The organism is Pseudomonas sp. S31 (genome assembly GCF_016648105.1).
GTDB lineage: Bacteria > Pseudomonadota > Gammaproteobacteria > Pseudomonadales > Pseudomonadaceae > Aquipseudomonas.
The window spans coordinates 57,672-114,332 of record NZ_JACVVE010000013.1; the positions used below are offsets into that span (position 1 = coordinate 57,672).

Genomic DNA, 56,661 nt, shown 5'->3' on the forward strand with positions numbered 1-56,661 from the left:
GACGCTGCCGCAAGGCAGGCTGTACAGCTGGGTGGCCCTGGAGAAATCGCTGACCCGCCAGGCCAAGGCACTGCTGCTGGCCAAGGGCGTGGCGGAAGATGCCCTCAAGGCCGCGGCCTACTGGCGTGCTGATGGAACGGCAGACGACGAGTGATTTCTGCGGGTTCGGGTCGACCCCTTTCGCGGCGGTTCGGCGCGAAAGGGCAGGCCCTGCCTAGGCAAGCCCTGGCGACGAGCGCCAGCGATCCAGCCCCAGCATCACCAGCCCGATCCCCCAAAAACCCGCCAGGACCCCCAACGCATTGAGCATGACCTGCCCATACCCGAGGCTGGCCACATCGATGAATGGATAGGCATACACACCGATCTCGCTACCCCGCCACAGCGCATAGGCGAAGTACACCGCCGGATACAGCGCCCACACCGCCAGGTGCCAGAGCCGCAGGCTGCCCTTGGGCACCTCGAGCCACCAGTACAGCACGTACAGCAGCGGCATCACGTCGTGCAGCAACTCGTCCGCCAGCCACTGCCAGCCCTGGGGGTGCCAGAGGTGGCGCAGCAACAGGCTGTAGGCCAACGCTACCAGGACGATGCTGGCGGCCACCGCCGAACTCACCGCAGGCGAAAGGAAAAAGCGCCTGGCCCTGCCTTCATGGCCGAAGGCGGCATAGCTGAGCACCGTCGCCACCAAGGTGTTGCTCAGTACGGTGAAATACCCGAACACATTCACCAACCCGCCGATCAGGCTGGCCTGCTCCTGCCAGCGCGCCAGCAACACCAGATAAACCTGCACCGCCAGGCCCAACCAGCCCAGCACGGCCGCCGCGCTCAACCACGGGCGGGCCGGCAGCTCAGGCATTGCGCTGCAATCTGACGTAGAGCTGCTCGACCTTTTCCCGCGCCCAGGGCGTCTTGCGCAGGAAGGTCAGGCTCGACTTGATGCTCGGGTTGCTCTTGAAGCAGCGCACGTCGACGCGCTCGGCCAGGCCTTGCCACTGATAGTGAGCCACCAGCTCGGTGAGGATCTGCTCCAGGGTCTTGCCGTGCAATGCATTGTGTTGGGCCGTGCTCATGCCAGTGCTCCGTAAAAGATGCGCACCTTACACGAGTGTAGTGGCCGATGCTGCGCATCGCGCCGAAGACCTGCAGGGGAGAAAGCGCTGGTCAAGGCACAAGGCCCTGTGCTGAAATGGTGATGTTATATTGTAACTATATAAAACTCGACCAAGGAACGTCTCACCTCCATGCCGCACATCCCGCTACGCCTCTCCCCCCTCGCCATCGCGCTCTGGCTCGCTGCCTCTCCCAGCCAGGCCGTGGAGCTCGAACCCCAGGTCATCACCGCCAACCCGCTGGGCAATCGCCAGCTCGCCGCGCCCAGCACCGTTCTCGAAGGTGACGACCTGCTACTGCAGCAGCACGGCAGCCTCGGTGAAACCCTGAACAAGCAACCCGGTGTCGCCTCCACCTGGTTCGGCCCTGGCGCCAGCCGCCCGGTGATCCGTGGCCTGGATGGTGACCGCATCCGCATCCTGCGCAACGGCGTCGGTGCCCTGGACGCCTCGTCGCTGTCCTATGACCACGCCGTGCCGCTGGACCCAGTGAATGTCGAGCGCATCGAGATCGTCCGCGGCCCGGCCGCCCTGTTGTACGGCGGTAACGCCATTGGTGGGGTGGTGAATACCTTCGACAACCGCATTCCCGACTCGCCCATCGAGGGTATTCATGGCGCCGGCGAGCTGCGCTATGGTGGCGCCGACACCACGCGCAGCAGCGCCGGCAAACTGGAAGCCGGCAACGGCGCATTCGCCCTGCACCTGGATGCCAATAGCCGCCAGTTCAACGACCTGCGCATCCCCGGCTACGCCCGTAGCTCGAAAGTACGCGATGCCGACGAGCCCGGCAGCCATGGCCGCCTGGAGAACAGCGACGGGCGCCAGGATGGCGGGGCCATCGGCGGCAGCTATCACTGGGACCATGGCTACGCCGGCCTGTCCTACAGCCGCTATGACAGCAACTACGGCTCGGTGGCCGAGTCGGGCGTGCGCCTGGACATGAAACAGGACCACTATGCCTTCGCCTCGGAACTGCGCGACCTCGACGGGCCGTTCAGCTCGGTCAAGCTCGATGCTGGCTACACCGACTATGAGCACCGGGAGATCGAAGATGGCGAAGTGGGCACCACGTTCAAGAACAAAGGCTACGAAGCGCGCATCGAGGCTCGCCACCAACCCATCGGCCCGGTGGAAGGGGTGATCGGCGCGCAGATCAATCGCAACGAGTTTTCCGCCCTGGGCGAAGAGGCTTTCGTCCCGCAGACCGACACCGACAGCCTGGCGGTGTTCGCCCTGGAACAATGGCAAGCCACCGAACGCCTGAACCTGAGCCTGGGTGCGCGACTGGAACACACCCGTGTCGACCCGGATGCCAAGGGCAATGAAAACTTCGTCGATGCCGACAGCAGCAGCTCGTTCAATGCCTTCAGCCTGTCATCGGGGGCTGTCTACCAGCTCGACCCGGTCTGGGCGCTGGCGGCGAACCTGGCCTACACCGAGCGCGCCCCAACCTTCTACGAGCTGTACGCCAACGGCGCGCATGTGGCCACCGGAGCCTACGAGGTCGGCGATGCCAGTCTGAACAAGGAGAAGGCAATTTCTGCCGACCTCGCCTTGCGTTTCGACAACGGTACCCATAAGGGCAGCGTGGGTGTGTTCTACAGCCACTTTCGCAACTACATCGGCCTGATCGGCACCGGCAACCTGCGCGAAGCGGGTGACGAGGACGAGAGCTTCCCCGAGTATCAGTACCAGGGCGTGCGCGCGCGATTCTACGGCATCGAGGCCCAGGACCGCTGGCAACTGCTGGAAAACCGCTACGGCAGCTTCGCCCTCGAGTTGTCCGGCGACTACACCCGGGCCAAGAATCTCGACAGCGGCGAACCCTTGCCGCGCATCGCGCCGCTGCGTCTGAACAGCGGGCTGGTCTGGGAACTGGACCGCTGGCAGGCGCGGGTCGACGTCCAGCATGCCGCGTCGCAGCATCGCAAACCGGCCAACGAAACCAGCACCGAGGGCTACACGACCCTGGGCGCGAGCGTCGGTTATCGCTTCGATATCGGCAAGAGTGAATGGCTGGCGTTCGTCCGTGGTGAAAACCTCACCGACCAGACCGTGCGCTATGCCAGCTCGATCCTGCGCGACATTGCCCCGGCTCCCGGGCGCAGCGTCGAATTCGGGCTGCGGACCACGTTCTAATTTCGGCAACCGCACCGGCTCCTGAAGGAGCCGGCTTGCCAGCGGCGAACGCACCACTGTTTCTGAATCGGCAACGATTCCCTGCGACAATTTGTCTTTTTTTCACACCGCCAGCGCTATATCCTCTCGCCCCAAGCTGAATCGATTCATTCATTCCAGATAGCGACCTGAACATCGAGGAGTCCTCTGCTCGATGCGCTCGGCTGTTTTCAATTTTCCAAAGACAGCGCTGTCTCAAGCGGAACGATCATGTCGGCTGCTACTACTTTAAATGCTGAAGCATTGAATTTTGACCTGACGGAGTACGTACGATGAGCACCGAAGGTGCCAAGAGTGAAAAACACCGGATGCCACGCATCATGGGTGTGTTGCTGTTGCTGATGGGCCTGGCCCTGCTGGCGGGGGGCATCAAGCTGAGCCAGGTGGGGGGATCGCTCTACTACCTGATCGCCGGGATCGGCTTTGCCTTGAGTGGCATCCTGCTGCTGGCCAAGCGCCGCATCGCCCTGGGCTTGTACGGCCTGGTGCTGCTCGGCAGCACGGCCTGGGCCCTGCTGGAAGTCGGCCTGGACTGGTGGCAACTGGTGCCACGCCTGTCGCTGTGGTTCGCCATCGGTGTGCTGTTGCTGCTGCCCTGGGCACGTCGCCCGCTCATCGGGCCGGCGCCCAGGGCCAACACCGCCCTGCTCGGCATCGCCGTGCTGGCCTCCGGTGCTTGTGCGCTGGCCAGCCAATTCACCCACCCTGGTGAAGTGTTCGGCGAAGTGGGCCGCGAGAGCAGCGAAATGGCCAGCGCCGCGCCGACGATGCCCGACGGCGACTGGCAGGCCTATGGCCGCACCGAACATGGCGACCGGTACTCGCCGCTGCGCCAGATCACCCCCCAGAACGCCTATCGCCTGGAAGAAGCCTGGCGCATCCGCACCGGCGACCTGCCCACCGACAACGACCCGGTCGAGCTCACCAACGAGAACACCCCGCTCAAGGCCAACGGCATGCTCTACGCGTGCACGCCACATGGCCGGGTGCTGGCCCTCGACCCGGACACCGGCGCCGAGATCTGGCGCTTCGACCCGCAGATCAAGAGCCCTACCAACACCTTCAAGGGCTTCGCCCACATGACCTGCCGCGGCGTCTCGTACTATGACGAGAACAGCTACGTCAGCCGCGATGGCAGCCCGGCACCGAAAGTCTCCGAAGCTGGCCAGGCGGTGGCCCTGGCCTGCCCGCGCCGCCTCTACCTGCCGACCGCCGACGCGCGCCTGATCGCCATCAACGCCGACAACGGCCGGGTCTGCGAAGGCTTCGCCAACCAAGGCACCATCGACCTCACCACCGGCATCGGCCCGTTCACCGCTGGCGGCTATTACTCCACCTCGCCGGCGGCGATCACCCGCGAACTGGTGATCATCGGCGGCCATGTCACGGATAACGAGTCGACCGACGAGCCGTCTGGCGTTATCCGCGCCTACGACGTGCACGACGGCCGCCTGGTCTGGAACTGGGACAGCAACAACCCCGACGACACCAAGCCCTTGGCCCCTGGCAAGACCTACAGCCGCAACTCGGCCAACATGTGGTCGCTGGCCAGCGTCGACGAGAAGCTTGGCCTCATCTACCTGCCCCTGGGCAACCAGACGCCCGACCAGTATGGCGCCAACCGCACCCCAGGCGCCGAGAAGTACAGCGCCGGCGTGGTAGCCCTGGACCTGGCCAGCGGCAAGGTCCGCTGGAACTACCAGTTCACCCATCACGACCTGTGGGACATGGACGTCGGCAGCCAGCCGACTCTGGTGCACCTGAAGACCGACGACGGCGTCAAGCCGGCGATCATCGTACCGACCAAGCAAGGCAGCCTGTACGTGCTCGACCGCCGCGACGGCACGCCGATCGTGCCGATCCGCGAAATCCCGACGCCGCAGGGCGCCGTGCCCGGCGACCACACCGCGCCCACCCAGGCGCGGTCGGACCTCAACCTGCTGGGGCCGGAGCTCAGCGAACAAGCCATGTGGGGCGCTACGCCGTTCGACCAGATGCTGTGCCGTATCCAGTTCCGCGAGCTGCGCTACGAAGGCCAGTACACGCCGCCGTCCGAGCAGGGCAGCCTGATCTACCCAGGCAACGTCGGTGTGTTCAACTGGGGCAGCGTGTCGGTCGACCCCGTCCGCCAGTTGCTGTTCACCTCGCCCAACTACATGGCCTTCGTGTCGAAGATGGTGCCGCGCGAACAGGTCGCCGCCGGCAGCAAGCGCGAGAGCGAGACCAGCGGCGTGCAGCCCAACACCGGCGCGCCGTACGCGGTGATCATGCACCCGTTCATGTCGCCGTTGGGCGTGCCGTGCCAGGCACCGTCCTGGGGTTATGTGGCGGCCATCGACCTGTTCACCAACAAAGTGGTGTGGAAGCGCAAGAACGGCACCACCCGCGACAGCACCCCAGTGCCTATCGGCATGCCGGTCGGCGTACCGAGCATGGGTGGCTCGATCGTCACTGCAGGCGGCGTCGGCTTCCTCGCCGGCACCCTCGACCAGTACCTGCGCGCCTACGACACCAATGACGGCAAGGAGCTGTGGAAGGCCCGCCTGCCTGCCGGGGGTCAAGCCACGCCGATGACCTACACCGGCAAGGACGGCAAGCAATACGTGCTGATCGTCGCCGGCGGACACGGTTCGCTGGGTACGAAGATGGGCGATTACATCATCGCTTACAAATTGGCGGAATGAGCATAGGGCTGCTTTGCAGCCCATCCGGCCGGTCCGGCGCCCCGGCGAGGCCGCTCCTACAGGGGAAATGCGACCTCCTGTAGGAGCGGCCTCGTGCCGCGAGGGGCCGCAAAGCGGCCCCGCCCATTCTTGCAGCTTATAATTCATAACTTGAAACCCACCACCGCCCGCCCCATCTAAGCACCATAGTCATTCACGCAGGTGCCCCATGAGCGACCAGCAGGATTTCCCGGAACAACCCGACGAACACAGCGCAGTCGAACACCTCGATACCCAGGCCGAACGCGGCCCCGGCCACGCCCTCGCCCTGCCCGGCCAGCAGTTGCCGGACAAGGTCTACGTGATCCCGATCCACAACCGCCCCTTCTTCCCAGCCCAAGTGCTGCCGGTCATCGTCAACGAGGAGCCCTGGGCCGAGACCCTCGACCTGGTGGCCAAGACCCCGCACCACTCCTTGGCGCTGTTCTTCATGGACACCCCGCCAGAAGACCACCGGCATTTCGATACCGCGGCATTGCCCGAGTACGGCACGCTGGTCAAGGTACATCACGCCAGCCGCGAGAACGGCAAGTTACAGTTCGTCGCCCAAGGCCTGACCCGAGTGCGCATCCGCACCTGGCTCAAGCACCACCGCCCGCCCTACCTGGTCGAGGTCGAATACCCTCGCCAGCCGACCGAGCCCAACGACGAGGTCAAGGCCTACGGCATGGCCCTGATCAACGCGATCAAGGAGCTGCTGCCACTAAACCCGCTGTACAGCGAAGAACTGAAGAACTACCTCAACCGCTTCAGCCCCAACGACCCCTCGCCCCTCACCGACTTCGCCGCAGCGCTCACCTCGGCCACCGGCAACCAACTGCAGGAGGTGCTCGACTGCGTGCCCATGCTCAAGCGCATGGAAAAGGTCCTGCCGATGCTGCGCAAAGAAGTCGAGGTCGCACGTCTACAGAACGAGATCTCCGCTGAGGTCAACCGACAGATCGGCGAGCACCAGCGTGAGTTCTTCCTCAAAGAGCAGCTCAAGGTCATCCAGCAGGAGCTGGGGCTGACCAAGGACGACCGCAGCGCCGATCTAGAGCAGTTCGAACAGCGTCTGGCGAACAAGACCCTGCCCGAGCAGGCGAAGAAACGCATCGACGAAGAGATGGGCAAGCTGGCGATCCTGGAAACCGGCTCGCCCGAATACGCCGTCACCCGCAATTACCTGGACTGGGCCACCGCCCTGCCCTGGGGCGTGTACGGCAAGGACAAGCTCGACCTCAAGCACGCACGCAAAGTGCTCGACCAGCACCATGCAGGTCTCGACGACATCAAGGAACGCATCCTCGAATTCCTCGCCGTCGGCGCCTGGAAAGGCGAGATCAGCGGCTCGATCGTGCTGTTGGTCGGCCCGCCCGGCGTGGGCAAGACCAGCATCGGCAAGTCCATCGCCGAGTCCCTTGGCCGGCCGTTCTACCGTTTCAGCGTCGGCGGTATGCGCGACGAGGCGGAGATCAAGGGGCATCGTCGCACCTACATCGGCGCCCAGCCCGGCAAGCTGTTGCAGGCGCTGAAGGAGGTCGAGGTCATGAACCCGGTGATCATGCTCGACGAAATCGACAAGATGGGCCAGAGCTATCAGGGCGACCCCGCTTCAGCGCTGCTGGAAACGCTGGATCCGGAGCAGAACGTCGACTTCCTCGACCATTATCTGGACCTGCGCCTGGACCTGTCGAAAGTGCTGTTCGTCTGCACCGCCAATACCCTGGACTCGATCCCCGGCCCGTTGCTCGACCGCATGGAGGTGATCCGCCTGTCCGGTTACATCACCGAAGAAAAGCTGGCCATCGCCAAGCGTCACCTGTGGCCCAAGCAACTGGCCAAGGCCGGTGTCGCCAAGACCAGCCTGGGGATCAGCGACAGCGCCCTACGCACGGTGATCGAGGGCTATGCCCGCGAGGCCGGTGTGCGGCAATTGGAGAAGCAACTCGGCAAACTGGTGCGCAAGGCGGTGGTCAAACTGCTGGACGACCCCCAGGCCACGCTCAAGATCGGCCCGAAGGACCTGGAAGCTGCACTCGGCATGCCGGTGTTTCGCAGCGAGCAGGTACTGGCCGGCAAGGGTGTGATCACCGGCCTGGCCTGGACCAGCATGGGTGGTGCCACGCTGCCGATCGAAGCTACCCGCATCCATACCCTGAACCGCGGCTTCAAGCTGACCGGCAAGTTGGGTGATGTGATGAAGGAGTCGGCCGAGATCGCCTACAGCTACATCAGCGCCAATCTCAAGCAGTTTGGCGGCGACCCGGGTTTCTTCAACGAAGCCTTCATCCACTTGCACGTGCCCGAGGGCGCCACGCCGAAGGACGGCCCGAGCGCCGGGGTGACCATGGCCAGCGCACTGCTGTCCCTGGCACGCGACCAGGTGCCGAAAAAGGGCGTGGCCATGACCGGCGAGCTGACCCTCACCGGGCAGGTGCTGCCGATCGGTGGAGTGCGTGAGAAGGTGATCGCTGCCAGACGGCAGAAGATCTATGAACTGATCCTGCCTGAGGCCAACCGTGGCGACTTCGAAGAACTGCCAGACTACCTGCGTGACGGGTTGACGGTGCATTTCGCCAAGCGCTTCGCCGACGTGGCGAAGGTGCTGTTCTAAGCCGACGACAGCAAGCCGGCGCCTACAGGCACCGCGCCCCCACCTTGGGGTTGGCGAAGGACTGTAGGCGCCGGCTTGCCAGCATTCAGGCCTGGTGCGAGCACACACAAACCCGCTTCATCGGTTATCCTCAGGCCATCGTTCGTCTTCGGAGCCGCCATGTCCGCCCCTCGCCTGCTCGTTCCCCTGGGCCTTGCCTTGCTGGCCGCCTGCGCCCAACAACCGCAGAACACACCCGCCGAACTGGACGCCGACAGCGAATGCCCCAAGCGCCTGCTGGTCGGCCAGACCCTCAACCTGAGCTTGCCCAGCAACCCCACCACCGGCTATCGCTGGCGGGTGCAGGATGCTGCGCCTGGCGTGCTGCGCAGCCTTGGCCCGGAGGTCTACGCCGCCCCCGAGGAAAGCGGCCTGGTCGGTACCGCCGGGGAATCCACCTGGCGCTTCCAGGCCCAGACCCCTGGCGACGGCCACCTGGTGCTGGTCTACCAGCAGCCGTGGGCCCCGGAAGTGCAACCGGTACAGACTTTCGATTGCGAAGTCCGGGTCCGCTGAGCGCGATTCAAGCCGCTTCGAAACGCCGGCGCACGGCAACCAGGTAATCCCGGGCGTTCTCCAGCGCAGCCTGAAGGGCACGCTGTTCGGTGGCTGCCTGGGTCTTGGCCGAGACCGCCTGCCAATGCACGACGAACTTGTTCGCCTGCGCCAACCAAGGCTCGCGCTGGGCCAGCAGCTCATCGACACCGGCAAACTGCCCGCTTTTCGCCAACGCCGCTTCCAGCTGCCGTTGGAGCTCCAGCAATGTGAGCTTTTGCTGGTCCAGCCGCTCGGCAAGTCGCCCCCTGGCCGCGTTCACATCAACGTATCTGCGCCCCTGCTCGAACAGGTCGAGGTTCTTGTTGAGCTTCACCAAGGCTGCCTTGACCAATTCCGGGGTGACGGTGCGGTCCCTGAGCACAGACAACAGGGCATCGATCTCGCTCTCCGACGGAATGAGATTACGCAGTGCCTGTTGCACCGTGGGGTGGTCCAGCGTCTTGAGCGACTCGTCGATTTCAGCCAGTCGTAGCGCTTGCGCTGCGATCAGTTGCTCCAGTTGCGCTACGGCGGCACGGTTTTTCACGATACGCTGGTCGTTTTCTTCCCTGAGCGAAGTGGTGGATGGCGCACGATAACGGCTGACACGCTCGACCGCGCCGATGATCTGTGCCATCTCATCGTGCAGATATTGACGCGAGCGAAGCAGGTCCGCCTCGGTCATGGTCAACGACGCCTCGAGGTCGAGGTTCAACTCCACCAGGCAGCTGACCACGTTTTCTCGAAAGATATCGTTCCCGGCTTGCACCAGGCTTTTCAAATCCCTCAATTGCTCGCGAAGAGCGGGAATCATGCCGGCCGTCTTGCTGTGATAGAGTTCGTTCAGCAGGTTTTCGATCGACAGCATTGCCGTCACATCCGGTAAGTCGTCTGGTTTGATGCCCATGACAATGACACTCCTTTTTAGATTTTCACGGTTTCATTGAAGAGCCTGGAGAGGTGCTTCGATATATCCTTGATCTTTTCCCATGGACTGATGACCCGCTCGAAAGAAACTACGAACCGCAGAACTTCCTGCTGGGTTGAAACATTGTTAGCCCTGCGCAGGGAATGATCGACGTAGGCCTCCAGCAAGATCCAGATATCTTCCAGGTTCTTGGCCGCCACGCCGACATCGACCAGACGGAATTGTATGTCGGCAATATGTTCACCAATGGCTTCGAACCCACCGACGTCTCCTGTAAGATCCTTGATATCAAGGTCCAGTCTCGCGCGTTGTTCGATCAATGCGTTTTTTTCACTTCTCACCGTCTCGGCCTGGGAGCCATACACCCCGCCGGTGATGAGCAGCCCGATTGGACCAAAAGCCAGCCCAGTAAAGGAATAGCCGACCAGCTTGTTGTATTGATCGAGCTTCTGCTGAATTTTCTTATCCAATTCAGCGACTGCTCGCTGCAAGGACAGCAATTTTTCGGGTATGGACTGAGCCTGAACCTGCAAAGACAGGGCATTGGCCATGGGCTTGAGGTTTTCACTGATGTCATCACCAAAGCGGTCGACCAGTTCCCTGACCTGCTGGGTACCACGGCGTTTTCCGTTGATGTCCTCGCGAATGACGGCGAGTTGGCTGTCTACCTTCTCCCGGAAGGTCTTGGCCTCTTCGGTCGTCAACGTGGAGTCGGCGAGTTCTTTGCTGACGACCTGCGAATCCCAGGAAGGCATCGACTTGAGTTCCGATACCAACTCAGCCCCCTCCAGTGTCAGCGTCTCGGCAAACACCTGCAAGTCTGAACCTAACTTCTTACAGGCATCTTCGATAGCATCCCAGGAGTTGACATGCGTGCGCAGGTTATCGAACAGCACATTGACGTCAGCGGTCTGTATACCCAATACCCCAAAGGCGAGATTGGCGTCTACTTCCTGACGGAGTGGCAACTGCCGAACGGCCCGCTCATAACGTTTGATCGTCTGCAGGTTGTCGGCACTGAATATAAACGCAGGGTCATCTTTTTTATGGTCGAAGATCTGAGCCGGCACCAACACGGCGCGTTGCTCCTCATCCAACTCTTCAAAAGTATAGGACTGCTGCGAGGGTTTATCAGCCGGCGGGAACAAGGCTAAATATTCTTTACTTTCACTTACCATGCAAGGCCTCCAATGAGTCGACACTGAACTACGTGAAGCACTCTAGGCTTGTCTGCGCGAATCCGAAGTCGGGGTAGTTACGGTACGCATGAAGAAAAATCACCTGCTCATGCCGGAGATTTGATTGAAGGAAGCATTTCCGTACGCCATTGCGGCACTGGTCCGATGGTTAGGCAGCACCGGCCGGTTTTGGCTAGAATAGCGCCCCGTTTCCCTGCACGAGTTCACCGTGAGCAAGCAACCCGACCGGCTTTTCGCCCAGCCCCTGGAACAGGTGCCCGACTTCGTCTTCAACGAGGACGTGGTGCGCGTGTTTCCGGACATGATCAAGCGCTCGGTGCCCGGTTACCCGACCATCGTGGAAAACCTCGGCGTGCTCGCCGCGCGCTTCGCCCAGCCGCACACCGCCCTGTACGACCTCGGCGCCTCGCTCGGCGCGGTCACCCAAGCACTGCGCCGCCACGTGCGCAACGAAGGCTGTGAGGTGATCGCGGTGGACAACTCGGCTGCCATGGTCGAGCGCTGCCGCCAATACCTGGCCGCCCAGGACTCGATGTTCCAAGAACTGTTGCCGGTGCAAGTGCTGGAGGCAGATATCCTCGCCCTGGCGCTGCAACCGGCCTCGGTGGTGGCGATGAATTTCACCCTGCAGTTCATCGCCCCCGAGCAACGCCTGGCGCTGCTCGGCCGCATTCGGCAGGCCTTGCTCCCCGGCGGCGCGCTGATCCTCTCCGAAAAACTGCACTTCGCCGACCACGAAGAGCAGACCCTGCTCAACGAGCTGCACTTGGACTTCAAGCGGGCCAATGGCTACAGCGAACTGGAAATCGCCCAGAAGCGCAGCGCCATCGAGAACGTCATGAAGCCCGATACTCTGGAAACCCACAAGGAGCGTCTGCGTGCAGCCGGCTTCAGCAAAGTGGTGCCATGGTTCCAATGCCTCAACTTCGCCTCACTGATAGCCCTGCCATGATCGATCTGTCCCCCCTCGTCCGCCGTCTGGCGGGTACGCCCCTGGCTTCCTGGTCGCAAGGCCTGCAAGTCCAGCTCGAAACCAAGCTGAAAAAAGGCCACGGCGACCTCGATCGCTGGCGTGGCGCCCTCGAAGCCCTGCCCCGCCTGCAACCGAGCGACATCGACCTGGTCGACGGCCTGCGTCTGGACTGCGCCTGCGATGACGCCACCCGCGCGCAAATGCGCCAAGCGCTGATGGGCTTGTCGCCCTGGCGCAAGGGCCCGTTCGACTTGTTTGGCGTGCACGTCGACACCGAATGGCGCTCGGACTGGAAATGGTCGCGGATCAGCCCGCACCTGGACCTCAAGGGCAAACGCGTGCTCGATGTAGGCTGTGGCAATGGCTATTACCAGTGGCGCATGCTCGGCGCGGGTGCCGACATGGTCATCGGCGTCGACCCCAACTGGCTGTTCTTCTGTCAGTTCCAGGCGGTGCAGCACTATTTACCCGAGCTGCCAGCCTGGCACCTGCCCTTCGCCCTGGAGGAGCTGCCAGCCAACCTCGAAGGTTTCGACACGGTATTCTCGATGGGGGTGTTCTACCATCGCCGCTCACCGATTGAGCACCTGCTGGCGCTGAAGGACTGCCTGGTCAAGGGCGGGGAACTGGTGCTGGAAACCCTGGTGATCGAGGGTGACGAACAGCAAGTACTGGTGCCCGAAGACCGTTACGCGCAGATGCGCAACGTCTGGTACCTGCCGTCCGTTCCGGCGCTGGAACGCTGGTTGCGCCGCGCTGGCTTCAGCGACGTGCGTTGCGTCGACGTCAGCGTGACCAGTGTCGAGGAACAGCGCAGCACCGAATGGATGCGCTACCAGTCGCTGGGCGACTTCCTCGACCCCGACGACCACAGCAAGACCGTCGAAGGCCTGCCGGCACCGCGTCGCGCCACCCTGCTGGCGCGCAAGTAAGACTCTGTGTGTAGGAGCGGCCTTGCCGGGGCGCTCCTACAGATGGTGATACGCCTCAGCGCGAGGCCGCCACGATCAGCGCCTTCATCTCCGCCACAGCCGCCTTGAAGCCGACGAACAAGGCATGGGCCACCAGTGCATGGCCGATGTTCAGCTCGTTGATACCCTTGATCGCCGCCACCGCCTCGACGTTGTGGTAGTGCAGGCCATGACCGGCGTTGACGATCAGCCCCTGGCCGACGCCAAACGCTACGCCATCCTTGATGCGCTTGAGTTCCTCGGCCACCTCGGTCGGGGTTTCGGCATCAGCATAGCGCCCGGTGTGCAGCTCGATGGCCGGGGCACCGACACGGCGCGAGGCCTCGATCTGGCGTTCGTCGGCATCGATGAACAGCGACACCTCGGCACCGGTACGCGACAGGCGCTCGACCGCAGCCTTGATTCGGGCTTCCTGGCCCGCCACGTCCAGGCCACCTTCGGTGGTCAGCTCCTGGCGGGTTTCGGGAACCAGGCAGATGTGCGCCGGGCGGATCTTCTCGGCGAACGCCATCATCTCTTCGGTGACACCCATCTCGAAGTTCATGCGGGTCTGCAGCACGTCCTTGAGCAGCACCACGTCACGCTCCTGGATGTGCCGGCGGTCTTCGCGCAGATGCACGGTAATGCCGTCCGCGCCGGCCTCTTCGGCGTCCAGGGCGGCTTTGACCGGGTCTGGGTAACGCGTGCCGCGGGCCTGGCGCAGTGTCGCCACGTGGTCGATGTTGACGCCAAGAAGCATGCGGTTGCTGTGAGTCACGAAAGGCTCTCCTGATGGTTTAGCGCTACAGGATACGACGTGCTCAACGCTTGCGAAACAGTTCCCGGCTGACCAGTGGTTTTGGCCCCAGGTGCACCGCCAGTGCCTGGCGCATCAGGCGTTTGGCCGCGAGCAAGGCGCCGGGGGCGTCCCAGTCGGCCTGCGCCAGGGCCAGCAGCTCGGTGCCCTTGAACAAACCCGGCTGCACCAGCTCGACCCGCTCCAGGCCAGCGTCGACCCGCAGGCGATACAGGCCAGCGGCATCCACCGCAAGGCCATTGGCGTCGTGGTCCAGGGCGAAGGCATAGCCCAGCTCATCCAGCAGGCGCCATTCGAACGAGCGCAACAATGGCTCCAACGGCCGGCCAGCCGCCAGTGCCTGCAGCGTGAGGGTGTAGTGTTCGAACAATGCGGGGTGTGGCGCTTCGGCCGGCAGCAGGCGCATCAGCAGTTCGTTGAGATAAAGGCCACTGAACAGGGCGTCGCCATGCAGCCAGGCAGCGATACCCTGGGTATCCAGGCGGCCGACGTTCTTCAGCTCGCCGCGCCCGCGCAGCTCCACCTCCAGCGGCACGAACGGCCGTACCAGGCTGCCGCCCTTACCCCTGGCACGGCGCAACACCGCTCGCATCCGGCCCTGGGGGGTGAGGAAGTCGACCAGCGCGCTGGTTTCCTTGTAGGCACGGCTGTGCAGCACGTAGGCCGGCTGGGCGTCAGGTTGTTCCATGCACTGCCTCTAAGGCCTCATAGAACTGTAGGAGCGGGTTTACCCGCGAAGGCGTCGGTGGAGCCACCATCGCATTCGCGGGTAAACCCGCTCCTACAGAGCAACCTGAGGCTTCAGGTTGAATTACAGGTCACCGTAACCCAGCGAACGCAGGGCACGCTCGTCATCGGACCAGCCACCCTTGACCTTGACCCAGAGATTGAGCATGACCTTGGAATCGAACAGGACTTCCATGTCCTTGCGCGCCTCGGAGCCGATCCGCTTGATGCGCTCGCCCTTGTCGCCAATGATGATCTTCTTCTGGCCATCGCGCTCGACCAGGATCAGGGCATGGATATGCAGCACATGGCCCTGCTGCTTGAATTCCTCGATCTCCACGGTGATCTGGTACGGCAGCTCGGCACCGAGCTGACGCATGATCTTCTCGCGCACCAGTTCGGCAGCCAGGAAGCGGCTGCTACGGTCGGTGATCTGGTCTTCCGGGAAGAAATGCTCGTTCTCCGGCAGGTGCTTGGCGATTTGGGCCTCCAGCGCTTCGAGGTTATGCCCCTGTTGCGCGGAAATCGGCATCACTTCGGCGTTCGGCAATTGCTCTTGAAGCCACTGCAGGTGCGGGATCAGCTCGGCTTTCTCTTCCATGCGGTCGGTCTTGTTGACCGCGATGATCAGCGGGCCGGTCACGTACTGCACACGCTCGAGCACCAGTTGGTCCTCGTCGGTCCACTTGGTGCGGTCGACCACGAAGATCACCACGTCGACGTCCTTCAGGGCCGCCGAGGCGTTGCGGTTCATGTAGCGGTTCAGGGCCTTGTCGTTGGCCTTGTGCATGCCGGGGGTGTCGACGTAGATCGCCTGCACCTCACCCTCGGTCTTGATCCCGAGCATGTTGTGCCGGGTGGTCTGCGGCTTGCGCGAGGTGATCGCCAGCTTCTGCCCGAGGATGTGGTTGAGCAGCGTCGACTTGCCCACATTCGGGCGGCCGACGATGGCCACGTAGCCGCAGCGGGTCGGATTGCTATCAGTCATTGCCATTCTCCACGCCCAGGGCGATCAATGCGGCAGCGGCGGCGACCTGCTCGGCGATACGCCGACTCACGCCCTGGCCACGGCTCTTGTTGTTCAGCAGCACCACTTCGCATTCGACGAAGAAGGTGCGGCAGTGCGGTTCGCCCTGGATGTCCACCACCTCGTAGCGCGGCAGCTCGCAGCCACGCGATTGCAGGAACTCCTGCAGGCGCGTCTTCGGGTCCTTGTTGGTATCGACCAGGGTCAGGCCGTCGAACTCGTTGGCCAGCCAGTCGAGGATGCGCTCACGGGCAGTCTGCATGTCGGCGTCGAGATAGATGGCACCGATCAACGCCTCGAGGGCGTCGGCGAGGATCGACTCACGGCGGAACCCCCCGCTCTTGAGCTCGCCCGAGCCCAGCCGCAGGTATTCGCCGAGGTCGAAGCCGCGCGCCAGGCGGGCCAGGGTCTCGCCCTTGACCAGACGCGCACGCAGGCGCGACAGCTGGCCCTCGCGGGCCTGCGGGAAGCGCTCGAACAGCGCTTCGCCGGCCACGAAGTTGAGAATGGCGTCACCGAGGAATTCCAGACGCTCGTTGTTGCGCCCGGCATAACTGCGATGCGTCAGGGCCAGGAGCATCTGATCCTGGTTCTTGAAGGTATAACCGAGCTTGCGCTCAAGACGGGCAAGGGAAGCACTCATGCGGCCACCCGTGGGTTGTTCAACGCGTTGTTCAAATCAACATCCTGGAAGACTGTTTGGCTGTGGTCCACCGCAGCGGGCGGCGGATCTCCCGATCCCTGAGAACACAGCCTATGTCAGAAATGCATTCGGCGCTGTCTGCTGGACAGCGCCGTTGGGTATCAATGGATCAGGCCGACCCGCGACAGGTTGGGGAAGTGGCTGAGCTTGGGCTCTGGCCAGCTCATCCACACCGCGAAGGCCTTGCCGACGATGTTGCGGTCCGGAACCATGCCATGCAGCGCCTGGGGGATATTGGGATCGTCCCAGTAACGGCTGTCGTTGGAGTTGTCGCGGTTGTCGCCCATCATGAAGTAATGGCCGGCCGGCACGGTCCATTGCTGGTCCGGCGGCATGCGATAGCGGGTCATTTCCTTGCGAATCAGGTGCTCGGCCTCGCCCAGCTTCTCCTTGTACAGCTCGGCGCTGCCCAGGGTGCCCGGCTCGGCGCCTACCAGCTGCTCGGCAATCGGCTGGCCGTTGACGAACAACCGCTTGTCGCTGGTGTAGCGGATCTGGTCACCTGGCAGGCCGACCACACGCTTGATGTAGTTGACGTTCGGATCGCTGGGGTAGCGGAAGACCATCACATCGCCGCGTTGCGGGTCGCTCACCTCGATGACCTTCTTGTCGATCACAGGCAGGCGGATGCCATAGGAGAACTTGTTTACCAGGATGAAATCGCCCACTTCCAGGGTCGGCTTCATCGACCCCGAAGGAATCTGGAACGGTTCCACCAGGAACGAGCGCAGCACCAGCACGATGAACAGCACCGGAAAGAACGACTTGCCGTACTCGACCAGCAACGGCTCCTTGTTCAAGCGCTCGACCACGGCCATTTCTGGCTGGTTGACGCTGCCCTGGTAGTTGGCGACCGCTGCCCGCCGGCGCGGAGCCAGGAACAGCAGGTCGATCAAGCCCAACAGGCCGCAGACGGCAACGGCGATGACTAGCAACAGCGGGAAATTTAGCGACATAGGACCTAGCTATCCAACCTGAGCACGGCGAGGAAGGCTTCTTGTGGAATTTCCACGTTGCCCACCTGTTTCATGCGTTTCTTACCGGCCTTCTGCTTCTCCAGCAGCTTCTTCTTACGGCTGACGTCACCACCGTAGCACTTGGCCAGTACGTTCTTTCTGAGCGCCTTGACGGTTGTCCGCGCGATGATCTGGCCGCCGATGGCTGCCTGGATCGCCACATCGAACATCTGCCGAGGAATCAGTTCCTTCATCTTCTCGGTCAACGCACGGCCTTTGTAGGCCGCATTGTCGCGGTGCACGATCAATGCCAGGGCATCGACCTTGTCGCCGTTGATCAGCACGTCCAGCTTGACCAGGTTGGCCGACTGGTAGCGATCGAAATGATAGTCCAGCGAAGCGTAGCCGCGGCTGGTGGACTTGAGGCGGTCGAAGAAGTCCAGCACCACCTCGTTCATCGGCATGTCGTAGCGCACCTGCACCTGGCTGCCGAGGAACTGCATGTCGCGCTGCACGCCGCGTTTCTCGATGCACAGGGTGATGACGTTGCCGAGGTGTTCCTGGGGCACGAGGATGGTCGCGGTAACGATCGGCTCGCGGAAATCGGCCACTGCCGAGACGTCAGGCAGCTTCGACGGGTTGTCGACGACGATGGTTTCGCCGGTCTTGAGCTCGAGCTCGTAGATCACGCTTGGCGCGGTGGTGATCAGGTCCAGGTCGTATTCGCGCTCCAGGCGCTCCTGGATGATCTCCATGTGCAGCATGCCGAGGAAGCCGCAACGGAAGCCGAAGCCCAGGGCGTCGGAGCTTTCCGGCATGTACTGCAACGAGGAATCGTTGAGCGTGAGCTTCTGCAGGGCGTCGCGGAAATCCTCGAAATCGTCGGAGCTGACCGGGAACAGGCCGGCGTAGACCTGCGGCTGGATCTTCTTGAAGCCCGGCAGCACTTCGACCTCGGGGGTCGTGGACAGGGTCAGGGTGTCACCGACCGGTGCACCGTGGATGTCCTTGATGCTGGCGATGATGAAGCCCACTTCGCCGGCCTTGAGATCGGCGGTCTGGGTGTGCTTGGGCGTGAAGACACCGACGCTGTCGACCAGGTGCACCTTGCCGGTGGACTTGACCAGGATCTTGTCGCCCTTCTTGACGCGGCCATGACGCACGCGCACCAGGGACACGACGCCCAGGTAGTTGTCGAACCAGGAGTCGATGATCAACGCCTGCAGTGGCGCGTCGATCTCACCCTCGGGCGCCGGGATGGTATGCACCAGGCGCTCGAGCACCTCGTCGACGCCCATGCCGCTCTTGGCGCTGCAGGCCACGGCGTCGGTGGCGTCGATGCCGATGATCTTCTCGATTTCATCCTTGACGCGGTCCGGATCGGCCTGCGGCAGGTCCATCTTGTTCAACACTGGCATCACCTCGAGGCCTTGCTCGATGGCGGTGTAGCAGTTGGCGACCGATTGCGCCTCGACGCCCTGGCCGGCATCGACCACCAGCAGCGCACCTTCGCACGCCGCCAGCGAACGCGAGACTTCGTAGGTGAAGTCGACGTGGCCAGGGGTGTCGATGAAGTTCAGCTGGTAGGTCTTGCCGTCCTGCGCCTTGTAGTTGAGCGTGACGCTGTGGGCCTTGATGGTGATCCCGCGCTCACGCTCCAGATCCATGGAGTCGAGCACCTGGGCTTCCATTTCGCGCGCCGTCAGGCCACCGCACATCTGGATGAAACGGTCGGCCAGCGTCGACTTGCCATGGTCGATGTGGGCGATGATGGAGAAATTGCGGATATGACTCAAATCACTCACAGGTCAACACTCGAAAAGGCTGCGAGCCGGACGCCCGCCGAAAAATAGCCGGGAATTGTACCTCAAGCTTCAGGGATATGGGAGGTTCCTCGATCGGCAGTCTATGTGGGCTTAATCGCCGCAGGGATGAAACTTCATGAAAAAGGGCAGCCGAAGCTGCCCTTTCCTACCTCCATGCCAGCTTATTCAGCCAACTTGAAGGTGATGAAGCTTGCCCGCCCCTGGCGCAGGACGCGCATGGACACCGAACGGTTCTTCGGCAATTCCTTGGCGATCTCGGTGAACTGCTTGGCCGAGGCGATCGCCTGATTGTTCAGGTGGCTGATGACATCGCCCGGACGCAGGCCGATCAGCGCCGCCGGGCCGTCCTGGACTTCCTTGATGACCACGCCACCCTTGAGCTCGAGGGTCTTCTTCTGCTCGGCGGTGAGATCCGACACGGATACACCCAGGCGGTTGCTGCTGCGCTCGGCAGTGCCTTCCGGGCCGGTACCGCTACCGATGTCGGCATCGTCATCGGGCATGGCACCGACGGCAACGTCCAGGGTCTGGCGCTTGCCGTTGCGGATGATCTCCAGCTTGGCCTTCTCGCCATCCTTCAGGCTGCCGACCAGGTGCGGCAAGTCTGCCGACATGACGATCGGCTGGCCATTCATGCTCAGAATCACGTCACCCACCTGCAGGCCACCCTTGGCCGCCGGGCCGTTTTCCAGCACCTGGGCTACCAGGGCACCGGCCGGCTTGTCGAGACCGAAGGATTCAGCCAGGTCCTTGTTGACTTCCTGGATCACCACGCCCAGCCAGCCACGGCTGACCTTGCCGTCTTTCTTGAGCTGGTTGGAAACGTCCAGGGCCACGTCGATCGGGATGGCGAACGACAGGCCCATGAAACCGCCGGAGCGGGTGAAGATCTGCGAGTTGATACCGACCACTTCGCCCTTCATGTTGAACAGCGGGCCTCCGGAGTTGCCCGGGTTGATCGCCACGTCGGTCTGGATGAACGGCACGTAGGTTTCGTTCGGCAGGGTACGCCCCTTGGCACTGACGATACCTTTGGTCACCGAGTGATCGAAGCCGAACGGCGAACCGATCGCCAGCACCCACTCACCGACTTTGAGCTTTTCCGAGTCTCCCAGCTTCACGGTCGGCAGGTTCTTGCCGTCGACCTTGAGGAGGGCTACGTCGGTGCGCGGATCGGTACCGACCAGCTTGGCCTGCAGCTCGCTGCGGTCCGACAGGCGGACGATGATCTCGTCGGCATCGGCCACCACGTGGTTGTTGGTCAGCACATAGCCATCACTGGAGATGATGAAGCCCGAGCCCAGCGACTGGGCCTCACGCTGGCGGTCGCCACGCGGCGAACGGGGCTGCTGCGGGATGCTGCGCTCGAAGAACTCGCGGAACATCGGCGGCAGGCCTTCTAGGTCGGGCATCTGCCCACCCGCGAGGCGGTCCGGCAGTTTCTGTTTGGTACTGATGTTGACCACCGCCGGCGAAGCCTGCTCGACCAGGGTGGTGAAGTCCGGCAGGGCTTCTTCGGCCTGGGCAGCAAGCGCCTGGCCGAGCATCAGCACGGCGGCGAACATCGATAGGTAGGATTTCAAGCGTGGTATTGACATACGGCTCCCGTCACAACGAGCGTAGTTAGCAGTTAAGCCCCTGCAAACGCAGGAAAGGCCAGACCCCGAGAAGCCTGACCTATAGAAAATTTGGCGAAGGATTGCAAATGACAATGCTTTAATTTCATTTCAGCCACGGTATTCCGGGGCTTGGCACGGCTGAAAAAAGGCGCACCGCTACTGGCGCGCCTGGCTATCCTGGGGCCGCATCGACAGCGCAACGCGCTCTGCCGTGCCCAGGGGTATCTCGCCCACCACGGTGACCATCACCTCGCCTTTCGGCGTGTTCAGGTGCCGCGACACTGCGGCGGTCGGGCCGAGTTGGGTACGGGTATCGGTGCCTGCATCGCCACTGATGGGTTCGAGGAACACCGAGAAGCGGGTCAGGCCATCGTCATACATCAGGCTGCTCACGGTACTGCCGCGCTCGCTGTCACGACGCACCGAGCTGTTGATCAGCTCGAACCCGGGTGGCAACCAGTCCGAACGCCAGCCCACCACCGCTTCGCCGGCAGGCTTGTCGCTGCGCTGCACCGGCTTGCAGGCCGCGCTGGCATGCAGGTCCTCGTCGCTGGGTACGTCATCGGTGTCCAGGCGGGTCATCTGGAAGCGCTCGAGCAGTTGCCCCTTGTCGTTGAGCATCAACGAGCGCAGCGGCAGGCCGGTCCCCCGGTCGAGGTGCAACTCGAAGCCGTAGCGATGCTGGTCGCGCGGGGTCAGGGTGACGATCACTGCATCGCGATCGGCCACCCGCGACTTGCCCGCCACGCTCAGGTCGTACCAGCTCATCAGCTTGAGAGGATCGAGCACACGCGGTGCCGAGTTCGACGGCGCTGCGCCGGCCAGATCGCTGGCCAGCGCCCCACTGACGCACTGCACCTTGCCGTCCACGCGCACGACTTCCTGGGCGGCACCATCGAGCTGCAGCAGCCGCTCGCTGATCTTGCCGTCCTGGACGCGATGCCAGATATCGTGGGAGGAAAAGCTGCCGTTACGTTCGTAGACGAAGGAGCCCTGGTAACTCTGTTTCTGCTCGGCCTGTGCCAGCTTGTTCAGCCATTCGTTCGCCTCGGGCGAAGAGTTGGCCGCCAACGCTGGCACCGTCATGCAGCTGCCTAGCAGCAGCGACAAGAGAGGTAGCGCGCGCATGGTCCTCCTTACTTAACGGTTTTCCAGGCTGGCGGCGCGTGCGTAGGGCAGTGCGGTTTCAGTGCCCTTGAGCGCGGATTCCTGGGCGTGCTGACGCAGGTAACCTGGCAGGCGCTGGTCCCAGCCAGCCTGGTTCTGCAGCACGCCGTTGGCCATCGGCCCGGTCGGTTGCTCACTGCTCTCACTATAGCCGGCCAACACGGCGGGGCCCTGAGTTTGTGGCATGCTCAGGCCCTGCTGGGCAGGCTGCTGGGCAGCGAGCTCGGCACCTGTGATCTCATCCTGGTTGTACATGCGTACACCCGCCAGCACGGCAACGGTCACCGAAGCGGCCACGGCCAGGCGGCCAATGCTGCGCCATGGGCCCTGCTTGGCCTTGGCCGGCGCGGCTTCGTCGGCCAGTGCGGCGGATACGGCCGAGGCGATATCCAGCTTGGGCAGCAGCAGTTCCTTGTGCATGGCTGCACGCGCGACCTGGTAACGCGACCAGGTGGCACGGGTTTCGGCATCGTCGGCGGCATTAAGCACCCGACGCAATTCCAGTTCGTCCGCTTCGTTATCCATTACCGCGGACAGCGATTCCTGCAAAGCTTCACGACTCATGGCGGTTCCTCTCTTGGCTGTCGCCGCTGTCTCAGGTTTCCTGCAACAAAGGTTGCAGGGCTTTGTCTATGGCCTCCCGAGCGCGGAAGATTCGAGAGCGCACGGTACCCACCGGACATTGCATGACACTGGCAATGTCTTCGTAACTCAACCCATCGAACTCACGCAGGGTCAACGCCGTGCGCAGGTCTTCGGGCAGTTGCTGGATGGTGCGATGGACGGTGCCTTCGATTTCATCCCGCAACAACGAGCGCTCTGGGGACTCGAGATCCTTGAGACCATGATCGCCGTCGTAAAACTCCGCATCCTCGGAGCTGACATCGCTGTCTGGCGGCCGTCTTCCACGGGACACCAGGTAGTTCTTCGCCGTGTTGATGGCGATGCGGTACAGCCAGGTATAAAACGCACTGTCACCGCGGAAATTGCCAAGCGCACGGTAGGCCTTGATAAAGGCTTCCTGCGCCACATCCTGGGCTTCGTGGGTGTCATGGACGAACCGCACGATCAACCCCAGAATCTTGTGCTGATACTTCAGCACCAACAGATCGAACGCTCGCCGATCACCGCGCTGAACGCGCTCGACCAGCTGCTGATCCTCTTCCTGGGTTAGCATGAACACTCCTCAATGAACCTGAAGGAGCGTTGCAACTGCCATCGTTCAGGCTTGCAAACATAGACTCGGGCTTTGCGCAAAAGTTCTCCCCTCCAAGCAAGTTTCCTGCGGCCCTTGGTCGGCTCGCACGAAAGACGCGGCGCGGTCAGGATCGCGGGCGTCGATAATCAGGTTTCGAATACGCGGGTGCCAGCCCGGGTAGAGCTGCTGCCCTGCGTCGCCGTGGCAATATGCCGGCATACGGGCAGCCTTCATAGGATTTCCGGGGCTATCGGAAAGTTCCCACGAAGATTGCCCTCGCTCGCAGGTGGCATGGAAATTGGCCACCGGGGGCTGCTATAAAGGCAACCCGGCCAGTATTCACGATAGTTTCACATTGCCATCGGCGCGTGACTATTGTGCCGCGCCCCTTCCGAAGATTACTAGTGTCCCGACATGAGCCAACAATTCCAACATGATGTCCTGGTGATCGGCAGCGGTGCCGCCGGCCTCAGCCTGGCACTGAACCTTCCCAGCCACTTGCGTATCGCGGTCCTGAGCAAGGGCGACCTGGCCAACGGCTCGACCTTCTGGGCCCAGGGCGGTGTCGCCGCGGTGCTCGACGACACCGACACCGTGCAATCCCACGTCGAGGACACCCTCAACGCCGGCGGCGGGTTGTGTGACGAACAGGCGGTGCGCTTCACCGTCGAGCACAGCCGCGAGGCGATCCAGTGGCTGATCGAGCAGGGCGTGCCGTTCACCCGCGACGACCGGCACAGCGTCGATGACGGCGGCTTCGAGTTCCACCTCACCCGCGAGGGCGGCCACAGCCACCGGCGTATCATCCATGCCGCCGACGCCACCGGCGCGGCGATCTTCACCACCCTGCTGGCCCAGGCCCGCAAACGCGCCAACATCGAACTGCTGGAACAGCGCGTGGCGGTCGACCTGATCACCGAGCGCCGCCTGGGGCTGCCGGGCGAACGCTGCCTGGGGGCCTATGTGCTGGACCGCAACACCGGCGAGGTGGACACCTTCGGTGCGCGCTTCACCGTGCTGGCCACCGGCGGTGCCGCCAAGGTCTACCTCTATACCAGCAACCCTGACGGTGCCTGCGGCGATGGCATCGCCATGGCCTGGCGCGCCGGTTGCCGGGTGGCCAACCTGGAATTCAACCAGTTCCACCCGACCTGCCTGTACCACCCGCAGGCCAAGAGCTTCCTGGTGACCGAAGCCTTGCGTGGCGAAGGTGCGTTGTTGCGCCTGCCCAACGGCGAGCGCTTCATGCCGCGCTTCGACCCACGGGAGGAACTGGCCCCGCGCGATATCGTCGCCCGCGCCATCGACCACGAGATGAAGCGCCTGGGCGTGGATTGCGTGTACCTGGACATCTCGCACAAGCCGGCCGACTTCATCAAGCAGCATTTCCCCACCGTCTACGAGCGCTGCCTGGGCTTTGGCATCGACATCACGCGCCAGCCGATCCCGGTGGTGCCTGCCGCGCACTACACCTGCGGCGGGGTGATGGTCGACGATCGCGGCCACACCGATGTCCCAGGGCTGTATGCCATTGGCGAAACCAGTTTCACCGGCCTGCACGGTGCCAACCGCATGGCCAGCAACTCGCTGCTCGAATGCTTCGTCTACGGCCGCGCGGCTGCCGCCGACATCCACGCCAACCTCGACCAGGTGCAGATGCCCAACGCCCTGCCCTGCTGGGATGCCAGCCAGGTCACCGACTCTGACGAGGACGTGATCATCGCGCACAATTGGGACGAGCTGCGGCGTTTCATGTGGGACTACGTCGGTATCGTGCGCACCAGCAAGCGCCTGCAGCGGGCCGAGCACCGCGTGCGCCTGCTGCTGGACGAAATCGACGAGTTCTACAGCAACTACAAGGTCAGCCGCGATCTGATCGAGTTGCGCAACCTGGCCCAGGTGGCGGAGCTGATGATTCGCTCGGCGATGCAGCGCAAGGAAAGCCGGGGCTTGCACTACACCCTGGATTATCCGGGAATGCTCGACGAGGCCAGGGATACCATTCTCTGCCCGGTGTGAAATCGGCGCCTGTCGCTTTCGCCAGCCCGCGGGCGCCTACAGGCCCCCAGGATTGCCGGCATTGTCCGCCCAGCGCCTGCGGCTGAACTTCAACCTCACCCGCAGGCGCCGATGCTGCTCCGCTGCCAAGGCATCCGCAGGCACGCACTGGCTCTCGGCAAACCAGCGCCCGGCGCGGACGTAGCGCACTACCACCAACCCTGGCAGGGCCACGCTGTCCCGGCACAAGCGCACCGGTTGCCAGCCCAGCGCCGGGCTGAATACCCACCAGCCACAGGCATCCCGGCGCAGTCCGGTGACGGCACGCGCATGCGTCAGCACGATACGTAGGGGAATGGCCCAGCAGGCATGGGCGATACAGGTGGCAACCAGCGCCAGGGACAGCCAGCCAGGCAATGCGCTGGCCCACAAGGTCAGCAGCGCCAGCGCCTGGCAGCTCAGGTAGGCCGTCAGCAGCAGGCGCGAGCCCCGCCAACGGCACTGGAAACAATCACTTGGGCTGGACACGGTCCAGGATGATACGGACCATGCGCTGCAGCTCCGGGTCTTCGGACTCGGTACGCTCCATGAACCAGCCGAACATGTCCTGATCCTCACAGCTCAACAGGCGCACGTAGAGCTCGCGGTCGGTCTCGTTCAGGCTCGGGTAGACTTCCTGGGTGAAAGGCACCAGCAGTACGTCCAGCTCCAGCATGCCGCGGCGGCTATGCCAGAAAAGCCGGTTGAGTTCAGTTTGTTCGACCATGGGGCCCTCCTCGAATAGGTCGCGCAGTATACCAAGCGGCGAACGCAGCGGCACAAGGCGTTGGTCTAGTCACCTACCTATTTTGTTACCAGCGTTCTATGATGGCCGCCAGTCTTAAGCCACCGCGATGAACCATGGCCGATTCCGCTTTCTACAGCCCCCTGTCCCACGAGGGTATCCTCGCCGTTCGCGGCTCGGACGCCGGCAAGTTCCTGCAGGGCCAGCTGACCTGCAACATCAACTACCTGAGCCCCGAACACGCCAGCCTCGGCGCCCGCTGCATGGTCAAGGGGCGCATGCAGTCGAGCTTCCGCATCCTGCCCGAGGGCAACGGCTACCTGCTGGCCATGGCCAGCGAGCTGCTCGAGGCGCAAATGGCCGACCTGAAGAAATATGCGGTGTTCTCCAAGGCCACGCTCACCGATGAAAGCGCTGCATGGGCGCGCTTCGGCCTGCAGGCGGGTGACGCTGCGCTGCAGGCCCTGGGCCTGCAGGTACCCGCAAGCGCCGGCGCCACGGTGCGTCGTGCCGGGCTGATCGCCATCGCCGTTTCGCCGGGCCGGGTCGAGCTGTGGGCCCCGGCCGAGCAGGCCGCCGCCGTACGTGAAAGCCTGGAGGCCGCATTGCCCGAGGCCAGCCTCAACGAATGGCTGCTGGGCCAGGTCCGTGCCGGCATCGGCCAAGTGATGGGGCCGACCCGCGAGCTGTTCATTCCGCAGATGATCAACCTGCAGGCAGTGGACGGCGTGAGCTTCAAGAAAGGCTGCTACACCGGCCAGGAAATCGTCGCCCGCATGCAGTACCTGGGCAAGCTCAAGCGCCGCCAGTACCGCCTGGCCCTGGAGCAGCGGGAGGTCCCCGCCCCAGGCACGGAAATCTTCTCGCCCACCCATGGATCCTCAGTCGGCGAAGTGGTGCTGGCTGCCAGTACCGGCGAGGGCTGCGAATTGCTTGCCGTACTCAGCGCCGAGGCCGTGGCCGACGACAACCTGCACCTGGGCAGCCTCGCTGGGCCACGCCTGGCTGTGTCGAGCCTGCCTTACGAACTGGATCGCGACCGGGAAATCCAGCGCTGACCCGCCTGCCCCGCTCCTGGCGCGGGGCTGCATCACCACTGCCGTAGAGAAGCCCATGAACAAGCTGGCCGAAATGGTCCAAGCGCAATTGCTCGACGCCATCAGCAACGACGACCTGGTCCTGCCCACCCTCCCGGAAGTTGCCCTGAGCATCCGTGATGCCGCCGAGGACAGCGAGATCAGCGTGGCCGCCCTGAGCAAGGTGATCGGCCGCGATGCAGCGCTCTCGGCACGCCTGATCAAGGTGGTCAACAGCCCCTTGCTGCGGGCGGCCGTTGAGGTCACCGACCTGCACACGGCGATCACCCGGCTGGGCATCAACTACAGCTGCAACCTGGCCATCGGCCTGGTGATCGAACAGATCTTCCATGCCCGCTCGCCTGCAGTGGAGCAAAAACTCCGGGACATCTGGGCGAACAGCCTGGAGGTGGCGGGCATCAGCTATGAACTGTGCCGCCGCTACACCCAGCTGAAACCGGACCAGGCGACCTTGGGCGGCCTGGTCAACCAGATCGGCGCGCTGCCGGTGCTGATCTATGCCGAAGAGCACAACGAACTGCTGTCCGACCCAGTCTGCCTGCATTACGTGATCGAGCAGATCCAGCCGGTGCTGGGCGACAAGATCCTCACGTCGTGGGAGTTCCCCGAGCAATTGGTCAACCTGCCGAGCCAGGTACAGGACCTGGACCGACGCACCGACAAGGTGGACTACATCGACGTCGTGCAGATCGCCCGCTGCATCAGCCAGCGCGGGCGCAGCCGGCCATTGGCGGCGCTGCCGGCCTACCGGCACCTGGGGCTGCCGTTCGGTACCGAGCTGGAGATCGGTGAGTTGCTCGAAGCCCGGAGCATGTTGCGCTAGAAGACAGTTTTTCTACTCGGCCGACCCATCAATCGGCAGAGAAACTCACCCGCACCTTCAACCCACCCTGCTCCCCATCATGCAGGCTGATCTGCGCCAGGTGCGCCCGACAGATCTCCCCGACGATCGCCAGGCCCAGGCCACTGCCCTGAGCACTGCGCCGATAGAACCGCTCGAACACCCGCGCCCGCTCCTCTTCGGGAATCCCTGGCCCGTCGTCCTCGACCTCGAGCACCGCCGGTGCCACCACCCGCAGGATCACGTTGCCCCCCACCGGCGTGTGCGCCAGGGCATTGTCCACCAGGTTGCTGAGCAGCTCGTTGAGCAGCGTCGGCTCACCCTTGAGCCACACCGGCTGCTCGGCCTCCAGCGCCAACGCCACGCCGCGCTTGTGCGCCAACGGCGCCATGGCCATGCCCAGCTCGCGGGCCAGCTGGCTGAGGTCCAGGCGTTGCGCGCCGCCTTCGGCAATCGCCCGGGCGCCATGCTCCACCCGCGCCAGCGAGAGCAACTGGTTGGCCAGGTGGGTCAGGCGGTCGGTGCCTTGCGCTGCGGCGTCCAGGGTCTGGCGCCACTGCTCGGGCTGCTCCGAGCGCAGCCCCAGCTCGACCCGCGCCTTGAGCGCCGCCAAGGGCGTACGCAACTCGTGGGCGGCATCGGCGATGAACTGCGCCTGGCGCTCGAACTGCTCACGCAGGCGCTCGGTGAAGTGGTTCAAGGCGCTGACCAACGGCCGCAGCTCACGCTGCACCGGTACCACCGGCAAGGGCCGCAGGTCGTCGGGCTGGCGCTCTTCCACCGCCGAGCGCAAGCGCTCCAGGGGCCGCAGGGCGCCGCTGACGGCGAACCAGACCATCAGCAGCGCGGCGAGCGCAAGCATCCCCAGGCGCAGCAAGGTATCGGCCGCCAGCCCGCGCGCCATGCGCTCTCGCGCTTCTTCTGTCTCGGCGACGCGGATCTCGGCCATGCCGTTCATGTTCGGCTCGCTCACCGCCCGCAACAGGCTCACCACCCGCACGTCCTGGCCCAGGTAGCTGGCGTTGTAGAAGCGTGCCAGCGCCGGGTAGGCATCGGTGCGTGGCGTGCCCGCGGGGGGTGGCGGCAGGTTCTCGTAGCCAGAGATCAGCTTATGGTTGATGTCCAGCACCTGGTAATAGATGCGCCCGGCACTGTCGTAGGCGAATGTGTCCAGGGCCACGTAGGGCACATCCGCGCTCAGGCTGCCGTCGCGCTGGGACAGGCCGGCGGCGATGGTCCGCGCCGAGGCCAGCAAGGTACGGTCGTACGCGGTATCGGCCGCTTCGCGGCCATTCCAGTAGGCGCTCAGGCCGCTGGCCAGCATCAGCACCACCAGCAGCAACGCCAGGTTGCCCAGCAGCCGCCAACGCAGGCTGCCGGCGTCACGCATCGCGATGCTCGAGCAGGTAGCCCAGGCCGCGGAAGGTGACGATGGCTACCGGCTGGCCGTCGAGCTTCTTGCGCAGGCGGTGAATGTAGATCTCGATGGCGTCGGGGCTGGCTTCCTCATCCAGGCCGAAGACCTGGGCAGCCAGTTGCTCCTTGCTCATCACCCGCCCGGGGCGGGCGATCAGGGCTTCGAGCACGCTCTGTTCGCGCAGGGTCAGGGTCAGGTTGTCCTCGCCCAGGCTGAAGCGCCGGGTGTCCAGGTCGTAGACCAGCGGCCCGCAGCGCTGCTGGCGCTCGCCACCGAGCACGCTGCGCCGCAACAACGCCTTGACCCGGGCCTCGAGTTCGGTCAGCTCGAAAGGCTTCGCCAGGTAGTCGTCTGCCCCCAGGTTCAGCCCATGCACGCGGTCCTTGACGTCGCTACGCGCGGTCAGCATCAACACCGGCACGGTCTTGCCACGGCCGCGCAGGCGCGCCAGCACCTCGAAGCCGTCCATGCGCGGCAGGCCGACATCCAGCACGGCCACGGCATAGTCTTCGCTGGCCAGGGCCAGGTCGGCGGCCACGCCGTCATGCAGTACATCCACGGTCAGGCCTTGGCTCTTGAGGGCCAGGGCCACGCTTTCGGCCAATTGCAGATGGTCTTCGACCAGCAGCACACGCATCGGATTCTCCCTGCTCGAGTGGGCGGTGGCGCGGAGTGTACCGCTGTCTCCGGCACTGTGAAGCCCCTTGTAACAATCCTTTCACGATGAAAGGTTGGTGAAAGGTTCGTTACCTAGCATCGCACCACGGTCGCACCATGCGCCGCAAAAAGCACCAGCAAGGTGCAACGAATAAGAACAAAAAAACGGAGTCATCCCGATGCTGTCATCGCAGCCTCAGGCGTTCGCGCCTCGCCGATCCCTGTCCGCACGCCCCTCTGCCCTCGCCAGCGCCTTTGCGCTTGCCGGCGCCGCCCCGATGAGCCAGGCCGCCTTCTTCGAAGACAGTACGGCCACCTTCGAAACCCGCAACATGTACTTCAATCGCGACTTTCGCGACGGCACCAGCGCGCAGCAATCCAAGCGCGACGAGTGGGCCCAGGGCTTCATGCTCAACTTCGAGTCCGGCTACACCGACGGTACCGTGGGCTTCGGCCTGGATGCGCTGGGCATGCTCGGCATCAAGCTCGACTCCAGCCCCGACCGCACCGACACCGGCCTGCTGCCCACCCATGACGACGGCAAGGCCGCCAACGAATACTCCAAGCTCGGCCTGACCGGCAAGGTGAAGGTGTCGCAGACCGAACTGAAGATCGGCACCCTGATTCCCGAACTGCCCACCCTGCAGCCCAACGATGGGCGCATCCTGCCGCAAACGTTCGAGGGTGGCCTGCTCACCTCCCGCGAGATCAAGGGCCTGACCTTCACCGGCGGGCGCCTGGACAAAGCCAAGGACCGCAACGACACCAACTGGGAAGACCTCGCCCTCAACAACAAGAACGGCCGCTTCGGCGGCACCTTCAGCGCCGACAACCTGGCCTTGGCCGGCCTGGACTACCAGTTCAACGATCGCCTCACCGGCAGCTACCACTTCGCCCAGCTCGACGACATCTATCGCCAGCACTTCATCGGCCTGGTCGCCAGTCAGCCATGGGGGCCGGGTACCTTCGGCGCCGACCTGCGCCTGGCGCTCAGCGACGACGCCGGCCAGGCCAAGGCTGGGCGCATCGACAACACCACCTTCAACGGCATGCTCAGCTACGCCCTGGGTGGCCACAAGGTCAGCGCTGCCTGGCAGCAGCTGTCTGGCGACAGCGCCTTCCCCTACGTCGATGGCGCCGACCCGTACCTGGTCAACTTCGTCCAGATCAACGACTTCGCCGGCGCCGACGAGCGCTCCTGGCAAGCGCGCTACGACTACAACTTCGCCGCCCTCGGTGTGCCCGGCCTGACCTTCATGACCCGCTACATCAGCGGCGACAACGTCAGCCGCGCCGCTGGCGGCGAGGGCAAGGAATGGGAACGCGATACCGAGCTCAAGTACGTGGTACAAAGCGGCCCGTTGAAAAACGTCGCCGTGCGCCTGCGCAACGCCACTTTCCGCTCCAACTTCGCCCGCGATGCCGACGAAGTCCGCCTGCTGGTGAGCTACAGCGTGGCCCTCTGGTAACACCCCATAACAACAACGCCCACGGAGATAGACGATGACCTTTTCACTGCGCCGCCTCGCCCTCGCCACCGGCTGCCTGCTGCTGGCCGGCTCGGCCTTCGCCGCCGAACCGAAACGCCCCGAATGCATCGCGCCGGCCTCGCCCGGCGGTGGCTTCGACCTGACCTGCAAGCTGGTGCAAAGCGCCCTGGTGCAGGAAAAGATCCTCAGCAAGCCGATGCGCGTCACCTACATGCCCGGCGGTGTCGGCGCGGTGGCGTACAACGCCGTGGTCGCCCAGCGCCCAGGCGATGCTGGCACCCTGGTGGCCTGGTCCAGTGGTTCGTTGCTGAACCTGGCCCAGGGCAAGTTCGGCCGTTTCGACGAGAACGCGGTGAAATGGCTGGCGGCGGTGGGCACCAGCTATGGCGCCATCGCGGTGAAAAGCGATTCGCCCTACAAGACCCTCGATGACCTGGTCGCGGCCCTGAAGAAGGACCCGAGCAAAGTGGTGATCGGCTCCGGCGGCACCGTCGGCAGCCAGGACTGGATGCAGACCGCGCTGATCGCCAAGGCCGCTGGCATCAACCCACGCGACCTGCGCTACGTGGCCCTGGAGGGTGGCGGCGAGATCGCCACCGCGCTGCTCGGCGGGCACATCCAGGTCGGCTCCACCGACATTTCCGACTCCATGCCGCATATCCAGAGCGGCAACATGCGCATTCTGGCAGTGTTCTCGGAAAACCGCCTGGACGAGCCCGAGATGAAGGACATCCCCACCGCCAAGGAACAGGGTTACGACATCGTCTGGCCGGTCGTACGCGGCTTCTACCTCGGGCCGAAGGTCAGCGACGAGGACTACGCCTGGTGGAAAGCCTCGTTCGACAAGATGCTGGCCTCGGAAGACTTCGCCAAGCTGCGTGACCAGCGCGAGCTGTTCCCGTTCGCCATGACCGGCGAGGAGCTGGACGTGTACGTGAAGAAGCAAGTGGCTGACTACAAGGCGCTGGCCAAGGAATTCGGGCTGATCCAATAACCCTGGAACCTACCATCAACCCTGTGGGAGCGGGCTTGCCCCGCGAAGAAGGCACCGCGGTGCGTGGCACCGGCTTTGCCGGTGTTCGCGGGGCAAGCCCGCTCCCACAGGGGAGTATGAAAACTGCTTCCCACGAGGATTCCTTCATGATCCTGCAACGCATCTTCGCCCTGGCCCTGCTGGCGGTGTGCGCCGCCCTGGCCGTGATGGCCTGGCCCTACCAGGCCGCGTTTTCCTACGAACCGGTGGGCCCGCGCGCCTACCCACTGCTGATGCTCGGCCTGATGAGCCTCGGCCTGCTGTACCTCGCCATCCGCCCCACGCCGATCGTGCACAAGGACGACGAGCCGGAACTGGACCGCGCCACGCTGATCAAGATCGCCACGTGCGTCGGCCTGCTGCTGGTCTTCGCCGGCACCTTCGAAACCCTGGGCTTCATCCTCAGCGCGATCCTGGTCGGCATCCCCATGGCTCGCCTGTACGGCGGCCGCTGGCTGCACAGCGCCATCGTGGTAGTGGGGATGAGCCTGTTCCTCTACTGGCTGTTCGATCGCGTCATGGACGTGCCCCTGCCCCTTGGCCTGCTGAGCGTACTGGAGAACTGACACATGGATACCTTGAGCTACCTGGGCCAGGGCTTCGGCGTCGCCCTGAGCCCCTACAACCTGGTCACCGCCCTTTCCGGCACCCTGATCGGCACCGTGGTCGGCCTGCTGCCGGGCCTGGGCCCGATCAACGGCGTGGCCCTGCTGATCCCGATCGCCTTCGCCCTCGGCCTGCCGCCGGAGTCCGCGCTGATTCTGCTGGCCGCGGTGTACCTGGGCTGCGAATACGGCGGGCGGATCAGCTCGATCCTGCTGAACATCCCAGGCGAAGCCTCGACCGTGATGACCACCCTCGACGGCTACCCCATGGCCCGCAATGGCCTGGCCGGCGTGGCCCTGTCGCTGTCGGCCTGGAGTTCGTTCATCGGCGCCCTGATCGCCACCTGTGGCATGGTGCTGTTCGCCCCGCTGCTGGCGAAATGGGCGATCGCCTTCGGCCCCGCGGAATACTTCGTGCTGATGGTGTTCGCCATCGTCTGCCTGGGTGGCATGGCCGGCGACAAGCCGCTGAAGACGTTCATCGCGGCGCTGATCGGCCTGTTCCTGTCGGCAGTCGGTATCGACGCCAACAGCGGCGTGTACCGCTTCACCGGCGACAGCGTGCACTTGGCCGACGGTATCCAGTTCGTGGTGCTGGTGCTGGGCCTGTTCTCCATCAGCGAAATCCTCCTGCTGCTGGAAAAGACCCACCATGGCCACCAGGCGGTCAAGGCCACCGGGCGCATGCTGTTCAACCTCAAGGAGGCGGCTTCGGTGTTCGTGGTCAACATCCGCTGCGGCCTGCTCGGATTCATCATGGGCGTGTTGCCTGGCGCCGGCGCCACCCTGGCCAGCGCCGTGGCCTACATGACCGAGAAGCGCATCGCCGGCACCAGCGGTAACTTCGGCAAAGGCGATGCCCGTGGCCTGGCGGCCCCGGAAACGGCCATCGGCGCCTCCTGCTGCGGCGCCCTGGTGCCGATGCTGACCCTGGGCGTACCCGGCTCGGGCACCACTGCGGTGATGATCGGCGCGTTGACCTTGTACAACATCACCCCCGGCCCGCTGCTGTTCGAACAACAGCCAGACATCGTCTGGGGCCTGATCGCGTCGCTGTTCATCGCCAACATCATGCTGGTGATCCTGAACATCCCGATGATCCGCATCTTCACCCGCATCCTCGCCGTGCCGAACTGGGCGCTGGTGCCGGTGATCGCGATCATCACCGGGATCGGCGTGTACGCCGTGCATGCCACCACCTTCGACCTGTTCCTGATGGTCGGTATCGGCATCATGGGGTACATCCTGCGCAAGCTCGACTTCCCCCTGTCGCCGATCCTGCTGGGCTTCATCCTCGGTGGCCTGATGGAGCAGAACCTGCGCCGCGCGCTGTCGATCTCCAATGGCGAGCTGGGCATTCTCTGGTCGAGCCCGATCAGCCTGTCGGTGTGGGTCCTGACCGCCTGCATGCTGAGCCTGCCGCTGCTGCGTATCTGGCGCAAACGCAGCCAGCAGCGCCGGGCCCTGGCCGATGCCTGAGCGAACGTTGCCCTTGTACTGGGCGACCGGGCTGGTCGGCCTTGCCGGCGGTTTTGCCGCCAGCAAGGTCGGCTGGCCCTTGCCATGGATGGTCGGCGCACTGCTGGCCATCATCCTGGTGCGCTGCCTGACGCCCTGGCAGTTGTCGGAAATCCCCAATGGCCGCAAGTGCGGGCAGTGCATCATCGGCATCGGTATCGGCCTGCACTTCACCCCGGCGGTGATCGAGCAGGTGGCCAGCCACTTCGCGCTGATCTTCTTCGGCGCGCTGTTCACCACCCTGTCCAGCGTGATCAGCGTGTGGCTGCTGCGGCGCACCGGCGAGGACCGCGCCACGGCCTTCTTCGCCAGCATGCCTGGCGGCTCGGGAGAGATGGTCAACCTCGGCGCGCGTAATGGTGCGGTGCTCAGCCAGGTGGCGGCGGCGCAAAGCCTGCGGGTCCTGGCGGTGGTGCTGTGCGTACCGGCACTGTTCAAGTTCCTGCTGGGCGATGGCGTGCCGCTGAATCATACGGGCAGCGTGAGTTGGGGCTGGCTGGCGTTGATCGTGCCACTGGGCGTGGCAGTCGGTTTTGCCTGGCAACGCCTGCGCCAGCCCAACCCATGGCTGTTCGGGCCGTTGCTGGTGGCCGCGTCGGTGAGCCTGGCGGGCGACCTGCAGATCGCCTTGCCCAATGGCGCCAGCCAGATCGGCCAGTGGCTGATCGGCAGCGGCCTGGCCTGTCACTTCAACCGGGCGTTCTTCCGCCGCGCGCCGTCGTTCCTGGGGCGCACGTTGCTGGCCACAGGGTTGTGCATGCTGATTGCCGCCAGTGCTGCGTGGGGCTTGAGCGTGCTGACTGCGCTGGACCTGCGGTCGCTGACCCTGGGGATGATGCCAGGGGGGATCGCCGAGATGAGCCTGACGGCGGAGACCCTGCAACTGTCGGTGCCGCTGGTGACGGCGTTGCAGGTGATGCGCTTGCTGTTCGTGCTGTTTCTGGCCGAGCCGCTGTTCAGGTGGTGGGTCGCCCAGCAGCCGTGATCGCCTCGGCTTTTTCGCGGGCTTGCCCGCGAAAAGGCCGGCGCGCATCACACCGGTGGCAACGCCCAGTCGATCGGCGCCAACCCGCGCTGCTCTAGGAACCCATTGGCCCGGCTGAAATGCCCGCAGCCAAGGAACCCGCGGTAGGCCGACAGCGGCGACGGGTGCACCGACTTGAGTACCAGGTGCTTGGTGCCATCGATCAGCTTCTGCTTGCTCTGGGCATGCGAGCCCCACAGCAGGAACACCACGTTCGGGCACTGCTCGCTGACCACCTGGATGATCCGGTCGGTGAAGAATTCCCAGCCACGCTTGGCGTGCGACGCGGCATTGGCGCGCTCGACGGTCATGGTCGTGTTGAGCAGCAGCACGCCCTGGTCGGCCCAGCTCTGCAGGCAGCCGTGGCTGGCGATGGGAATGTTCAGGTCGCGCTGCAGCTCCTTGTAGATGTTCACCAGCGAAGGCGGCGTGGCGATGCCCGGCTGCACCGAGAAACACAGGCCATGGGCCTGACCGGGGCCGTGGTACGGGTCCTGGCCGAGGATCACCACCTTCACGTCGGGCAGCGGTGTGGAATTGAGCGCGTTGAAGATCAGCGGCCCTGGTGGGTAGATCTCCTTGCCGGCGGCGTGTTCCTGGCGCAGGAACTCACGCAGCTGATGCATGTAGGGCTGGTCGAATTCGCCGCGCAGGGCAGCCTTCCAGCTGGGTTCGAGTTTGATGCGATCGTCGTCAGTCATGGAGCCATCCGTAAACAATGGCGCGACACTAGGTAACGCAGGCCCTGCTTGTCAATCGATCCGACCGACGACCGGCATGATCGCCATGGCAGTCCATACTTGGGGGATGACTTGCGCGAGGTAGTCCATGTCCATTCACTGCGAGGTACTCACCGGCGTCGATGGCGCACGCATCGGCATCGCCACCCTGGATGCGCCCAAGGCGCTCAACGCCCTGAACCTGCCGATGATCGAAAGGCTCGGCGAACAATTGCACGACTGGGCACGCGACCCTGGCATCGTCAGCGTGCTGTTGCGCGGCAATGGCGCCAAGGCCTTCTGTGCCGGCGGCGACGTCCGTGCACTGGCCCAGGCCTGCCGCGAACACCCCGGCAGCGTGCCACCGCTGGCCGCCAGTTTCTTCGCCGCCGAGTATCGCCTCGACCATGCCCTGCACACCTATCCCAAGCCACTGCTGTGCTGGGGCCATGGTCATGTACTGGGAGGGGGCATGGGGTTGTTGCAGGGCGCCGCTGTTCGCATCGTCACGCCCAGTAGCCGGCTGGCGATGCCGGAGATCAGCATCGGCCTGTACCCGGATGTCGGCGCCAGTTGGTTCCTTGCCCGCCTGCCCGGCAAGCTTGGGCTGTTCCTTGGCCTCACCGGCGCTCCGATCAACGCCCGCGACGCGTTGGACCTGGGCCTGGCCGACCGCTTCCTGGGCGAGCAGCAGCAGGACGCGCTGGTCGAGGAATTGCTGCAACTGAACTGGCAGGAACAGACCGCCTTGCAACTGAACAGCCTGCTCAAGGCCGAGCAGCATCGCGTCAGCGCCGAATTGCCTGCAGCGCAATGGCTGCCGCGCCGGCAGGTGATCGATGAGCTGCTGGATGTGGCCGACGCTGCGGCGGCCTGGCGCGCGCTGGAAAGCCTGAAACATCATGCCGACCCACTGCTGGCCGAAGCAGGCCAACGCCTGCACGAGGGCTGCCCGCTGACCGCGCACCTGGTCTGGGAGCAGATCAGACGGGCGCGGCACCTGTCGCTGGCGCAGGTGTTCCAGATGGAATACACCCTGAGCCTGAATTGTTGCCGCCACCCGGAATTCAGCGAAGGGGTGCGCGCCCGGTTGATCGACAAGGACAACCAGCCGCGCTGGCATTGGCCAGATGTGTCACAAGTGCCGGACGCCGTGGTCGAGGCGCATTTCAACAAAGCCTGGGAGGGGCGCCATCCATTGGCCGACCTGGCGTAGCGCCGGTATCGGCCTCAGCGTTGCCAGTTGCGGTTACCGTTTCCATGCATGCCATCCGGCCGACGGTCGCGATCGCCACGTCCGCTGGAATGCCAACGGTCGTTCTGGTTGCCGTTATGGTTCTGGTAACGCTGGCTGTTGTTGCGGTAGTCGTTGCGGTCCCGATCGCGTCCATAGTCGGCGCGCTGACGGTTGCCGTAGTCATTGCGCGGATTGCCATGCCACTGGTTCATTCCAGGCTGGGGGTGGCCCTGGTAGTGGTGCGGCGCGGGTGCAGGATGATAGTAACGTGGCGCTGACCGGTAGTAGTAGCGAGGCTGCGGCGCGCCATAGTAACGGTCGTAACGATAGTAGCCAGGCGAATACCCAGGATTCACGTAGCCACCGCTGTAGTAGGTATCCGAGCGATAATAGCCGCCGTCGCCATAATAGGGCGCGCAGGCTGATGTCATCAGGCCCAACAGGGCGGCAAGCAGAATTCGGTAGGACATGGCGGCCTCCTGGACCGCTGGGATGCCCGGCCAACGGCGTTGGCGAGCGCCGACGAAAATGCGCTCATCGGCAATGATTGAGACAACTGCGCCAAGGTGCAGTGCCCTTTGTGCAATATTTTGAAACAGGTACACCCCGCGTGAACGATCCCCAACGCTGCCCCGCGTGCGGCGCCTCCAACCAATGCACCCTGGCTGATCCGCGTACCGCCATGCAGCCCTGCTGGTGCTTCTCGGTGAGCATCGACCCGGCCGTGCTGCAGGCACTTCCCGACGAACTGCGCGACCGTGCCTGCCTGTGCCCGGCCTGCGCGGCGGCCGACCTGCAATTGCAGGCGCCAGCCACGCCACCGACACGGTAGACTGCGTCCCCCGTTGATACCGACCCTGTCATGCGCCTCGACCGCTTCCTCGCCAACTTGCCTTGCTACAACCGACAGCAGGTCCGTCTGCTGCTGGCGCAGCGCCGTGTGCGGCTCGACGGCGCGGTAGTGGCCGAACCGCAGGCCGAGGTACGCGAGTTCAGCCGTGTCGAGGTGGACGACCATGTGATCCAGGCCGGTCGGCCAGCACGCTACCTGATGCTGAACAAGCCCACTGGGTGCGTCAGCGCCACGCAAGATCCACAACACCGAACGGTGCTCGACCTGCTGCCCGAGGCCCTGCGCGATGACCTGCACATCGCCGGGCGCCTGGACTACAACACCACCGGCCTGCTGATCCTGACCAACGACGGCCAATGGTCGCGGCGCCTGACCCAGCCGCAGACCAAGCTGCCCAAGCACTACCTGGTCGAGACCGAGGACGAGATCGGCGCGCACTACGCCGCGACCTTCCAGCAAGGCCTGTACTTCGCCTTCGAAAATCTCACGACCCAGCCCGCCAGCCTCGATATCCTCAACCCGCGCACGGCGCGGTTGGCAATCGTCGAAGGGCGCTATCACCAGGTAAAACGCATGTTCGGGTTCTTCGACAACAAGGTGGTCAGGCTGCACCGCGAAAGCATGGGCGCAATCAACCTCGACCCGTCGCTGGCGCCCGGGCAATTCCGTGCGCTGACCGCCGAGGAAATCGCCTCGGTCTGAGGGCCAGGCGATGTACAGACGTCATACGACCGCCCAGCGGTTCACGGCACATTTCTCTGCAAGCGGCCCTTGCGGGATGAACGCCTCGCTGCTTGACTCCTAATTCGTCGGTCTGCATGTGACCAGCTGGTCATGTTCGCAGTCCAAGACGCCTTTTTGCCGGCTACCCAAGGCCTAGATGCCCTGGGGCACGGCAGATTGCCCGCCGACAACAATATCGTCGAGATGCCTGCCAAGGATCGACACAGGGCCCCCGGTTTCACTTCAGGCGAATGCCTACCTGTCATAAAGCACGTGCACCCTAGGTGACGCGAATACCCTTTTTGCGCCAGGAGTCGATGACATGAGGCCAGAAATCGCTGTACTTGATATCCAAGGTCAGTATCGGGTTTACACGGAGTTCTATCGCGCGGACGCGGCCGAGAAGACGATCATCCTGATCAACGGTTCGCTGGCTACCACGGCCTCGTTTGCCCAGACGGTGCGCAACCTGCACCCGCAGTTCAACGTCGTGCTGTATGACCAGCCCTATGCAGGCAAGTCCAAGCCACACAACCGCCAGGAACGGCTGATTTCCAAGGAGGACGAGGCGCACATCCTGCTGGAACTGATCGAGCACTTCCATGCCGATCACGTGATGTCGTTCTCCTGGGGCGGAGCCTGCACCCTGCTGGCGCTGGCGCACCAGCCTCGGCTGGTGAAGAAGGCGGTGGTCAGTTCGTTCTCGCCGATCATCAACGAACCGATGCGCGACTACCTCGACCGCGGTTGCCAGTACCTGGCGGCGTGCGATCGCTACCAGGTAGGCAACCTGGTCAACGACACCATCGGCAAATACCTGCCGTCGCTGTTCAAGCGCTTCAACTACCGGCACGTGAGCAGCCTGGACAGCCACGAGTACGCGCAGATGCACTTCCACATCAACCAGGTGCTGCAGCATGACCTGCAGCGGGCCCTGACTGCGGCGCGCAACATCGACATCCCGGTGCTGTTCATCAATGGTGACCGTGACGAGTACACCACCGTCGAGGATGCCCGGCAGTTCGGTCGCCATGTGGACAAGAGCCATTTCAGCGTGATTCGTGGCGCCGGGCACTTCCTCGACATGGAGCACAAAACCGCCTGCGAGGACACCCGCGACGCCATGCTCGGCTTCCTCAAGCCGACCGTGCGCGAGCACAGACCGCGTTTCAGCTACGCGCAGGAGCAACATGCACTGGCCATCTGAGCACATCGGCGTCCTGCCGCTCCCTACCCGCGGGTTGCAGGTCGCCGACAAGCTTTTTTATAGCGTGGGCTTCTAATTGCAGGCTGGTTCTGGTAAAAAGTCGTCTTTCGAAGCGGGTATAGTTTAGTGGCAAAACGAAAGCTTCCCAAGCTTTAGTTGAGGGTTCGATTCCCTCTACCCGCTCCACATCGCATTCCCCGCATGGCGTTCCAGCAACGTCATCGCTGTCAAAAGGAGCTTCGGCTCCTTTTTTCGTTTCTGGCCTTTCGTTTACATGGCCCAAGGCTCCTCCTCGACCGCTTCGCTCGAATGCGCGGTGCACGCGTTCATTTGCAAGCGAAACGGCTGATGGTGCATATGCTTCAAGGATTCGCGAAACATCCAGAAAGGAATGTCCATGTTTCTCTCTCGTTGGCTCCCAGGCCTTGCCAACCTCCTGCACTACCGCCGCGAGTGGTTCTCTGCCGATGTCCAGGCCGGGCTTTCGGTCGCGGCCATCCAGATTCCCATCGCCATCGCCTACGCGCAGATCGTCGGCCTGCCACCGCAGTACGGCCTGTATGCCTGTGTGCTGCCGATGATGGTCTACGCCCTGGTGGGCAGCTCCCGTCAGTTGATGGTCGGCCCCGATGCCGCCACCTGCGCGATGATCGCCGGCGCCGTGGCGCCGCTGGCCATGGGTGATGTACAGCGCATCGCGGACCTGGCGGTGATCGTCACGGTGCTGGTGGGGGTGATGCTGATCGCCGCTGGCGTGGCTCGGGCCGGCTTCATCGCCAGCTTCTTCTCACGGCCGATTCTCATCGGCTATCTCAACGGGATCGGCCTGAGCCTGATCGCCGGGCAGTTGTCCAAGGTGGTGGGCTTCAAGATCGAGGGCGACGGTTTCATCCTCAGCCTGATCAACCTTCTCCAGCGGCTGGACGAAATCCACTGGCTGAGCCTGGCCATCGGACTGGGTGGGCTGGCCCTGTTGATCGGGCTACCACGGCGCTACCCTCGCCTGCCTGCGGCGCTGGTCACGGTGGCGCTATTCACCCTGCTGGCCGGCCTGTTCGGCCTCGACCGCTTCGGCGTCGCGGTGCTCGGCAAGGTACCGGCGGGCATCCCAGAACTGGCTTGGCCACAGACCAACCTGGCGGAAATGAAAAGCCTGATGCGTGATGCCCTGGGCATCGCCACAGTGAGTTTTTGCAGCGCCATGCTCACCGCGCGCAGCTTCGCCGCTCGGCATGGTTACGCGATCAACGCCAACCATGAGTTCGTCGCCCTCGGCGTCAGCAACCTGGCCGCCGGCATCTCCCAGGGCTTCGCTATCAGCGGCGCCGACTCACGTACGGCGGTCAACGACATGGTCGGCGGCAAGAGCCAGCTGGTGGGAATCATCGCCGCGCTGGTGATCGCCCTGATCCTGCTGTTCTTCACTGCGCCCATGGCGTGGATCCCGCAGGCGGCACTGGGTGCAGTGTTGCTGATGGCCGGCTGGGGGCTGATCGATATCAAGTCGCTGCCGTTGATCCGGCGCCTGAGCCGCTTCGAGTTCTGGCTGTGCCTGGTAACCACCGCTGGCGTCCTTGGCCTGGGTGTGTTGCCCGGCATCGTGTTCGCGGTGACCCTGGCGATCCTGCGCCTGCTGTACAGCATCTACCAACCGACGGACGCGGTCCTGGGCTGGTTGCCCGGCACCGAGGGTCAGGTGGACATCCGCAAACACCCCGAAGCACGAACCGTCCCGGGGCTGGTGGTGTACCGCTTCGATGACGCGATCCTGTTCTTCAATGCCGACTACTTCAAGATGCGCCTGCTCGAAGCCATGAAGAGCCAGGAAAAACCCCAGGTGGTGCTGTTCGATGCCGAGGCGGTGACCGATATCGACGTCAGCGGCATCGCTGCCCTGCGCGAAGTGCGCGACACCCTCATCGCCCAGGGTATTTACTTCGCCATCGCCCGCGCCCGCGGGACCTTCCTGCGCATGCTGGTGCGCTCTGGGATGGCGCGGGAAATGGAGGAAAAGCTGTTGTTCGGCTCGGTGCGCGCGGGGATTCGGGCGTATCGGGTGTGGCGCAATCGGCAGCGGCAGGAGGCGTAGGCCTGGCTGGGAAATGGCCTACATTGCTCTCGGAAAGAGAGGCTGTTCTGGAGGGGTGCGATCGCCTAGCTTGGGTCAACCACGCCAACGAAGCGATGGTCTCTTCTTTCCAAGTAGCGCTGGGCCACCAGAAGCTACGCCAATGGCGTATGTCGTGCTATGCTTTTTATCGAAACGCCCCTGTTTACCAAACAGGTGAGAGAACTTCTCGACGACGATACTTATCGTCTGTTGCAAATCAGGTTGATGGTATCGCCTGATGCCGGGGATCTGATCGAAGGAACGGGTGGGCTACGTAAAGTACGTGTTGCCAGCAAAGGCCATGGGAGGCGCGGCGGAGCCAGAGTCATCTATTACCACTTCACTGCCAAGACCCAGATTGCACTGCTTTTCATCTACCCCAAAAACGAGCAACCAGACCTGGCTACAGATCAACGTAAAGCCCTCAAAAACATCATCGACCGCTGGAGGTAGACATGAGCACGTTTTTCGAAGAGCTGATGGAAAGCGTCCAGCAGATGGACGATGTAACCCGAGGAAAGTGCCCACCTTCGCGGGTTTTTGAGATCGACGCGCTTCAGGTCAGGAGCATTCGCAAATCGACAGGTTTGTCCCAGGCGCGCTTCGCTGAGATGATCGACGTGCAGGTTGCAACGCTGCGCAACTGGGAACAGGGCCGGCGAGAGCCGACCGGTCCAGCCAAGGCGTTGCTACGCGCCATTCGTAATGATCCCGATCATGTACTCAAAGCATTGGCCCATTGATTCATCGATGAACTACCTGGCCCCATCGCTACAGGGCTACAGATGACGACATTGGCCGCATAACCCGCACAGCATGCTAAAGTCCCCGCCGTTCCCGCTCCACCGAATGGACCCCGCATGCCAGCCCTCGACGCCCGACTCGCCACTTGGCCAGAACTCGACCAACGCCACCCCTGCGACGCCCTGCTGCTCGGCAACGGTGCCAGCCGCGCGCTGTGGAAGCCGTTCGGCTACTTCTCGCTGTTCGAGGAGGCCCAGCGCGCGGGCCGCAAGAAGGGCCTTGGCGTCAGCGACCAGGCGTTGTTCAAGTCCCTGGGCAGCGAGTTGTTCGAGCCATTGTTGAGCACCCTGAACCACACCGTGCGCGCCAACGCCGCGCTGGCCATCAACTCCACCGCACCGCTGAACCGCTACTACTCGATCAAGGAAGCGCTGATCCATGCCGTGCGCACGGTGCACCTGCCGTGGCCGCTGATGCCAACTGCCAGCCTGGCGGCGATCAACCAGGCCTTGCGCAACTATCGCAGCGTCTATACCAGCAACTACGACCTGATCCTGCCCTGGGCCATGCAGCACGCTCCGCAAGGCTTCGCCGCGCTGTTCGATGACGAAGGCTTCTTCGATGTGCGCCGTACCCGTAGCGAAGGCACCCGCGTCCTGCACCTGCACGGCGGCCTGCATCTGCTCAAGCTGCCCGACGGCAGCACCCGCCAGCGCAGCGCAGAAGCGGCCGAACTGCTGGAGGGCTTTGCCGTGAACATCCCCGGTGAGGTACCGCTGTTCATCAACGAAGAGCGCAGCGACGAGAAGCTGCGCGCCATCCGCAGCTCTGACTACCTGGCCTGGTGCCTCGGCCAGCTGGCGCAGGAAAGCCAGGGTATGTGCCTGTTCGGCCAGCATCTGGACAGCAGCGACCAGCACCTGCTCGAAGCGATACGCCAGGCACGGCCGGCGCACCTGTGCATCGCCATCCGGCCCTTGAGCGAAGCGTCGGTGATCAACCAGAAGCAGCATTTCGTCGACCGCTTCGGTGACCTGCGGGCGACCACCTTGCACTTCTTCGACGCCAGCACGCATCCCCTGGGAGCGGCTGCACTGGCGATCGAGGCGCCAGCAGGGCAGCGCTGAGTCGCCGTAAGGTATTACCGCAGAGCGGCCTGAGTCGCCGGGTCGAAGACCCGTTCATAGGCATGGGCAACATTCACCGACCTGGCGACAGCCGCCAGGTCAATGACCTCCTGGCCAATGGCGTAGCTCCCCCGCGCCTGCAGCCATGCCAGCACCTCCACCAGATGCCACAGCGACGTGCTGCCTTCATGAATGGGCGCCGGGAAACTGTGCATGTGCGATAGCATCAACTTGCGCATGTTCTGGCGGGATACCCCAATGACATGCGCGATGTCGGTAAGCCCGACCAGGTCGGGCGTCGCTTCGATCAGGCGAGCGCTGGGTATTGCCGCTCTCACGTCATGCAGCGCGCTTTCGATGGCTTGCCTGGCAGATTGCGATTCGCGCACGAAGGCCAGCGCCAAGCGACCGGGTTGGCCGACTCCTACCACTGCATCGTCACAGCCGGCCTCCGCCAGCCGCTCAAGCAGCAGGTCGACGTCATCGTCTTCCTGGAGCTGGTATTTGAGGGTGAATTCGTACTCCATTGCTACTACTCCTCACCTGCTGAGGGTACGGTGGTCGCCGGTCCCCGGGTGCAGTTGGTCACGATTCGCTTCAGTTGACGGGCGAAGTTTTCAGGTTTTTTCGGCGTGCACCAGATGCTGGTAATGCAGAACTCCCCACATCGGCAATCGGCATCCTTAGAGGGGCAATACATCTTCCCCCAACAGTGCCCTCCTCCCGCTACGACTTTCCATCCTTGTGACTCAGCGTGCCTCAGGGCCTGCTCGACCTCCTTTCTGGCGTGACTGGGGCGGGACATGCATCTTCTCAAGCGTGGGCCCAACAGCCCGAAGTTGTCAACTGACAACCTTGAGCTGTTCCGAGCGGTGACGCCACACTACAGCGTCTTTAACCAAACCCGCCCACCCGTGGAGCACCTTCGGACGCTTCCCACAACAATTGCAGATCAGATCAACCGATCACCCCGCAGCAACGTCTCCAGGCAATGCTCGTGCACCCCATAGAACGCCTTCAACTGGGCAATCTTCTCCAGCATCTCAGCGTTATCCACCGGCTGGCGCCGCTTCACCGCAAGAATCATCTTGTTCTTGTTGGTGTGCTCCAGCGAAATGAACTCGAATACCTTGGTCTCGTAGCCACAGGCCTCCAGGTACAGCGCCCGCAGGCTGTCGGTCAGCATCTCGGCCTGCTGGCCCAGGTGCAGGCCGTATTGCAGCATCGGCTGCAACAGGCCCGGGCTTTGCAGTTGCGGGCGGATCTGTTTGTGGCAGCACGGCGAGCACATGATGATCGCGGCGTTGCAGCGGATGCCGGTATGGATGGCGTAGTCGGTGGCGATGTCGCAGGCATGCAGGGCGATCATCACCTCGATGGCCTCCGGCACCACGCTGCGCACGTCGCCGCACAGGAACTCCAGCCCTGGGTGGTCCAGGCGCGCGGCGGCGGCGTTGCACAGGTCGACCATGTCCTGGCGCAGTTCCACGCCGGTCACCTGGGCCTCACGGCCCAGGGTGTCGCGCAGGTAATCGTGCATGGCGAAGGTCAGGTAGCCTTTGCCCGAACCGAAATCGGCCACGCGCAGCACCTGCTCCGACGCAACCGGCGCGCTGGCGAGGGCGTGATCGAAGACCTCGATGAACTTGTTGATCTGTTTCCATTTGCGCGACATGGCCGGAATCAGCGCGCCCTGCGCATCGGTCACGCCCAGATCGCGCAGGAATGGCCGTGACAGGTGCAGGTAGCGTTTCTTCTCGCGGTCGTGCGCAACCGATCCGACTGCCTCACGCGGCGCCTGGGCGCCATGGCGCTGGAGCATCGGCTTGCCCTTCTTGCTGAAGGTTAGCTGCAGCTCGCCGCCTTCGTCGAACAGGTGGGCATTGCGAAAACCCTCGGGCAGCAATTCGGCCACCAGCGCCTGGGCCTCGTCCAGCGGCAGATTGCGGGTGATGTCGCGGGTCTGATGGCGGTAGACCAGCGACAGGCAGGGCTGGCCCTTGACTTGCAACGGCTTGGCGATGATGCGCTGCAGGGTCGGGTCGGAACCCACCGGGCGGGCCAGCACCAGCTTGACCAGGGTGTTGCCATGCAGGGCAACGCTGAGTTGGTCGAGGAACTGGGCACGCGCATCCGGCGCGGTGAAAGCGGAAGTACGGGCGGACATGGAAAGCAGATGCCTCGAATGACGGGAAGCGCGGTGCGCAATGCCGCGCATTCTACGTGCATGACCGGGCCAGGCGAAGGCCTTGGCGATGGGCGTGGCTGGCGATCGATACCGATACCTACTGCTGCAATGGATTCAGGCATAATCGCCCGCTGTCAGCATGCCCCTGGCATGAACAACAACAGCCGCCTGAACACTTCGCCCACGCGCGTAGCCCATTTGGATACGGCCCAAGGCCCCGACCACGGAATTCACGATGAAACTGTCTTTGCTGGGCCTGGCCATGGGCCTGGCCACTCAGGCCGCCCTCGCCGCCCCGACCGCCCCGCCCCTGCAGGACAAGCAGGCCTTCATCGATCACCTCATCGGGCAGATGACCGAGGCCGAGAAAATCGGCCAGTTGCGCCTGATCAGCATCGGCCCGGAAATGCCCCGTGACAAGATCCGCGAGGAAATCGCTGCAGGTCGTATCGGCGGCACCTTCAATTCGCGCACCGCGCCCGAGAACCGGCCGATGCAGGACGCCGCCATGCGCAGCCGCCTGAAGATCCCGATGTTCTTCGCCTACGACACCGTCCACGGCGAACGCACGATCTTCCCAATCGGCCTGGGCCTGGCCGCCACCTGGGACATGGACGCGATCGCCAAGGTCGGCCGCACCTCGGCGATCGAGGCGTCCGCCGACGCGCTGGACATGACCTTCGCGCCGATGGTCGACATTGCCCGTGACCCACGCTGGGGGCGCACCAGCGAAGGCTTCGGCGAGGATACCTATCTGACCTCGAAGATCGGCCAGGTGATGGTCCGCTCATTCCAGGGCAGCAGCCCGGCCAACCCCGACAGCATCATGGCCATCGTCAAGCACTTCGCCCTGTACGGCGCGGTGGAAGGCGGGCGCGACTACAACACGGTCGATATGAGCCTGCCGAAGATGTACAACGATTACCTGCCGCCCTACCGCGCCGCGCTCGACGCCGGGGCTGGCGGGGTGATGGTGGCGCTCAACTCGATCAACGGCGTGCCGGCTACTTCCAACACCTGGTTGATGAACGACCTGCTGCGCAAGCAATGGGGCTTCAAGGGCGTGACCATCAGCGACCACGGAGCCATCCAGGAACTGATCCGCCATGGCGTCGCTCGCGATGGCCGCGAGGCCGCCAAGCTGGCGATCAAGGCCGGCATCGACATGAGCATGAACGACACCCTCTATGGCGAAGAGTTGCCGGGGTTGCTGAAGTCCGGTGAGGTGACCCAGGGCGAGCTGGACCAGGCGGTGCGCGAAGTACTCGGCGCCAAGTACGACATGGGCCTGTTCAAAAATCCGTACGTACGTATCGGCAAGGCCGAGACCGACCTCAAGGACTACTACGGCGACGACCGCCTGCACCGCGAAGCCGCCCGCGACGTGGCACGGCGCAGCCTGGTGCTGCTGGAGAACCACAAGCAGACCCTGCCGTTGAAGAAGGCCGGGACCATCGCCCTGGTCGGGCCGCTGGCCGATGCCCCCATCGACATGATGGGCAGCTGGGCCGCCGACGGCAAACCGATGCATTCGGTCACTGTCCGCGAAGGCCTGCGCCGCGCCCTGGAGGGCAAGGCCAAGCTGGTCTATGCCAAGGGCTCCAACGTCACGGGTGACAAGGCCATCCTCGACTACCTGAATTTCCTCAACTTCGATGCCCCGGAAATCGTCGACGACCCACGCCCTGCCGCGGTGCTGATCGACGAAGCGGTCAAGGCCGCGAGGCAGTCCGACGTGGTGGTCGCCGTGGTCGGTGAATCGCGCGGCATGTCCCACGAGTCGTCGAGCCGCACCACCCTGGAAATCCCCGCCGTCCAGCGTGAGCTGATCAAGGCCCTGAAGGCCACCGGCAAGCCGTTGGTACTGGTGCTGATGAACGGTCGACCGCTGTCGATCGGCTGGGAGCGCGAGCAGGCCGATGCCATCCTGGAAACCTGGTTCGCCGGCACCGAGGGCGGCAACGCCATCGCCGACGTGCTGCTGGGCGACTACAACCCGTCGGGCAAACTGGCCATCACCTTCCCGCGTTCGGTCGGGCAGATCCCGATGTACTACAACCACACGCGCATTGGCCGACCGTTCACCCCAGGCAAACCCGGCAACTATACCTCGCAGTACTTCGAAGAACCGAACGGCCCGCTCTACCCATTCGGATACGGCCTGAGCTACAGCAACTTCGAGCTTTCGGACCTGACCCTGTCGAACGACAACCTCAAGCGTGGTGAAACCCTCGAGGCCAAGGTGACGGTCAAGAACACCGGCAAGCTGGAAGGCGAGACGGTGGTGCAGCTGTACCTGCAGGATGTATCGGCGTCGATGAGCCGCCCGGTCAAGGAGCTGAAGAACTTCCAGAAGCTGATGCTCAAGGCGGGTGAGTCGCGAACCCTGACCTTCCGCATCAGCGAGGACGACCTGAAGTTCTACAATGGTCAGCTGCAGCGGGTGGCCGAACCTGGCGAGTTCAATGTCCAGGTCGGGTTGGATTCCGAGGCAGTTCAGCAAAAGAGCTTCGAACTGCTGTAACTGAAAAGGTCGCCTGTAACGGCCTCTTCGCGGGGCAAGCCCGCTCCCACAGGTAGAGATATTGTGGGAGCGGGCTGGCCCCGCGAAGAGGCCGGGCCTGACATCCCTCTACCCGGATCCGTCCCATGCCGTTTTCCGTTCGCGCCCTGCGTCTGGGGCTGATCACCTTGCTGATTCTCATCGGCACTGCCCTCAGTGCCGGCTGGGCCATGCACCAGGCCAAGCGCCAGGCCATGCAGGACGATGCCCAGCGCGCCAGCCAGCAGCTGGTGCTGTATGCCAATGCCCTGCACACACTGATCGACCGCTACCGTGCTTTGCCTGCGGTGCTGGCGCTCGACCCCGAGCTGATCGCGGCCTTGAGCGGCCCGGTCAACGAGGCCACGGCGGACGCGCTCAACCACAAGCTCGAACGCATCAACGGCGCGGCCAACTCCTCCACGCTCGAACTGCTCGACAGTACCGGCCTGGCCATAGCCGCCAGCAACTGGCGCCTGCCGACCTCGTACGTGGGCTCCAACTACGGCTTCCGGCCCTACTTCAAACAGACCCGCAGCCAGGGCAGCGGCCGCTTCTACGCCGTTGGCGTGACCAGTGGCGTGCCCGGCTACTTCCTGGCCAATGCTGTCAGCGACGCCAAGGGCCGCTTCCTCGGCGCAATGGTGGTCAAGCTGGAGTTTCCGGAACTTGAGCGCGAGTGGCGCCAGGGTAGCGATGTACTACTGGTCAGCGATGCCCGTGGCATCACATTCATCGCCAATCAGGACGGCTGGCGCTACCGCGAACTCACGCCATTGAGCAACAGCGATCGCGCCGAGCTGGCCGAAACCCGGCAATACGACAAGCACCCCCTGGTGCCCTTGCAGCATCAGGTGCTGACACGCTTCGCCAGCAACAGCCACCTCAGCCGGGTCCAAGGTCCGGCCGGTAGCGCCGAATACCTCTGGGAAAGCCTGCCACTGGAAGGTGAGGCCTGGACCCTGCATCTGCTGCGCAAACCCCAGGTCGCTGAAGCCGGGCGCAACGCGGCATTGGGCGCTGCCGCCGTCTGGTTGAGCCTGGTGTTCGCCGCGCTGTTCGTAAGCCAGCGCCTGCGTCTGGCCCGCCTGCGCCGGCGTAGCCGCGAGGAACTCGAGCGCCAGGTCGAGGAACGCACCCGCGAGCTACGCACCGCCCAGGAGGGCCTGGTGCAATCGGCCAAGCTGGCCGCGCTGGGGCAGATGTCAGCAGCCATGGCCCATGAAATCAACCAACCGCTGACCACCCAGCGCATGCAACTGGAGACCTTGCGCCTGCTGCTGGACCATGGCCGCTACGAGGAAGCGCGCCAGGCCCTGGAGCCGCTGGAACAGATGCTCACGCGCATGGCCGCGCTCACCAGCCACCTGAAGACCTTCGCCCGCAACAGCCCGGTCGGCCTGCGCGAGCGCCTGGACCTGGCGGTGGTGGTCGACCAGGCCCTGCACCTGCTGGAAACGCGGATCCGCGCCGAAGCCGTCGAGGTCGCCCTGTACCTGGCGCGCCCGGCCTGGGTACGCGGTGATGCCATCCGCCTCGAGCAGGTGCTGATCAACCTGTTGCGCAACAGCCTCGACGCCATGCTCGACAAGCGCTACAAGCGCCTGGAAATCCGCATCGAACCCGAGGGCCCACAGTGGCGCCTGAGCGTCCTGGACACCGGCGGCGGTATCCCGCAAGCGGACCTGGCACGGATCTTCGACCCCTTCTTCACCACCAAGCCCGTGGGCGAAGGGCTTGGCCTGGGCCTGGCGATCTCCTACGGTATCGTTCACGAAAGCGGCGGCCAGTTGCTGGCAGAGAACCTCCCAGGTGGCGCCCGCCTGAGCCTGACCCTGCCCCGTGACCAGGAGCCTGTATGTTGAATTCCGTCATAGTCGTCGACGACGAAGCCAGTATCCGCGCCGCCGTCGAGCAGTGGTTGAGCCTGTCCGGCTTCAGCGTCCAGCTGTTCGCCCGCGCCGAGGACTGCCTGGCCCAGTTGCCCCGGCACTTTCCCGGCGTGGTGATCAGCGATGTACGCATGCCGGGCATGGATGGCCTGCAACTGCTCGAGCGCCTGCGCGGCGATGACCCCGACCTGCCGGTGATCCTGCTCACCGGCCACGGCGACGTGCCGATGGCGGTCGAGGCCATGCGCAACGGGGCCTATGACTTCCTGGAAAAACCCTTCACCCCGCAGCACCTGCTGGGCAGCCTGCGCCGCGCCCTGGAAAAGCGCCAGCTGGTGTTGGAGAACCGCCGCCTGCATGAGCAGGCCGACCTCAAGTCGCGCCTGGAGACCACCCTGTTGGGCATGTCCCAAGGCCTGCAACAGTTGCGCCGGCAGGTGCTGGACCTGGCCACCCTGCCGGTCAACGTGCTCATCCGCGGTGAAACCGGCAGCGGCAAGGAGCGCGTTGCGCGTTGCCTGCATGACTTCGGCCCGCGTGCCGACAAGCCCTTCGTCGCGCTCAATTGCGCGGCCATCCCCGAAACGCTGTTCGAGGCCGAGTTGTTCGGCCACGAGAGCGGTGCGTTCACGGGCGCCCAAGGCAAGCGCATCGGCAAGCTGGAGTATGCCAACGGCGGCACGCTGTTCCTCGACGAGATCGAGAGCATGCCCCTGGCCCAGCAGGCCAAGTTGCTCAGGGTGATCCAGGAACAGAAACTGGAGCGGCTGGGGGCCAACCAGAGCATCAGCGTCGACCTGCGGATCATTGCCGCGACCAAGCCCGACCTGCTCGAAGAGGCCCGTGCCGGGCGTTTTCGCGAAGACCTCGCCTATCGCCTGAACGTTGCCGAACTGCGCCTGGCGCCGCTGCGCGAGCGTCGTGAAGACATCCCGCTGCTGTTCGAGCACTTCGCCCAGGCAGCGGCCGAACGCCTGGGCCGCAGCGCCCCGCCACTGTCGGGGCCGCAGCTGGCGCAACTGCTGGTGCACGAATGGCCGGGCAATGTACGCGAGCTGGCCAATGCAGCAGAGCGCCATGCCCTGGGGCTGGGCGGGGTGAACATCGAGGTGGCCCCAGCCGGGCCGTCACTGGCCGAGCAGATGGAATCGTTCGAGGCGCAATGCTTGCGCGCGGCGTTGCGCCAACATGCTGGTGAAATAAAGGCTGTGATGGAAACGTTGCAGCTACCCCGGCGCACGTTGAACGAGAAGATGCAGCGCCATGGGCTGGTGCGAGAGGATTATCTCGATCGCGGATAGGCGGTTTTTTGCTCACCCAAGCACACTGGTAAGCGGAAAACCGCTCATCTCCCGCGATCGTGGATGCGATTGAGAGCTTCGCAAGTAAACCCGCTCCTACAGGCGAGCGCGCTGTGGCGGGGGTTTGGCGCTCGTCGCCCTTGAATGGAACACCTGCGCACTCATTTGGCACACCTTCTGCAATTGCTCAGGCAAGCTGCGCCTTGGCGCGCTCCACAAAAACAACGAGAAGGTATCCCTGATGGATAACGCCACCTCCCTGCCAGCCGGGGCGGCCATCGCGCCCGCCGCTGAAAAGTCCACCGCCAGCCGCCTGAAGTCGATCTTCAGTGGCTCGATCGGCAACATGGTCGAGTGGTACGACTGGTACGTCTACGCTGCATTCTCCCTGTATTTCGCCAAGGCCTTCTTCCCTGCAGGCGACACCACCGCGCAATTGCTGAACACCGCCGCGATCTTCGCCGTGGGCTTCCTGATGCGCCCGATTGGCGGCTGGTTGATGGGCCTGTACGCCGACCGCAAAGGCCGCAAGGCCGCACTGATGGCCTCGGTACTGCTCATGTGCGCGGGCTCGCTGGTCATCGCCCTGACGCCAGGCTATGAAACCATCGGCGTCGCCGCGCCGATCCTGCTGGTTCTCGCACGTCTGCTGCAGGGCCTGTCGGTAGGCGGCGAGTATGGCACATCGGCCACCTACCTCAGCGAGATGGCCAGCAAGGAACGCCGCGGCTTCTTCTCCAGCTTCCAGTACGTGACACTGATTTCCGGCCAGCTCATCGCCCTTGCCGTGCTGATCATCCTGCAGCAGACGCTGACCACCGAGCAGCTGTATGCCTGGGGCTGGCGCGTACCCTTCGTGATCGGTGCACTGTGCGCGGTGGTGGCGCTGTATCTGCGCCGCGGCATGGAAGAAACCGCCTCCTTCACCAAGAAGGAAAAGGCCAAGGAAAGCCTGATGCGTACCCTGATGCGCCACCCCAAGGAATTGCTCACCGTGGTCGGCCTGACCATGGGCGGCACCCTGGCTTTCTATACCTACACCACGTACATGCAGAAGTACCTGGTCAACACGGTAGGCATGAGCATCAGCGACTCCACCACCATCTCGGCGGCCACGCTGTTCCTGTTCATGTGCCTGCAACCGGTGATCGGCGGCCTGTCGGACAAGATCGGCCGTCGTCCGATCCTGATCGCCTTCGGGGTACTGGGCACGCTGTTCACCGTGCCTATCCTCAGCACCTTGCACACCATCCAGAGCTGGTGGGGGGCGTTCTTCCTGATCATGGCGGCGCTGATCATCGTCAGCGGCTACACCTCGATCAACGCGGTGGTCAAGGCCGAGCTGTTCCCTACCGAAATCCGCGCCCTGGGTGTCGGCCTGCCCTACGCGCTGACCGTGTCGATCTTCGGCGGCACCGCTGAGTACGTGGCCCTGTGGTTCAAGAGCATTGGCATGGAGACGGGCTTCTACTGGTACGTCACGGCCTGCATCGCCTGCTCGCTGCTGGTCTATGCGACCATGAAAGACACCAAGCAGCATTCACGGATCAACACTGACTGATTGTGTCGTAGCCGCATATGAAAGGGGCGCCCGGTAACAGGGACGCCCTTTTTTATGCGTGTTCAACCGCCCATGAGCCGAATAATGGGATTAATCGGCTCACCGTCAATCGAGGCAACCATGAACACACCCTATTGGATCTGGCAGCAACCAGACTGGCCGGATTTCAAGTGGCAAGGCTCTGCATTGGCCCCACTGCTACGTCGCTGCGTGGAAGCCCAAGGCCGCCTACTCGGAAAAATGGGAGCCGTCGATGAGCTCAATGAATGCCAGAACGTCCTCGATAACCTTCTACAGAACATCGTCACGTCCTCCGCGATCGAAGGTGAGCAACTGAACGTGGGCTCCGTCCGCTCCTCACTCGCCCGCCGCCTGGGCATGGGCGAGCAAAGCGCAACCACCGCCCGCAGTGAAGGCCTTGCAGAACTCATGCTCGATGCCACCCAGGGCTACGACCAGCCGTTGACCTTGCAGCGTTTGTTCACTTGGCATCGCTGGCTGTTTCCAGAGCACGACCACACACTGTCCAAGCCTCTACTCGTCGGGCAGTTACGGGACGAAGCACCGATGCAGGTGATCTCCGGTCGCATCGACAAGCCTACGGTGCATTTCGAAGCCCCACCGCGTGCAGTACTGGAAGCCCAGCTGGAGCGCTTTCTCGGCTGGTTTGCCTCAAGCCGCCACAACCCTGGGCTTGACCCGCTATTGCGTGCAGGCATCGCGCACTTTTGGTTCGTGACCTTGCACCCCTTCGATGATGGCAATGGCCGGTTGACCCGAGCCCTGACCGACCTTGCCCTCGCTCAGAGTGAACGCCAATCCATCCGTTTCTACGCCATGTCCACGAGCATTCTCGATGATCGAGCTGGCTACTACCGGATACTCGAAAGTAGCCAGAAGGGTGGCCTGGATATCACCTCCTGGCTGACCTGGTTCCTCGACACGCTACTGTGTAGCCTCGAACAGGCATTGCTGCGCATCGACCGGATACTGGTCAAGTCGAGGTTTTGGAATGCGCACCGTGCCGACGGTCTGCGCCCCGAACAGACAAAAGTGCTCAACCGTCTACTCGATGGCGGGCCAAAGGGCTTCGAGAATGGCATCAATGCCGCGCAGTATCAGGCTGTCGCGAAGGTTTCCAAAGCTACCGCCACTCGCCACCTGACCGAGCTGCTCGAAAAGGACTGCCTGGTTCGACTCGAGGGTGGCGGTCGTAGCACGCGCTACCAGATCAACACTCGAGACATCTCCAACGCCTGACATCGAGCGGGTTGCCGCTCATCAAGTTCGCTCTTAACCCGCCATTAATTCCCATCCGCCATCCTGCAATCGCGGGATGAAGAAATGCGCTCGGCCGGGCTTGCAGTGCTCACGCGCTACCAACGCCGCTGTCGCAGGTCATCTGCACGCACACACATCGATTTAATCGATTCTTAAGCGCTATTTTTTGCGCTTTTTAATCAATTTATTCGGCGTAGGATTAAACCCATAGAAACAAACAACCTCTCGCCCCCAAAGGAGCACCGACCATGAAAAACAAACTGATCCTTACCCTGGCTCTCTCGGCATTCGCAGCTGGCGCCTTCGCCGAAGATGGCTTCGACCGCACCAATGCCCACAACTTCTCCGTGCAAAGCCAGTCGGCAGCCTACGTGGAAGATGGTTTCGACCGCACTGGTGCACAACGCTTCGCCGAAGACGGCTTCGACCGCACCGGCGCACAACGCTTCGCCGAAGACGGCTTCGACCGCACTGGCGCACAACGCTTCGCCGAAGACGGCTTCGACCGCACTGGCGCACAACGCTTCGCCGAAGATGGCTTCGACCGCACCCACGCCCACCGCATCAGCTGATCCCTGATGCGCGTCCCCAGCCCGGCTTGTCCGGGCTTGATCATTTCCAGCCGGCCTCAGGCTTGGCACACTAGGCACCTCGTCCCCAAGAGGTGGGCCTTCCGGCCCAAAGCCGATGTACTACTACGAACCCGCCAAAGGCCACGGCCTGCCCCATGACCCGTTCAACGCCATCGTCGGCCCGCGCCCGATCGGTTGGATCTCCTCGCAGGATCGCGAAGGCCGGCTGAACCTGGCGCCGTACAGTTTCTTCAATGCCTTCAACTACATCCCACCGATCATCGGTTTCTGCAGCGTCGGGCGCAAAGACAGCCTGAACAATATCGAGCAGACCGGCGAGTTCGTCTGGAACCTGGCCACCCGTCCGTTGGCCGAGCAGATGAACCAGAGCTGCGCGGCCGTTGCCGCGGACGTGAACGAGTTCGAGTTGAGCGGCCTGACTGCCACGCCGTCGAGCATCGTCAAGGTGCCGCGCGTGGGGGAAACTCCGGTAGCCTTCGAGTGCAAGGTGAGCCAGATCGTGCAGCTCAAGCGTGCCGACCAGGAGCCGGTGCCGAGCTGGCTGATCCTCGGCGAAGTGGTGGCGGTGCACATCGCCGAGCACCTGCTCAAGGATGGCATTTACGATACTGCTGCCGCCGAGCCGATCCTGCGTGGTGGTGGCCCGGCGGACTATTTCGAGCTGGGAAATCTGTTCAAGATGCGCCGGCCCCAGGTGTGACGGACAACGCCGATCACCAGATCAGTTCACCTTCCTCGCCCACGCTCTGCAGGCGTTGCAGCTCGGCGCAGGCGGCCTCGTCGGCCGCCATGGCACTGTTGAATACCTGGCCGTCGAGCACCTTGTGAAAACGCGGCGCGCC

The 56,661-nt window shown here is 63.7% G+C and carries 54 protein-coding genes and 1 tRNA gene (2 of these 55 running past the window's edge); 31 read left to right on the plus strand and 24 right to left on the minus strand.

The features are described 5' to 3' along the window. Positions 1 to 154, plus strand: partial view of a siderophore-interacting protein gene (locus tag IAE37_RS12050; protein ID WP_201173798.1) — the final stretch only. 605 nt of this gene lie to the left of the window's left edge; only the last 154 of its 759 coding nucleotides appear in the window; its start codon lies beyond the left edge, outside the window; its stop codon occupies positions 152 to 154. A gap of 60 nt (positions 155 to 214) precedes the next feature. On the opposite strand, the gene IAE37_RS12055 is transcribed toward IAE37_RS12050, so the two are convergent. Both IAE37_RS12055 and IAE37_RS12060 read right to left on the minus strand, forming a co-directional pair. Continuing rightward, positions 215 to 850: a Pr6Pr family membrane protein gene (locus IAE37_RS12055; RefSeq protein ID WP_201173998.1), complete on the minus strand. Its 636-nt coding sequence runs from the start codon at positions 848 to 850 to the stop codon at positions 215 to 217. 1 nt (position 851) lies between these two features. Next, entirely contained in the window at positions 852 to 1,073 is a 222-nt protein-coding gene (locus IAE37_RS12060; RefSeq protein WP_201173800.1) for a VF530 family DNA-binding protein, read from the minus strand. Between the two features lie 171 nt (positions 1,074 to 1,244). Here IAE37_RS12060 and IAE37_RS12065 point away from each other — a divergent pair, with 171 nt between their 5' ends. The 4 genes from IAE37_RS12065 to IAE37_RS12080 all read left to right on the plus strand — a co-directional run bounded on the left by IAE37_RS12065 (position 1,245) and on the right by IAE37_RS12080 (position 9,167). After that, positions 1,245 to 3,254, plus strand: a complete 2,010-nt coding sequence (locus IAE37_RS12065; protein WP_201173801.1) for a TonB-dependent receptor — start codon at positions 1,245 to 1,247, stop codon at positions 3,252 to 3,254. Positions 3,255 to 3,565: 311 nt separating this feature from the next. Further along, the gene (locus tag IAE37_RS12070) at positions 3,566 to 5,977 is read left to right on the plus strand and encodes a glucose/quinate/shikimate family membrane-bound PQQ-dependent dehydrogenase (protein WP_201173803.1); all 2,412 of its coding nucleotides are present in this window, start codon (positions 3,566 to 3,568) and stop codon (positions 5,975 to 5,977) included. A 208-nt stretch (positions 5,978 to 6,185) separates the two neighbouring features. Further along, positions 6,186 to 8,612 (plus strand): endopeptidase La, encoded by a 2,427-nt coding sequence (gene lon / locus IAE37_RS12075; protein ID WP_201173806.1) that lies wholly within the window; start codon positions 6,186 to 6,188, stop codon positions 8,610 to 8,612. A gap of 159 nt (positions 8,613 to 8,771) precedes the next feature. Beyond that, on the plus strand, positions 8,772 to 9,167 hold the full coding sequence (locus IAE37_RS12080) for a protease inhibitor I42 family protein (RefSeq protein ID WP_201173807.1): 396 nt from the start codon (positions 8,772 to 8,774) through the stop codon (positions 9,165 to 9,167). 7 nt (positions 9,168 to 9,174) lie between these two features. On the opposite strand, the gene IAE37_RS12085 is transcribed toward IAE37_RS12080, so the two are convergent. Then, on the minus strand, positions 9,175 to 10,095 hold the full coding sequence (locus IAE37_RS12085) for an alpha-xenorhabdolysin family binary toxin subunit B (RefSeq protein ID WP_201173808.1): 921 nt from the start codon (positions 10,093 to 10,095) through the stop codon (positions 9,175 to 9,177). 17 nt (positions 10,096 to 10,112) lie between these two features. Then, positions 10,113 to 11,294 (minus strand): alpha-xenorhabdolysin family binary toxin subunit A, encoded by a 1,182-nt coding sequence (locus IAE37_RS12090; protein ID WP_201173809.1) that lies wholly within the window; start codon positions 11,292 to 11,294, stop codon positions 10,113 to 10,115. Positions 11,295 to 11,523: 229 nt separating this feature from the next. Between IAE37_RS12090 and cmoA the strand changes: the two genes are divergently transcribed. Then, positions 11,524 to 12,267 (plus strand): carboxy-S-adenosyl-L-methionine synthase CmoA, encoded by a 744-nt coding sequence (gene cmoA, locus IAE37_RS12095; protein ID WP_201173810.1) that lies wholly within the window; start codon positions 11,524 to 11,526, stop codon positions 12,265 to 12,267. Next, positions 12,264 to 13,220, plus strand: a complete 957-nt coding sequence (cmoB, locus tag IAE37_RS12100; RefSeq protein ID WP_201173812.1) for a tRNA 5-methoxyuridine(34)/uridine 5-oxyacetic acid(34) synthase CmoB — start codon at positions 12,264 to 12,266, stop codon at positions 13,218 to 13,220. The genes cmoA and cmoB overlap by 4 nt, the downstream gene beginning before the upstream one ends. A 55-nt stretch (positions 13,221 to 13,275) precedes the next feature. On the opposite strand, the gene pdxJ is transcribed toward cmoB, so the two are convergent. From pdxJ to rpoE, 10 genes are all read right to left on the minus strand, one after another. Beyond that, positions 13,276 to 13,998: a pyridoxine 5'-phosphate synthase gene (pdxJ, locus tag IAE37_RS12105; protein WP_236409931.1), complete on the minus strand. Its 723-nt coding sequence runs from the start codon at positions 13,996 to 13,998 to the stop codon at positions 13,276 to 13,278. 61 nt (positions 13,999 to 14,059) lie between these two features. After that, entirely contained in the window at positions 14,060 to 14,743 is a 684-nt protein-coding gene (gene recO / locus IAE37_RS12110) for a DNA repair protein RecO (protein ID WP_201173818.1), read from the minus strand. A gap of 123 nt (positions 14,744 to 14,866) precedes the next feature. Next, positions 14,867 to 15,769 carry a GTPase Era gene (gene era / locus IAE37_RS12115; protein WP_201173821.1) on the minus strand — a complete coding sequence of 301 codons (903 nt, stop codon included), beginning with the start codon at positions 15,767 to 15,769 and terminating at the stop codon, positions 14,867 to 14,869. Next, positions 15,762 to 16,451, minus strand: a complete 690-nt coding sequence (gene rnc / locus IAE37_RS12120) for a ribonuclease III (protein WP_201173824.1) — start codon at positions 16,449 to 16,451, stop codon at positions 15,762 to 15,764. The genes era and rnc overlap by 8 nt, the downstream gene beginning before the upstream one ends. Positions 16,452 to 16,612: 161 nt before the next feature. Further along, positions 16,613 to 17,467: a signal peptidase I gene (gene lepB / locus IAE37_RS12125; RefSeq protein WP_201173825.1), complete on the minus strand. Its 855-nt coding sequence runs from the start codon at positions 17,465 to 17,467 to the stop codon at positions 16,613 to 16,615. A 5-nt stretch (positions 17,468 to 17,472) separates the two neighbouring features. Next, the gene (gene lepA, locus IAE37_RS12130) at positions 17,473 to 19,272 is read right to left on the minus strand and encodes a translation elongation factor 4 (RefSeq protein ID WP_201173826.1); all 1,800 of its coding nucleotides are present in this window, start codon (positions 19,270 to 19,272) and stop codon (positions 17,473 to 17,475) included. 182 nt (positions 19,273 to 19,454) lie between these two features. Beyond that, entirely contained in the window at positions 19,455 to 20,858 is a 1,404-nt protein-coding gene (locus IAE37_RS12135; RefSeq protein WP_442967809.1) for a DegQ family serine endoprotease, read from the minus strand. Positions 20,859 to 21,068: 210 nt separating this feature from the next. Beyond that, a complete protein-coding gene (locus IAE37_RS12140; RefSeq protein WP_201173828.1) occupies positions 21,069 to 22,040 on the minus strand; it encodes a MucB/RseB C-terminal domain-containing protein in 972 nt (323 codons plus the stop codon). 12 nt (positions 22,041 to 22,052) lie between these two features. Continuing rightward, the gene (locus IAE37_RS12145; protein WP_201173829.1) at positions 22,053 to 22,643 is read right to left on the minus strand and encodes an RseA family anti-sigma factor; all 591 of its coding nucleotides are present in this window, start codon (positions 22,641 to 22,643) and stop codon (positions 22,053 to 22,055) included. 31 nt (positions 22,644 to 22,674) lie between these two features. Continuing rightward, positions 22,675 to 23,256 (minus strand): RNA polymerase sigma factor RpoE, encoded by a 582-nt coding sequence (rpoE, locus tag IAE37_RS12150; RefSeq protein WP_003252049.1) that lies wholly within the window; start codon positions 23,254 to 23,256, stop codon positions 22,675 to 22,677. A 435-nt stretch (positions 23,257 to 23,691) separates the two neighbouring features. Between rpoE and nadB the strand changes: the two genes are divergently transcribed. After that, positions 23,692 to 25,296: an L-aspartate oxidase gene (gene nadB / locus IAE37_RS12155; protein WP_201173830.1), complete on the plus strand. Its 1,605-nt coding sequence runs from the start codon at positions 23,692 to 23,694 to the stop codon at positions 25,294 to 25,296. 36 nt (positions 25,297 to 25,332) lie between these two features. Here the strand turns inward: nadB and IAE37_RS12160 are convergent, their stop codons facing one another. Together IAE37_RS12160 and IAE37_RS12165 are read right to left on the minus strand one after the other, a co-directional pair. Further along, positions 25,333 to 25,803, minus strand: coding sequence for a protein YgfX (locus tag IAE37_RS12160; protein WP_201173833.1), 471 nt, complete (start codon positions 25,801 to 25,803; stop codon positions 25,333 to 25,335). Next, positions 25,787 to 26,041 carry an FAD assembly factor SdhE gene (locus tag IAE37_RS12165; RefSeq protein ID WP_110742715.1) on the minus strand — a complete coding sequence of 85 codons (255 nt, stop codon included), beginning with the start codon at positions 26,039 to 26,041 and terminating at the stop codon, positions 25,787 to 25,789. The genes IAE37_RS12160 and IAE37_RS12165 overlap by 17 nt, the downstream gene beginning before the upstream one ends. Positions 26,042 to 26,175: 134 nt before the next feature. On the opposite strand from IAE37_RS12165, the gene ygfZ reads away from it, so the two are divergent. Continuing rightward, positions 26,176 to 27,117, plus strand: a complete 942-nt coding sequence (ygfZ, locus tag IAE37_RS12170) for a CAF17-like 4Fe-4S cluster assembly/insertion protein YgfZ (protein WP_201173834.1) — start codon at positions 26,176 to 26,178, stop codon at positions 27,115 to 27,117. Between the two features lie 55 nt (positions 27,118 to 27,172). Beyond that, positions 27,173 to 27,979, plus strand: coding sequence for an HDOD domain-containing protein (locus tag IAE37_RS12175; RefSeq protein ID WP_201173836.1), 807 nt, complete (start codon positions 27,173 to 27,175; stop codon positions 27,977 to 27,979). Positions 27,980 to 28,007: 28 nt separating this feature from the next. Here the strand turns inward: IAE37_RS12175 and IAE37_RS12180 are convergent, their stop codons facing one another. Further along, on the minus strand, positions 28,008 to 29,387 hold the full coding sequence (locus tag IAE37_RS12180) for a sensor histidine kinase (protein ID WP_201173838.1): 1,380 nt from the start codon (positions 29,385 to 29,387) through the stop codon (positions 28,008 to 28,010). Then, positions 29,380 to 30,051, minus strand: coding sequence for a response regulator (locus tag IAE37_RS12185; protein ID WP_201173840.1), 672 nt, complete (start codon positions 30,049 to 30,051; stop codon positions 29,380 to 29,382). The genes IAE37_RS12180 and IAE37_RS12185 overlap by 8 nt, the downstream gene beginning before the upstream one ends. A gap of 199 nt (positions 30,052 to 30,250) precedes the next feature. Between IAE37_RS12185 and IAE37_RS12190 the strand changes: the two genes are divergently transcribed. From IAE37_RS12190 to IAE37_RS12210, 5 genes are all read left to right on the plus strand, one after another. After that, complete coding sequence (locus IAE37_RS12190; protein WP_201173842.1) at positions 30,251 to 31,540, plus strand: OprD family porin; 1,290 nt, start codon at positions 30,251 to 30,253, stop codon at positions 31,538 to 31,540. Between the two features lie 34 nt (positions 31,541 to 31,574). Further along, complete coding sequence (locus IAE37_RS12195; protein ID WP_201173844.1) at positions 31,575 to 32,555, plus strand: Bug family tripartite tricarboxylate transporter substrate binding protein; 981 nt, start codon at positions 31,575 to 31,577, stop codon at positions 32,553 to 32,555. Between the two features lie 146 nt (positions 32,556 to 32,701). Then, positions 32,702 to 33,160: a tripartite tricarboxylate transporter TctB family protein gene (locus IAE37_RS12200; protein WP_201173846.1), complete on the plus strand. Its 459-nt coding sequence runs from the start codon at positions 32,702 to 32,704 to the stop codon at positions 33,158 to 33,160. A 3-nt stretch (positions 33,161 to 33,163) separates the two neighbouring features. After that, positions 33,164 to 34,678, plus strand: a complete 1,515-nt coding sequence (locus IAE37_RS12205) for a tripartite tricarboxylate transporter permease (protein ID WP_201173849.1) — start codon at positions 33,164 to 33,166, stop codon at positions 34,676 to 34,678. After that, complete coding sequence (locus tag IAE37_RS12210) at positions 34,671 to 35,702, plus strand: AbrB family transcriptional regulator (protein ID WP_201173850.1); 1,032 nt, start codon at positions 34,671 to 34,673, stop codon at positions 35,700 to 35,702. The genes IAE37_RS12205 and IAE37_RS12210 overlap by 8 nt, the downstream gene beginning before the upstream one ends. A gap of 47 nt (positions 35,703 to 35,749) precedes the next feature. Here the strand turns inward: IAE37_RS12210 and ung are convergent, their stop codons facing one another. Next, the gene (gene ung / locus IAE37_RS12215) at positions 35,750 to 36,442 is read right to left on the minus strand and encodes a uracil-DNA glycosylase (protein ID WP_201173851.1); all 693 of its coding nucleotides are present in this window, start codon (positions 36,440 to 36,442) and stop codon (positions 35,750 to 35,752) included. A gap of 127 nt (positions 36,443 to 36,569) precedes the next feature. Between ung and IAE37_RS12220 the strand changes: the two genes are divergently transcribed. After that, positions 36,570 to 37,676: an enoyl-CoA hydratase/isomerase family protein gene (locus IAE37_RS12220; protein ID WP_201173853.1), complete on the plus strand. Its 1,107-nt coding sequence runs from the start codon at positions 36,570 to 36,572 to the stop codon at positions 37,674 to 37,676. Between the two features lie 14 nt (positions 37,677 to 37,690). On the opposite strand, the gene IAE37_RS12225 is transcribed toward IAE37_RS12220, so the two are convergent. Next, positions 37,691 to 38,167, minus strand: coding sequence for a hypothetical protein (locus IAE37_RS12225; RefSeq protein WP_201173857.1), 477 nt, complete (start codon positions 38,165 to 38,167; stop codon positions 37,691 to 37,693). Between the two features lie 140 nt (positions 38,168 to 38,307). On the opposite strand from IAE37_RS12225, the gene IAE37_RS12230 reads away from it, so the two are divergent. The 8 genes from IAE37_RS12230 to IAE37_RS12265 all read left to right on the plus strand — a co-directional run bounded on the left by IAE37_RS12230 (position 38,308) and on the right by IAE37_RS12265 (position 44,461). Further along, positions 38,308 to 38,529 (plus strand): cysteine-rich CWC family protein, encoded by a 222-nt coding sequence (locus IAE37_RS12230; protein WP_201173860.1) that lies wholly within the window; start codon positions 38,308 to 38,310, stop codon positions 38,527 to 38,529. Between the two features lie 30 nt (positions 38,530 to 38,559). Further along, on the plus strand, positions 38,560 to 39,252 hold the full coding sequence (locus tag IAE37_RS12235; protein ID WP_201173865.1) for a pseudouridine synthase: 693 nt from the start codon (positions 38,560 to 38,562) through the stop codon (positions 39,250 to 39,252). A 343-nt stretch (positions 39,253 to 39,595) separates the two neighbouring features. After that, positions 39,596 to 40,480: an alpha/beta fold hydrolase gene (locus IAE37_RS12240; protein ID WP_201173868.1), complete on the plus strand. Its 885-nt coding sequence runs from the start codon at positions 39,596 to 39,598 to the stop codon at positions 40,478 to 40,480. Positions 40,481 to 40,592: 112 nt separating this feature from the next. Further along, positions 40,593 to 40,666: transfer RNA gene (locus tag IAE37_RS12245), tRNA-Gly, on the plus strand. A 211-nt stretch (positions 40,667 to 40,877) separates the two neighbouring features. Continuing rightward, positions 40,878 to 42,569 carry a SulP family inorganic anion transporter gene (locus IAE37_RS12250; protein WP_201173871.1) on the plus strand — a complete coding sequence of 564 codons (1,692 nt, stop codon included), beginning with the start codon at positions 40,878 to 40,880 and terminating at the stop codon, positions 42,567 to 42,569. Between the two features lie 159 nt (positions 42,570 to 42,728). Continuing rightward, on the plus strand, positions 42,729 to 43,043 hold the full coding sequence (locus IAE37_RS12255; protein WP_201173876.1) for a type II toxin-antitoxin system RelE/ParE family toxin: 315 nt from the start codon (positions 42,729 to 42,731) through the stop codon (positions 43,041 to 43,043). 2 nt (positions 43,044 to 43,045) lie between these two features. Continuing rightward, entirely contained in the window at positions 43,046 to 43,333 is a 288-nt protein-coding gene (gene nadS, locus IAE37_RS12260) for a NadS family protein (protein ID WP_201173879.1), read from the plus strand. Positions 43,334 to 43,450: 117 nt separating this feature from the next. Next, a complete protein-coding gene (locus IAE37_RS12265; protein WP_201173883.1) occupies positions 43,451 to 44,461 on the plus strand; it encodes a DUF4917 family protein in 1,011 nt (336 codons plus the stop codon). 14 nt (positions 44,462 to 44,475) lie between these two features. On the opposite strand, the gene IAE37_RS12270 is transcribed toward IAE37_RS12265, so the two are convergent. From IAE37_RS12270 to IAE37_RS12275, 3 genes are all read right to left on the minus strand, one after another. After that, a complete protein-coding gene (locus tag IAE37_RS12270) occupies positions 44,476 to 44,988 on the minus strand; it encodes a helix-turn-helix transcriptional regulator (protein WP_201173886.1) in 513 nt (170 codons plus the stop codon). A gap of 5 nt (positions 44,989 to 44,993) precedes the next feature. Beyond that, on the minus strand, positions 44,994 to 45,266 hold the full coding sequence (locus IAE37_RS28795) for a hypothetical protein (RefSeq protein WP_236409920.1): 273 nt from the start codon (positions 45,264 to 45,266) through the stop codon (positions 44,994 to 44,996). A 147-nt stretch (positions 45,267 to 45,413) separates the two neighbouring features. Continuing rightward, positions 45,414 to 46,628 carry a class I SAM-dependent methyltransferase gene (locus IAE37_RS12275; protein WP_201173888.1) on the minus strand — a complete coding sequence of 405 codons (1,215 nt, stop codon included), beginning with the start codon at positions 46,626 to 46,628 and terminating at the stop codon, positions 45,414 to 45,416. Between the two features lie 256 nt (positions 46,629 to 46,884). Between IAE37_RS12275 and bglX the strand changes: the two genes are divergently transcribed. The 7 genes from bglX to IAE37_RS12310 all read left to right on the plus strand — a co-directional run bounded on the left by bglX (position 46,885) and on the right by IAE37_RS12310 (position 56,519). Beyond that, a complete protein-coding gene (gene bglX / locus IAE37_RS12280) occupies positions 46,885 to 49,173 on the plus strand; it encodes a beta-glucosidase BglX (protein WP_201173891.1) in 2,289 nt (762 codons plus the stop codon). Between the two features lie 125 nt (positions 49,174 to 49,298). Then, positions 49,299 to 51,056, plus strand: a complete 1,758-nt coding sequence (locus IAE37_RS12285) for a sensor histidine kinase (protein WP_201173894.1) — start codon at positions 49,299 to 49,301, stop codon at positions 51,054 to 51,056. Next, positions 51,050 to 52,384 (plus strand): sigma-54-dependent transcriptional regulator, encoded by a 1,335-nt coding sequence (locus tag IAE37_RS12290; protein ID WP_201173897.1) that lies wholly within the window; start codon positions 51,050 to 51,052, stop codon positions 52,382 to 52,384. Before IAE37_RS12285 ends, IAE37_RS12290 begins: the two co-directional genes overlap by 7 nt. Before the next feature lie 241 nt (positions 52,385 to 52,625). After that, on the plus strand, positions 52,626 to 53,945 hold the full coding sequence (locus IAE37_RS12295; protein ID WP_201173900.1) for an MFS transporter: 1,320 nt from the start codon (positions 52,626 to 52,628) through the stop codon (positions 53,943 to 53,945). 120 nt (positions 53,946 to 54,065) lie between these two features. After that, entirely contained in the window at positions 54,066 to 55,205 is a 1,140-nt protein-coding gene (locus tag IAE37_RS12300) for a Fic family protein (RefSeq protein ID WP_201173903.1), read from the plus strand. A gap of 269 nt (positions 55,206 to 55,474) precedes the next feature. Beyond that, the gene (locus tag IAE37_RS12305; RefSeq protein ID WP_201173906.1) at positions 55,475 to 55,798 is read left to right on the plus strand and encodes a hypothetical protein; all 324 of its coding nucleotides are present in this window, start codon (positions 55,475 to 55,477) and stop codon (positions 55,796 to 55,798) included. 115 nt (positions 55,799 to 55,913) lie between these two features. Continuing rightward, positions 55,914 to 56,519 carry a flavin reductase family protein gene (locus IAE37_RS12310; protein WP_201173909.1) on the plus strand — a complete coding sequence of 202 codons (606 nt, stop codon included), beginning with the start codon at positions 55,914 to 55,916 and terminating at the stop codon, positions 56,517 to 56,519. Between the two features lie 13 nt (positions 56,520 to 56,532). Here IAE37_RS12310 and IAE37_RS12315 read toward each other — a convergent pair whose 3' ends face one another. Then, positions 56,533 to 56,661, minus strand: partial view of a hypothetical protein gene (locus IAE37_RS12315; protein WP_201173912.1) — the 3' portion only. It continues 105 nt past the right edge of the window; the window shows 129 of its 234 coding nt (coding positions 106–234); the start codon falls outside the window, past its right edge; its stop codon occupies positions 56,533 to 56,535.

Coding starts and splice junctions, on each gene's coding strand:
- IAE37_RS12060 (WP_201173800.1), bottom strand. CDS start 1,073: ATGAGCACGGCCCAACACAATGCATTGCACGGCAAGACCCTGGAGCAG.
- IAE37_RS12065 (WP_201173801.1), top strand. CDS start 1,245: ATGCCGCACATCCCGCTACGCCTCTCCCCCCTCGCCATCGCGCTCTGG.
- IAE37_RS12070 (WP_201173803.1), top strand. CDS start 3,566: ATGAGCACCGAAGGTGCCAAGAGTGAAAAACACCGGATGCCACGCATC.
- lon (WP_201173806.1), top strand. CDS start 6,186: ATGAGCGACCAGCAGGATTTCCCGGAACAACCCGACGAACACAGCGCA.
- IAE37_RS12080 (WP_201173807.1), top strand. CDS start 8,772: ATGTCCGCCCCTCGCCTGCTCGTTCCCCTGGGCCTTGCCTTGCTGGCC.
- IAE37_RS12085 (WP_201173808.1), bottom strand. CDS start 10,095: ATGGGCATCAAACCAGACGACTTACCGGATGTGACGGCAATGCTGTCG.
- IAE37_RS12090 (WP_201173809.1), bottom strand. CDS start 11,294: ATGGTAAGTGAAAGTAAAGAATATTTAGCCTTGTTCCCGCCGGCTGAT.
- cmoB (WP_201173812.1), top strand. CDS start 12,264: ATGATCGATCTGTCCCCCCTCGTCCGCCGTCTGGCGGGTACGCCCCTG.
- pdxJ (WP_236409931.1), bottom strand. CDS start 13,998: ATGCTTCTTGGCGTCAACATCGACCACGTGGCGACACTGCGCCAGGCC.
- recO (WP_201173818.1), bottom strand. CDS start 14,743: ATGGAACAACCTGACGCCCAGCCGGCCTACGTGCTGCACAGCCGTGCC.
- era (WP_201173821.1), bottom strand. CDS start 15,769: ATGACTGATAGCAATCCGACCCGCTGCGGCTACGTGGCCATCGTCGGC.
- rnc (WP_201173824.1), bottom strand. CDS start 16,451: ATGAGTGCTTCCCTTGCCCGTCTTGAGCGCAAGCTCGGTTATACCTTC.
- lepB (WP_201173825.1), bottom strand. CDS start 17,467: ATGTCGCTAAATTTCCCGCTGTTGCTAGTCATCGCCGTTGCCGTCTGC.
- IAE37_RS12135 (WP_442967809.1), bottom strand. CDS start 20,858: ATGTTCGCCGCCGTGCTGATGCTCGGCCAGGCGCTTGCTGCCCAGGCC.
- IAE37_RS12140 (WP_201173828.1), bottom strand. CDS start 22,040: ATGCGCGCGCTACCTCTCTTGTCGCTGCTGCTAGGCAGCTGCATGACG.
- IAE37_RS12145 (WP_201173829.1), bottom strand. CDS start 22,643: ATGAGTCGTGAAGCTTTGCAGGAATCGCTGTCCGCGGTAATGGATAAC.
- rpoE (WP_003252049.1), bottom strand. CDS start 23,256: ATGCTAACCCAGGAAGAGGATCAGCAGCTGGTCGAGCGCGTTCAGCGC.
- nadB (WP_201173830.1), top strand. CDS start 23,692: ATGAGCCAACAATTCCAACATGATGTCCTGGTGATCGGCAGCGGTGCC.
- IAE37_RS12165 (WP_110742715.1), bottom strand. CDS start 26,041: ATGGTCGAACAAACTGAACTCAACCGGCTTTTCTGGCATAGCCGCCGC.
- ygfZ (WP_201173834.1), top strand. CDS start 26,176: ATGGCCGATTCCGCTTTCTACAGCCCCCTGTCCCACGAGGGTATCCTC.
- IAE37_RS12175 (WP_201173836.1), top strand. CDS start 27,173: ATGAACAAGCTGGCCGAAATGGTCCAAGCGCAATTGCTCGACGCCATC.
- IAE37_RS12180 (WP_201173838.1), bottom strand. CDS start 29,387: ATGCGTGACGCCGGCAGCCTGCGTTGGCGGCTGCTGGGCAACCTGGCG.
- IAE37_RS12185 (WP_201173840.1), bottom strand. CDS start 30,051: ATGCGTGTGCTGCTGGTCGAAGACCATCTGCAATTGGCCGAAAGCGTG.
- IAE37_RS12190 (WP_201173842.1), top strand. CDS start 30,251: ATGCTGTCATCGCAGCCTCAGGCGTTCGCGCCTCGCCGATCCCTGTCC.
- IAE37_RS12195 (WP_201173844.1), top strand. CDS start 31,575: ATGACCTTTTCACTGCGCCGCCTCGCCCTCGCCACCGGCTGCCTGCTG.
- IAE37_RS12200 (WP_201173846.1), top strand. CDS start 32,702: ATGATCCTGCAACGCATCTTCGCCCTGGCCCTGCTGGCGGTGTGCGCC.
- IAE37_RS12205 (WP_201173849.1), top strand. CDS start 33,164: ATGGATACCTTGAGCTACCTGGGCCAGGGCTTCGGCGTCGCCCTGAGC.
- IAE37_RS12210 (WP_201173850.1), top strand. CDS start 34,671: ATGCCTGAGCGAACGTTGCCCTTGTACTGGGCGACCGGGCTGGTCGGC.
- ung (WP_201173851.1), bottom strand. CDS start 36,442: ATGACTGACGACGATCGCATCAAACTCGAACCCAGCTGGAAGGCTGCC.
- IAE37_RS12220 (WP_201173853.1), top strand. CDS start 36,570: ATGTCCATTCACTGCGAGGTACTCACCGGCGTCGATGGCGCACGCATC.
- IAE37_RS12225 (WP_201173857.1), bottom strand. CDS start 38,167: ATGTCCTACCGAATTCTGCTTGCCGCCCTGTTGGGCCTGATGACATCA.
- IAE37_RS12235 (WP_201173865.1), top strand. CDS start 38,560: ATGCGCCTCGACCGCTTCCTCGCCAACTTGCCTTGCTACAACCGACAG.
- IAE37_RS12240 (WP_201173868.1), top strand. CDS start 39,596: ATGAGGCCAGAAATCGCTGTACTTGATATCCAAGGTCAGTATCGGGTT.
- IAE37_RS12250 (WP_201173871.1), top strand. CDS start 40,878: ATGTTTCTCTCTCGTTGGCTCCCAGGCCTTGCCAACCTCCTGCACTAC.
- IAE37_RS12255 (WP_201173876.1), top strand. CDS start 42,729: ATGCTTTTTATCGAAACGCCCCTGTTTACCAAACAGGTGAGAGAACTT.
- nadS (WP_201173879.1), top strand. CDS start 43,046: ATGAGCACGTTTTTCGAAGAGCTGATGGAAAGCGTCCAGCAGATGGAC.
- IAE37_RS12265 (WP_201173883.1), top strand. CDS start 43,451: ATGCCAGCCCTCGACGCCCGACTCGCCACTTGGCCAGAACTCGACCAA.
- IAE37_RS12270 (WP_201173886.1), bottom strand. CDS start 44,988: ATGGAGTACGAATTCACCCTCAAATACCAGCTCCAGGAAGACGATGAC.
- IAE37_RS28795 (WP_236409920.1), bottom strand. CDS start 45,266: ATGTCCCGCCCCAGTCACGCCAGAAAGGAGGTCGAGCAGGCCCTGAGG.
- IAE37_RS12275 (WP_201173888.1), bottom strand. CDS start 46,628: ATGTCCGCCCGTACTTCCGCTTTCACCGCGCCGGATGCGCGTGCCCAG.
- bglX (WP_201173891.1), top strand. CDS start 46,885: ATGAAACTGTCTTTGCTGGGCCTGGCCATGGGCCTGGCCACTCAGGCC.
- IAE37_RS12285 (WP_201173894.1), top strand. CDS start 49,299: ATGCCGTTTTCCGTTCGCGCCCTGCGTCTGGGGCTGATCACCTTGCTG.
- IAE37_RS12290 (WP_201173897.1), top strand. CDS start 51,050: ATGTTGAATTCCGTCATAGTCGTCGACGACGAAGCCAGTATCCGCGCC.
- IAE37_RS12295 (WP_201173900.1), top strand. CDS start 52,626: ATGGATAACGCCACCTCCCTGCCAGCCGGGGCGGCCATCGCGCCCGCC.
- IAE37_RS12300 (WP_201173903.1), top strand. CDS start 54,066: ATGAACACACCCTATTGGATCTGGCAGCAACCAGACTGGCCGGATTTC.
- IAE37_RS12305 (WP_201173906.1), top strand. CDS start 55,475: ATGAAAAACAAACTGATCCTTACCCTGGCTCTCTCGGCATTCGCAGCT.
- IAE37_RS12310 (WP_201173909.1), top strand. CDS start 55,914: ATGTACTACTACGAACCCGCCAAAGGCCACGGCCTGCCCCATGACCCG.